Annotated in this window: 48 protein-coding genes and 1 riboswitch (1 of these 49 only partly in view); of the genes, 19 read left to right on the top strand and 29 right to left on the bottom strand. The window is 74.3% G+C overall.

What is annotated here, in order from left to right; all coding sequences use genetic code 11:
• Both AB0O91_RS34815 and AB0O91_RS34810 read right to left on the bottom strand, forming a co-directional pair.
• Positions 1 to 1,335 carry the 5' portion of a glycerol-3-phosphate dehydrogenase/oxidase gene (locus AB0O91_RS34815; RefSeq protein WP_363441830.1) on the bottom strand. Its footprint begins 222 nt before the window's first position, so 1,335 of the gene's 1,557 nt are visible here — the first part of the coding sequence; it begins with the start codon at positions 1,333 to 1,335; its stop codon lies off the left edge, out of view.
• Complete coding sequence (locus AB0O91_RS34810; RefSeq protein ID WP_363441828.1) at positions 1,332 to 1,952, bottom strand: TetR/AcrR family transcriptional regulator; 621 nt, start codon at positions 1,950 to 1,952, stop codon at positions 1,332 to 1,334. The genes AB0O91_RS34815 and AB0O91_RS34810 overlap by 4 nt, the downstream gene beginning before the upstream one ends.
• 20 nt (positions 1,953 to 1,972) lie before the next feature.
• Here AB0O91_RS34810 and AB0O91_RS34805 point away from each other — a divergent pair, with 20 nt between their 5' ends.
• Both AB0O91_RS34805 and AB0O91_RS34800 read left to right on the top strand, forming a co-directional pair.
• Positions 1,973 to 3,595 (top strand): FAD-binding oxidoreductase, encoded by a 1,623-nt coding sequence (locus tag AB0O91_RS34805; protein WP_363441826.1) that lies wholly within the window; start codon positions 1,973 to 1,975, stop codon positions 3,593 to 3,595.
• A gap of 46 nt (positions 3,596 to 3,641) precedes the next feature.
• Positions 3,642 to 4,550: a diacylglycerol kinase gene (locus tag AB0O91_RS34800; RefSeq protein ID WP_363441824.1), complete on the top strand. Its 909-nt coding sequence runs from the start codon at positions 3,642 to 3,644 to the stop codon at positions 4,548 to 4,550.
• A gap of 61 nt (positions 4,551 to 4,611) precedes the next feature.
• Here the strand turns inward: AB0O91_RS34800 and AB0O91_RS34795 are convergent, their stop codons facing one another.
• The 9 genes from AB0O91_RS34795 to AB0O91_RS34755 form a co-directional block, all read right to left on the bottom strand.
• Positions 4,612 to 5,070 (bottom strand): hypothetical protein, encoded by a 459-nt coding sequence (locus AB0O91_RS34795; protein WP_363441822.1) that lies wholly within the window; start codon positions 5,068 to 5,070, stop codon positions 4,612 to 4,614.
• A gap of 23 nt (positions 5,071 to 5,093) precedes the next feature.
• Positions 5,094 to 6,011 (bottom strand): hypothetical protein, encoded by a 918-nt coding sequence (locus AB0O91_RS34790; RefSeq protein WP_363441820.1) that lies wholly within the window; start codon positions 6,009 to 6,011, stop codon positions 5,094 to 5,096.
• Positions 6,012 to 6,062: 51 nt separating this feature from the next.
• Positions 6,063 to 6,605 (bottom strand): GNAT family N-acetyltransferase, encoded by a 543-nt coding sequence (locus AB0O91_RS34785; RefSeq protein ID WP_363441818.1) that lies wholly within the window; start codon positions 6,603 to 6,605, stop codon positions 6,063 to 6,065.
• Between the two features lie 67 nt (positions 6,606 to 6,672).
• On the bottom strand, positions 6,673 to 8,031 hold the full coding sequence (locus AB0O91_RS34780; protein WP_363441816.1) for a DUF2252 domain-containing protein: 1,359 nt from the start codon (positions 8,029 to 8,031) through the stop codon (positions 6,673 to 6,675).
• 143 nt (positions 8,032 to 8,174) lie between these two features.
• On the bottom strand, positions 8,175 to 9,743 hold the full coding sequence (locus AB0O91_RS34775; protein ID WP_363441814.1) for a multicopper oxidase domain-containing protein: 1,569 nt from the start codon (positions 9,741 to 9,743) through the stop codon (positions 8,175 to 8,177).
• A complete protein-coding gene (locus tag AB0O91_RS34770; RefSeq protein ID WP_363441812.1) occupies positions 9,740 to 10,213 on the bottom strand; it encodes a hypothetical protein in 474 nt (157 codons plus the stop codon). The genes AB0O91_RS34775 and AB0O91_RS34770 overlap by 4 nt, the downstream gene beginning before the upstream one ends.
• Before the next feature lie 218 nt (positions 10,214 to 10,431).
• Positions 10,432 to 11,220 carry an aminotransferase class IV gene (locus AB0O91_RS34765; RefSeq protein WP_363441810.1) on the bottom strand — a complete coding sequence of 263 codons (789 nt, stop codon included), beginning with the start codon at positions 11,218 to 11,220 and terminating at the stop codon, positions 10,432 to 10,434.
• A complete protein-coding gene (locus tag AB0O91_RS34760) occupies positions 11,213 to 12,241 on the bottom strand; it encodes a GNAT family N-acetyltransferase (RefSeq protein WP_363441808.1) in 1,029 nt (342 codons plus the stop codon). The genes AB0O91_RS34765 and AB0O91_RS34760 overlap by 8 nt, the downstream gene beginning before the upstream one ends.
• A 159-nt stretch (positions 12,242 to 12,400) precedes the next feature.
• A complete protein-coding gene (locus AB0O91_RS34755; RefSeq protein ID WP_363441806.1) occupies positions 12,401 to 13,345 on the bottom strand; it encodes a DMT family transporter in 945 nt (314 codons plus the stop codon).
• Between the two features lie 93 nt (positions 13,346 to 13,438).
• Between AB0O91_RS34755 and AB0O91_RS34750 the strand changes: the two genes are divergently transcribed.
• On the top strand, positions 13,439 to 14,344 hold the full coding sequence (locus AB0O91_RS34750; RefSeq protein WP_363441804.1) for a LysR substrate-binding domain-containing protein: 906 nt from the start codon (positions 13,439 to 13,441) through the stop codon (positions 14,342 to 14,344).
• On the opposite strand, the gene AB0O91_RS34745 is transcribed toward AB0O91_RS34750, so the two are convergent.
• The 5 genes from AB0O91_RS34745 to AB0O91_RS34725 form a co-directional block, all read right to left on the bottom strand.
• On the bottom strand, positions 14,313 to 14,912 hold the full coding sequence (locus tag AB0O91_RS34745; protein WP_363441802.1) for a S26 family signal peptidase: 600 nt from the start codon (positions 14,910 to 14,912) through the stop codon (positions 14,313 to 14,315). The two genes, AB0O91_RS34750 and AB0O91_RS34745, sit on opposite strands and share 32 nt — an antisense overlap.
• A gap of 22 nt (positions 14,913 to 14,934) precedes the next feature.
• A complete protein-coding gene (locus AB0O91_RS34740) occupies positions 14,935 to 16,878 on the bottom strand; it encodes an ABC transporter ATP-binding protein (RefSeq protein WP_363441800.1) in 1,944 nt (647 codons plus the stop codon).
• Entirely contained in the window at positions 16,875 to 17,300 is a 426-nt protein-coding gene (locus AB0O91_RS34735; protein ID WP_363441798.1) for a TlpA disulfide reductase family protein, read from the bottom strand. Before AB0O91_RS34735 ends, AB0O91_RS34740 begins: the two co-directional genes overlap by 4 nt.
• A 275-nt stretch (positions 17,301 to 17,575) precedes the next feature.
• On the bottom strand, positions 17,576 to 18,100 hold the full coding sequence (locus AB0O91_RS34730) for a MauE/DoxX family redox-associated membrane protein (RefSeq protein ID WP_363441796.1): 525 nt from the start codon (positions 18,098 to 18,100) through the stop codon (positions 17,576 to 17,578).
• Between the two features lie 174 nt (positions 18,101 to 18,274).
• Positions 18,275 to 18,475, bottom strand: coding sequence for a hypothetical protein (locus AB0O91_RS34725; protein WP_363441794.1), 201 nt, complete (start codon positions 18,473 to 18,475; stop codon positions 18,275 to 18,277).
• 329 nt (positions 18,476 to 18,804) lie between these two features.
• On the opposite strand from AB0O91_RS34725, the gene AB0O91_RS34720 reads away from it, so the two are divergent.
• Positions 18,805 to 20,142 carry a carbohydrate-binding protein gene (locus AB0O91_RS34720; RefSeq protein ID WP_363441792.1) on the top strand — a complete coding sequence of 446 codons (1,338 nt, stop codon included), beginning with the start codon at positions 18,805 to 18,807 and terminating at the stop codon, positions 20,140 to 20,142.
• Between the two features lie 52 nt (positions 20,143 to 20,194).
• On the opposite strand, the gene AB0O91_RS34715 is transcribed toward AB0O91_RS34720, so the two are convergent.
• The 3 genes from AB0O91_RS34715 to AB0O91_RS34705 all read right to left on the bottom strand — a co-directional run bounded on the left by AB0O91_RS34715 (position 20,195) and on the right by AB0O91_RS34705 (position 26,329).
• Entirely contained in the window at positions 20,195 to 23,236 is a 3,042-nt protein-coding gene (locus AB0O91_RS34715) for a hypothetical protein (protein WP_363441791.1), read from the bottom strand.
• Entirely contained in the window at positions 23,236 to 25,107 is a 1,872-nt protein-coding gene (locus tag AB0O91_RS34710; RefSeq protein WP_363441789.1) for an HSP90 family protein, read from the bottom strand. Before AB0O91_RS34710 ends, AB0O91_RS34715 begins: the two co-directional genes overlap by 1 nt.
• 64 nt (positions 25,108 to 25,171) lie before the next feature.
• On the bottom strand, positions 25,172 to 26,329 hold the full coding sequence (locus AB0O91_RS34705) for a hypothetical protein (RefSeq protein WP_363441787.1): 1,158 nt from the start codon (positions 26,327 to 26,329) through the stop codon (positions 25,172 to 25,174).
• A gap of 221 nt (positions 26,330 to 26,550) precedes the next feature.
• Here AB0O91_RS34705 and AB0O91_RS34700 point away from each other — a divergent pair, with 221 nt between their 5' ends.
• A complete protein-coding gene (locus AB0O91_RS34700; RefSeq protein ID WP_363441785.1) occupies positions 26,551 to 26,925 on the top strand; it encodes a hypothetical protein in 375 nt (124 codons plus the stop codon).
• A gap of 63 nt (positions 26,926 to 26,988) precedes the next feature.
• On the opposite strand, the gene AB0O91_RS34695 is transcribed toward AB0O91_RS34700, so the two are convergent.
• Positions 26,989 to 27,486 (bottom strand): hypothetical protein, encoded by a 498-nt coding sequence (locus tag AB0O91_RS34695; protein ID WP_363441783.1) that lies wholly within the window; start codon positions 27,484 to 27,486, stop codon positions 26,989 to 26,991.
• Between the two features lie 467 nt (positions 27,487 to 27,953).
• The gene (locus tag AB0O91_RS34690; RefSeq protein ID WP_363441781.1) at positions 27,954 to 29,396 is read right to left on the bottom strand and encodes a glyceraldehyde-3-phosphate dehydrogenase; all 1,443 of its coding nucleotides are present in this window, start codon (positions 29,394 to 29,396) and stop codon (positions 27,954 to 27,956) included.
• Positions 29,397 to 29,689: 293 nt separating this feature from the next.
• On the opposite strand from AB0O91_RS34690, the gene AB0O91_RS34685 reads away from it, so the two are divergent.
• The 5 genes from AB0O91_RS34685 to AB0O91_RS34665 all read left to right on the top strand — a co-directional run bounded on the left by AB0O91_RS34685 (position 29,690) and on the right by AB0O91_RS34665 (position 36,103).
• Entirely contained in the window at positions 29,690 to 30,157 is a 468-nt protein-coding gene (locus AB0O91_RS34685; protein WP_363441779.1) for a GreA/GreB family elongation factor, read from the top strand.
• A gap of 150 nt (positions 30,158 to 30,307) precedes the next feature.
• Positions 30,308 to 31,714, top strand: coding sequence for an MFS transporter (locus AB0O91_RS34680; protein WP_363441777.1), 1,407 nt, complete (start codon positions 30,308 to 30,310; stop codon positions 31,712 to 31,714).
• Positions 31,702 to 32,646, top strand: coding sequence for a formate dehydrogenase accessory sulfurtransferase FdhD (fdhD, locus tag AB0O91_RS34675; protein WP_363441775.1), 945 nt, complete (start codon positions 31,702 to 31,704; stop codon positions 32,644 to 32,646). The genes AB0O91_RS34680 and fdhD overlap by 13 nt, the downstream gene beginning before the upstream one ends.
• On the top strand, positions 32,647 to 33,564 hold the full coding sequence (locus AB0O91_RS34670; RefSeq protein ID WP_363441773.1) for a LysR family transcriptional regulator: 918 nt from the start codon (positions 32,647 to 32,649) through the stop codon (positions 33,562 to 33,564). It begins immediately after the preceding gene.
• 85 nt (positions 33,565 to 33,649) lie between these two features.
• Positions 33,650 to 36,103 (top strand): FdhF/YdeP family oxidoreductase, encoded by a 2,454-nt coding sequence (locus tag AB0O91_RS34665; RefSeq protein WP_363441771.1) that lies wholly within the window; start codon positions 33,650 to 33,652, stop codon positions 36,101 to 36,103.
• On the opposite strand, the gene AB0O91_RS34660 is transcribed toward AB0O91_RS34665, so the two are convergent.
• Positions 36,100 to 37,461: a DUF3533 domain-containing protein gene (locus tag AB0O91_RS34660; protein WP_363441769.1), complete on the bottom strand. Its 1,362-nt coding sequence runs from the start codon at positions 37,459 to 37,461 to the stop codon at positions 36,100 to 36,102. The two genes, AB0O91_RS34665 and AB0O91_RS34660, sit on opposite strands and share 4 nt — an antisense overlap.
• Before the next feature lie 187 nt (positions 37,462 to 37,648).
• Positions 37,649 to 37,826, top strand: a riboswitch (M-box (ykoK) riboswitch).
• A 346-nt stretch (positions 37,827 to 38,172) separates the two neighbouring features.
• On the opposite strand from AB0O91_RS34660, the gene AB0O91_RS34655 reads away from it, so the two are divergent.
• From AB0O91_RS34655 to AB0O91_RS34615, 9 genes are all read left to right on the top strand, one after another.
• A complete protein-coding gene (locus AB0O91_RS34655; RefSeq protein WP_363441767.1) occupies positions 38,173 to 39,822 on the top strand; it encodes an NRAMP family divalent metal transporter in 1,650 nt (549 codons plus the stop codon).
• A 97-nt stretch (positions 39,823 to 39,919) separates the two neighbouring features.
• Positions 39,920 to 40,255, top strand: a complete 336-nt coding sequence (locus AB0O91_RS34650) for a hypothetical protein (protein ID WP_363441765.1) — start codon at positions 39,920 to 39,922, stop codon at positions 40,253 to 40,255.
• Positions 40,256 to 40,329: 74 nt separating this feature from the next.
• A complete protein-coding gene (locus AB0O91_RS34645; protein WP_363441763.1) occupies positions 40,330 to 40,578 on the top strand; it encodes a hypothetical protein in 249 nt (82 codons plus the stop codon).
• A 73-nt stretch (positions 40,579 to 40,651) separates the two neighbouring features.
• Positions 40,652 to 41,083: a winged helix-turn-helix domain-containing protein gene (locus tag AB0O91_RS34640; RefSeq protein WP_363441761.1), complete on the top strand. Its 432-nt coding sequence runs from the start codon at positions 40,652 to 40,654 to the stop codon at positions 41,081 to 41,083.
• A gap of 112 nt (positions 41,084 to 41,195) precedes the next feature.
• Positions 41,196 to 41,711 carry a hypothetical protein gene (locus AB0O91_RS34635; RefSeq protein ID WP_363441759.1) on the top strand — a complete coding sequence of 172 codons (516 nt, stop codon included), beginning with the start codon at positions 41,196 to 41,198 and terminating at the stop codon, positions 41,709 to 41,711.
• Positions 41,708 to 42,076, top strand: a complete 369-nt coding sequence (locus tag AB0O91_RS34630; protein WP_363441757.1) for a glyoxalase — start codon at positions 41,708 to 41,710, stop codon at positions 42,074 to 42,076. The genes AB0O91_RS34635 and AB0O91_RS34630 overlap by 4 nt, the downstream gene beginning before the upstream one ends.
• 144 nt (positions 42,077 to 42,220) lie before the next feature.
• A complete protein-coding gene (locus AB0O91_RS34625) occupies positions 42,221 to 43,987 on the top strand; it encodes an ABC transporter permease subunit (RefSeq protein WP_363441755.1) in 1,767 nt (588 codons plus the stop codon).
• A 26-nt stretch (positions 43,988 to 44,013) separates the two neighbouring features.
• The gene (locus tag AB0O91_RS34620; protein WP_363441753.1) at positions 44,014 to 45,411 is read left to right on the top strand and encodes a nitrate/sulfonate/bicarbonate ABC transporter ATP-binding protein; all 1,398 of its coding nucleotides are present in this window, start codon (positions 44,014 to 44,016) and stop codon (positions 45,409 to 45,411) included.
• A gap of 47 nt (positions 45,412 to 45,458) precedes the next feature.
• Positions 45,459 to 46,070, top strand: a complete 612-nt coding sequence (locus AB0O91_RS34615; RefSeq protein WP_363441751.1) for a nucleoside deaminase — start codon at positions 45,459 to 45,461, stop codon at positions 46,068 to 46,070.
• A 21-nt stretch (positions 46,071 to 46,091) separates the two neighbouring features.
• On the opposite strand, the gene AB0O91_RS34610 is transcribed toward AB0O91_RS34615, so the two are convergent.
• The 7 genes from AB0O91_RS34610 to AB0O91_RS34580 all read right to left on the bottom strand — a co-directional run bounded on the left by AB0O91_RS34610 (position 46,092) and on the right by AB0O91_RS34580 (position 56,713).
• Complete coding sequence (locus AB0O91_RS34610; RefSeq protein WP_363441749.1) at positions 46,092 to 46,517, bottom strand: metalloregulator ArsR/SmtB family transcription factor; 426 nt, start codon at positions 46,515 to 46,517, stop codon at positions 46,092 to 46,094.
• Between the two features lie 141 nt (positions 46,518 to 46,658).
• Positions 46,659 to 47,315, bottom strand: a complete 657-nt coding sequence (locus AB0O91_RS34605) for a response regulator transcription factor (RefSeq protein WP_363441747.1) — start codon at positions 47,313 to 47,315, stop codon at positions 46,659 to 46,661.
• The gene (locus tag AB0O91_RS34600; protein ID WP_363441745.1) at positions 47,279 to 48,580 is read right to left on the bottom strand and encodes a sensor histidine kinase; all 1,302 of its coding nucleotides are present in this window, start codon (positions 48,578 to 48,580) and stop codon (positions 47,279 to 47,281) included. The genes AB0O91_RS34605 and AB0O91_RS34600 overlap by 37 nt, the downstream gene beginning before the upstream one ends.
• Before the next feature lie 63 nt (positions 48,581 to 48,643).
• Positions 48,644 to 50,623 (bottom strand): hypothetical protein, encoded by a 1,980-nt coding sequence (locus tag AB0O91_RS34595; RefSeq protein ID WP_363441743.1) that lies wholly within the window; start codon positions 50,621 to 50,623, stop codon positions 48,644 to 48,646.
• Positions 50,608 to 51,375: an ABC transporter ATP-binding protein gene (locus AB0O91_RS34590; RefSeq protein ID WP_363441741.1), complete on the bottom strand. Its 768-nt coding sequence runs from the start codon at positions 51,373 to 51,375 to the stop codon at positions 50,608 to 50,610. Before AB0O91_RS34590 ends, AB0O91_RS34595 begins: the two co-directional genes overlap by 16 nt.
• A 200-nt stretch (positions 51,376 to 51,575) precedes the next feature.
• On the bottom strand, positions 51,576 to 52,193 hold the full coding sequence (locus tag AB0O91_RS34585; RefSeq protein WP_363441739.1) for a hypothetical protein: 618 nt from the start codon (positions 52,191 to 52,193) through the stop codon (positions 51,576 to 51,578).
• A 146-nt stretch (positions 52,194 to 52,339) separates the two neighbouring features.
• Positions 52,340 to 56,713: an RHS repeat-associated core domain-containing protein gene (locus AB0O91_RS34580; RefSeq protein ID WP_363441737.1), complete on the bottom strand. Its 4,374-nt coding sequence runs from the start codon at positions 56,711 to 56,713 to the stop codon at positions 52,340 to 52,342.
• Positions 56,714 to 56,748 lie beyond the last annotated feature (35 nt).

Here is a 56,748-nt window from a genome sequence, read left to right as displayed (position 1 = left end):
GTGCCGGGCGATCAGCGAGGCGGGCACCCCCTGGACGGGCAGCGGACGGCTGTCGCGGTGCCCCGGGGCGCCGACCAGCGGCAGCCGGGCCGTCCAGCAGGTGCGGGCGGGCAGCCCGCGCAGCCGGACGGCGGCGTCCACCGCGTCCTCGGCCATCCGCCGGTAGGTGGTGAGCTTGCCGCCGACCACGGTGACCACCCCGGACGGCGACTCCAGCACCGCGTGCTCGCGCGAGATGTCGGCGGTGCTCCCGCCCCCGGTGTCGATCAGCGGGCGCAGCCCGGCGTAGGCGCCGCGCACGTCCGCCCTGGTCAGCCCGGTGGCGAGGGCCGCGTTGACGGTGTCCAGCAGGAAGCTCAGCTCGGCCTCGGTGGGCTGCGGCCGATCCGGGATCGGGCCCGGGGCGTCCTCGTCGGTGAGCCCGATCGCCACCCGGCCGAGCTGCTGGGGCAGCGCGAAGACGAAGCGGCTGGTGGAGCCGGGCACCGGCACGGTGAGCGCGGCGGCCGGGTGGCCGAGGGTCGCGGCGTCCACCAGCAGGTGGGTGCCACGGCTGGGCCGCAGCCGGATCGAGGTGTCCACCTCGCCGGCCCAGACACCGGTGGCGTTGACCACCGCCCCCGCCGTGACGGTCAGCGTCTGCCCGCTCAGCGCGTCGACCAGCCGAGCGGACGTCCCGGTGACCTCCTCGGCCCGGACCCGGGTCAGCACGCTCGCGCCGTACTGCGCGGCGGTGCGCGCCAGGGCGACCACCAGCCGTGCGTCGTCGATCAGTTGGCCGTCGTGGGCGACCAGCGCGCCGCGCAGTCCGGCGGTCCGGACGGCCGGCACCAGTTGCTTCGTCCGGGCCGCGTCGATCCGGCGGACCCGGGGCAGCAGGCTGCCCGGCGTCCCGGCGCTCAGCCGCAGCGCGTCCCCGGCGTGGAAGCCGGTGCGGATCAGCGCGGCCTGGCCCGGGCCCAGCAACTCGGGGAGCAGCGGCACCAGTTGGGGCAGGGCGCGGACCAGGTGCGGCGCGGTGCGGGTCATCAGCACACCGCGTTCGACGGCGCTCTCCCGGGCCACCCTGACCCGCCCGGAGGCGAGGTAGCGCAGGCCTCCGTGCACCAGCTTGGAGCTCCAGCGGCTGGTGCCGAAGGCGAGGTCGCGGGCCTCGACGAGCACCGTCCGCAGGCCGCGCGCGGCGGCGTCCAGGGCCACCCCGGCCCCGGTGACACCGCCGCCGATCACCAGCAGGTCGATGGACGGGGCGGCGGCGAGCGCGTCCAGCTCCCGGGCCCGGCGGGCGGCGTTGAGCTGGGTGGTTCCCGCGTAGGGGCCGGCCACGGAGGTCATGGGGCGAGGTATCCGTTCAGTGCTCTGGCCAGTTCGCGCCGCCAGGCCGCCTCGGGCAGCAGGGAGGCGACCATGCGGTGCGACTGGACGGTGGACTGGGCGATCAGCAGGACCATGGCGGCCAGCTCGGTCGGCTCGCCGGGGCGGACCGAGCCGTCGGCCTGGCCCCGTTCGATGCCGGTGCGCAGCGCCTCCAGCAGTCCGCGCTGGCTCGCGCCGAGCCGCTCCACCACGTACTGGAGCATCAGGTCGGAGTCGTCGGAGCGCAGCAGCGCGCCGAGCACCGGGTGGTCGCGCAGTTGTACGGCGACCTCGACCACCCGGTCCACGAAGGTCTCCCGGTCGTGCACCTCCAGCGAGGTGCCCTCCAGGGTGGCCAGGATCTCCCGGGTGAGCAGCGCCCCGATCACCGCCTGGACGTCCGGCCAGCGCCGGTAGACGGTCGGGCGGCTGACCCCGGCGCGGCGGGCGATCTCGGCCAGCTGGGTGCGGCGGACGCCGAGGTGCACGACCAGGTCGGCGGCGGCGTCCAGGATCGCGTCATCGGTGCTGCGGGCGGCTCCACTGCGGACGGCTCCGCCGCGGGGCTGCCGGGGTTCGACGTTACTACTTGACATGATGTGTGAAACTGTAACGCATGGCACCTGAGACGCAAGCGGGAACGGCCGACGCCGCGCTGCCGCTCCCCCCGATGAAGTGGAACGCCTGGGGAGACCCGGCCCTCGCCAAGGAGCTGTCGGCCGACGTCAAGGGACTGCTGGCCGCCGCCCTCGGCGTCACCGGCGACGCCACCCCCGGGCCGGACGCCGCCGAGGTCGTGCTGCGCCCCTCCCGGATCACCGCCGAGGACCTCGCCGCCCTGGCCGCCGCCGTCGGTACGGCGCACGTCAGCGCCGCCGACGCCGACCGGCTGCCCCGGGCCGGCGGCAAGTCCACCCCCGACCTGCTGCGCCGACGCGACCGCGAGCCGCAGGACGCGCCGGACGCCGTCGTCGTGCCCGGCGACGAGGCCGAGATCGCCGCCGTCCTCGCCATGTGCGCCGAGCGCCGCATCGCCGTCGTCCCGTTCGGCGGCGGCACCAGCGTGGTCGGCGGACTCGACCCCGAGCGCGGCCCGTTCCCGGCCGTCGTCTCGCTCGACCTGCGCCGGCTCGACCGGCTGCACGCCCTCGACGAGACCTCCGGCGAGGCCGTCCTCGGCGCCGGGCTCACCGGCCCCGCGGCGGAGGCGCTGCTCGCCGACCGCGGCTGGGAACTCGGCCACTACCCGCAGAGCTTCCGCTACGCCACCATCGGCGGCTTCGCCGCCACCCGCTCCTCCGGTCAGGACTCGGCCGGCTACGGGCGCTTCGACGAGATGGTCCGCGGCCTGCGCGTGGTCACCCCGGCCGGGACGCTCGACCTCGGCCGCGGCCCCGCCTCCGCCGCCGGCCCCGACCTGCGCCAGCTCTTCCTCGGCTCCGAGGGCACCCTCGGCGTGATCACCGCCGTCCGCCTGCGCGTCCACCCGCTGCCCGCCGTCAAGGCCCACGAGGCGTGGAGCTTCCCCGACTTCGCCACCGGGACGGCCGCCCTGCGCGCCGTCGAGCAGCAGGGCACCGGGCCCACCGTGATCCGGCTCTCCGACGAGGCCGAGACCATGGTCAACCTCGCGATGACCGAGCAGATCGGCGGCGCCCCCGCGGTCAGCGGCTGCCTGGCCGTCACCGTCTTCGAGGGCACCCCCGAGCAGGTCGCCGCCCGGCACGCCCTCACCCGGGAGGCCCTGCTCGCGGCCGGCGGCACCTCGCTCGGCGAGGCGCCCGCCCGGGCCTGGGAGCACGGCCGGTTCAACGCCCCCTACCTGCGCGACTCCCTGCTGAGCGCGGGCGCGCTGTGCGAAACCCTGGAGACGGCCGCCAGTTGGGAGCAGCTGCCCGGCCTGCGGTTCGCCGTCACCGCCGCCCTCACCACCGCGCTGCCCGGCGCACTCGTGCTGTGCCACATCTCGCACGTCTACCCGACCGGTGCCTCGCTCTACTTCACGGTCGTCGCCGCCCTCGGCGAGGACCCGCTCGCCCGCTGGGGCGCCGCCAAGCGGGCGGCCGGCGACGCCATCCTCGGCGCGGGCGGCACCATCACCCACCACCACGCCGTCGGCACCGACCACCGGCCGTGGATGACCGGGGAGATCGGCGACCTCGGCGTGCGCATCCTGCGCGCCGTCAAGGCCGAGCTCGACCCGGTGGGCATCCTCAACCCGGGCAAGCTGATCCCGTAGCCGGGACCGGCGAGCCGATCCCGTGACCGAGAGGGGAGTTGGGCCCATGACCGGCCCGAGAACCGTCCGCAGGGTCGTCGTCCTCACCAACCCGGCGGCGGGCATCGGCCATGCCGAACCCGCGGCCCGCCGGGCCGTCGCCCGGCTGCGCGGCCTCGGAGTCGAGGTCGAACCGCAGGCCGGGCGCTCCGCCGGGGACGCCGTCCGGCTCGCCCGCGAGGCGGCGGCCGACGGGGCCGACGCGGTGGTCGTGGTCGGCGGCGACGGCATGATCAACCTCGCCCTCCAGGCCCTCGCCGACACCGCCGTGCCGCTCGGCGTCGTACCGGCCGGCACCGGCAACGACCACGCCCGCGCGTACGGCCTGCCGATCGGCGCCCCGGAAGCGGCCGCCGACGTGATCGCCGCCGGACGCACCCGGAGCCTCGACCTCGGCCGGATCACCGGGGCCGACGGGGGCGTCCGCTGGTACGGCTCGGTCCTCGCCGCCGGCTTCGACTCGCTGGTCAGCGACCGGGCCAACCGGCTGCGCTGGCCGCGCGGCCGGATGCGCTACAACCTGGCCATCCTCGCCGAGTTCGCCAACCTGCGCCCGCTGCCGTTCCGGATCACCCTCGCCGACGGCACCGTCATCGAACGCGACCTCACCCTCGCCGCGGTCGGCAACACCCGCAGCTACGGCGGCGGCATGCTGATCTGCCCCGCCGCCCTCCCGGACGACGGCCTGCTCGACCTCACCCTGGTCGACGCCATGCCCCGGCTGCGGATCGCCCGCTTCTTCCCCACCCTCTTCAAGGGCACCCACGTCGACCACCCGGAGGTCACCACCCTGCGCACCGCCTCCCTCCGGATCGAGTCCCCGGGCATCACCGCGTACGCCGACGGCGAGTTCATCACCGCGCTGCCGGTCGAGATAGCGGTGCACCGCGACGCCCTGCGGCTGCTGGTGCCGTGACTCCCTGGGCCCTTCCCGGACGGCGGCTGCCCGGGAGGCCCCCAGGGCTCCCGGGCAGCCCTCACAGGCGCGCGGTGATCTGGCGGACCGGATGGCCGAGCGCGGCGGCCACGGCCGCCAGCTGAGCCCCGGTGAACCGGCGGCACTCCGGGTTCCAGACCTCCAGCTCGAACCGGGCGAAGCCGCACGGCCGGTCGTACGCCAGCGCGTCCAGCGCCGTCGCCACCCCGCAGCAGGGCACCGTCACCGCGAGCGTGGCGAAGCCGTCCTCGGCGTGCTCCTCCAGCAGGTCGCCCCACCAGCCCGGGTCGACCGGGCCGCCGCAGTGCGGGCAGCCGATCCGCTCCAGGTGCTCCCCGCAGTCGACCGCCGCCGTCCGCTCGTGCCAGGTCACCTCCAGTTCGGCGCCGTCGTCCGCTTCGACCAGCCCGGCCAGCACCGCCCGGGCCCGCTCGGCCGCCTCCGCGTCCGGCTGCCAGTGCGGATCGGTCGGGATCACCGACACCACGTCATCGCTCATGTCCGTCGCCCTCCCCGTCGCACTCAGCCGACCAGCCGGCGGCGCCAGAGCAGCGGGCGTATCTCGATCGCGGCCGACGGCTCCCCGCTCCAGCGCGTCGGAAGGCCTACTGCCGTCAGGGCGGCGACCACCTCCCGGCCGACGGCCGCGGTGGTCTCCGGCGAACCGTCGAAACCGCCGTAGAGCAGGGACAGGCCGTGCCCGGCGGCCGCCGACTCGGTGCACTGGGAGTGGAAGTAGACGAAGCCCCGGGCCTCCGGCTCGCCGACCGCGCCGATCTCGGCCTCGCCGCAGGAGCGGCAGCAGGCGAAGTCCTCCCGCGCGGTGACGCCCGCCTCCTCCAGCGCGGCGAAGGCCCGGGCGAGGCGCTCCGGATCCGTCTCGCCGACCCAGCCGCCCTGCACGCCGACCCGCTCCAGCCAGAGCCGGTCGGCGAGTTGCCCCGCCTGCGCCCGGGAGAGCGGGCGGCGCTCGGCCGTCACCAGGTACTCCTCGGCCTGCTCGGCGAGCCCGGCCCGGTCGGTGTAGCCGCAGGCCAGGGTCAGCCGCAGCTGCTCCTCCAACAGCCGCCGCTCCTCGGGCTCCAGCACCGGCTCGGGCACCGGCTCGGCCTCCGCGCCGAAGTCGAGCAGCTCCCAGGCCAGGCCGTCGTCCCAGCCCGGTTCCTGCCGCGCCCAGCCCGTCATCGCCGCCGCGACCGCCGCCGGCCCGGCCACCCGCACCTCGAAGTGCCGGGCGGCGGAGCCGTCGCGGTGTTCGAGCGTGTAGTCGCCGCCGTCCCGGTGCCACACCTGGATGTAGACGTCCGGCAGATCCGGTATCCGCTGCACGACGAGGAAGGAGTCCGCCCCGGCGCCGATGCGCCGGACCAGCCCCGCCAGTTCGTCCGCCGTCACCCTGAGGTGCCGCGCGTCGTTCGACTTCACCGAGATCGCCAACATGCCGTCACTCTGGCACACGCCACTGACAGGCCGACCGGGGGCGTGGCGGGGCTAGGCGAGGTGGTCCGCCCGGCGCAGGCGGAAGACCACGGTGTGCCGCAGCGGGCCCGCCGGGGCGTCCGGGTCGTCGAAGTCCTCGGCCGGGTCGTGGGTCATCCCGAGGCGGCGCATCACGGCCTGGGAGCGCAGGTTGCCCGCGGTGGTGAGGGCGAGGACCTCGGGGAGGGCGAGCGGGCCGAAGGCGTGGCCGAGGACGGCGCGGGCGGCCTCGGTCGCGTAGCCGTGGCCCCAGGCCGGGCGGGCCAGCCGCCAGCCGATCTCGACCCCGGCGACCGGCGCCCCCTCGTCGACGTCGTCCAGGCCCGCGAAGCCGATGAACTCGCCGCTGCCGCGCACCTCGACGGCCAGCCACCCGTAGCCGCGCCGCTCGACCGCCGCCTCGTAGCGCGCCACCGAGGCGTCGCTCTGCGCGCGGGTGAGCGGGGCGCCGAGGTGTTCGCGGACCTGCGGGTCGGCGTTCATCGCGGCCCAGGGCGCGAGGTCGGACTCCCGCCAGCGGCGGATCAGCAGGCGGTCGGTGCGCAGTTCTTCCATGCCCCCACCCAAGGGCACCGCGCCCGCCCGGGGCAAGCGGAGGAACGCCCGGGCCGGGACGCGGCGCTCACACGCCCCGGGTCGCGGTGATCCGCCCGTCGTCGATCGCCTCGACCAGTTGCCGGTGGTCGGCCGCCGACCGGTCCGCGTACTGGAGGGCGAAGTCCCCGACGGCCTCGGCGAAGGTGTCGGCCGCGCCCAGGTAGCCGGTGATGGCGAGGCGGTCCCCGGTGCGGGCGTGGGCGCGGGCGAGGGTGCGCCCGCAGAGTGCGGCGTAGGCGCGCAGGCCGGCCGGGGTCATCGTGCCGACCTCCGCCGAGCCCTTCATGTCGCGCAGCTGACGGCCGTAGAAGTGGCGTCCGTCGGGGCCGGTGGTCCAGCCGAGGAAGATGTCGCTGGCGGCCTGCATCAGGTGCTGCCCGACGACCACCCGGCGCCCGCCCTGGTGGACGGCGACCTCGGTGTCCACCCGGGTGGGCGGCAGGTGGTCCTCCAGCACCGACCGGCCGGCCTCCTTGAGCTGGAGGAACAGCGGGTCGCCGGTGTCCCGGCCCTCCAGCAGCACGATGTAGCAGCGGGTGCCGACGCTGCCGACGCCGACCACCTTCATCGCCGCGTCCACGAAGCGGTAGCGGTCGAGCAGCACCCGGCGGTCCTCGGCGAGGCCGGCCCGGTAGGCGCTGAACACCTTGCCGATGCCGCGCAGTTCGGCCCGCTTCAGCTCCTCGATCAGCGGTGGCGCGCTGACGATCCGGTGCCGCCCGTCCCGCTCCTCGGTGAGCTTGCCGAAGGCCTGGAGGCTGGTGCGGCGCCGGGCGTGCTCGAGGTCGGCGACGACGGCCCGGCGCCGCCGGCCCTTGCGGATCAGCCCGGGCAGGTCGGCGGTGTCGACCCGGCTGTACCAGACGTCGAGTTCGCCGAGCCCGGCCAGCCGGCGCATCCCGGCGGCGTAGCCCAGCACGGCGCCGCGGGCGGCCTGCCGGGCCCGGTCGTCGTCCTGGCCGTCGGCCCGGGCGGCGACCGCGACGCTGGCGGCGAGCCGCTTGACGTCCCACTCGAACGGCCCGGGGTGGGTCTCGTCGAAGTCGTTGACGTCGAAGAGCAGCGCGCGTTCCGGCGAGGCGTACACCCCGAAGTTCAACAGGTGTGCGTCGCCGCAGAGTTGGACGGTCAACCCGGTGTCGGGGACGGCCGCGAGGTCGGCGGCCATCACGGCGGCGGCGCCGCGCAGGTAGCCGAACGGGCTGTCCGCCATCCGCCCGTAGCGGATCGGCAGCAGCCGGGCGATCCGGCCGGCGCCCTGGGCCTCCAGCACGCCCAGCGGGTCGGGCCGGTCGGCGGCCGGGATCCAGCGGCCGTGCTCGGAGCGGGAGATCCGCTCCCGGGCGGCCCGCCCGGCGCGGCGGCGTTCGGCGGGGGTGTTCATGCGGGCGGCTCCGTCCGTCGAGGGTGTCGCGGGTGTGGGCACACCTCCGCACGACGGTAGGACACGAGTGCCGGGGAGCGCACCACCGCGTCCCCCGGCACTCGGCCGACCGGATGACCGGACGGCCTGACGGCCCCGGGGCCTCACCCCACGGTGAAGTCGGCCATCATCGCCATGTCCTCGTGCTCCAGGTTGTGGCAGTGCATCATGAACGTCCCCGCGTAGTCGGTGAAGCGCACCAGCACCTCGACCGCCTCGGCCGGCCGCAGGTCGACGGTGTCCTTCCAGCCCTCATCCCACGGCCCCGGGTCCCCGCCGTTGCGCCCGATCACCTGGAAGTGGTCGAGGTGCAGGTGCACGGGGTGGTGCAGGTCGGTGGAGAACCGCCACAGCTCGACCTTGCCGAGGGCCGGGTCGGCGACGCTGCGCCCGGGCTCGTACGGGTCGCCGTTGATGGTCCAGCCGTCGCCGCGGCTGCGCCGGAAGGTGAAGTCGCGGGTGGCGACGGCCGCCGAGGGGTTCAACTCCTCGACCGTCGACAGCTTGTCGGGCACCGTGGCGCCGTCGCTGACCGCCCGGGAGGAGACGTCGAAGCGCATCACCTCGGCCGTGCGCCCGCTGCCGAAGCGGTTGAGCAGCCGCACCCGGGTGCCGGGCGGGTAGCGGGAGAAGTCGACCACCACGTCGAAGCGTTCGGCGGGCGCGATCTCGATCGCGTCGTGGGTGACCGGGGCGGCGAGCAGGCCGCCGTCGGAGCCGATCTGCACCAGGGCGTCGCCGCCGGAGGGCTGCGGGTCCAGCTCGAGCCGGTAGAGCCGGGCGTTGGAGGCGTTCAGCAGGCGCAGCCGGTAGTGCGCGCGGTCGACGTCCAGCCGCGGCCAGGGCGCGCCGTTGACCAGGATGACGTCGCCGAGGACGCCGTTCATGTAGCCGGAGACGACGCCGGGCACGGCGAGCGAGGCGTCGGCGGCCGGGTACTTGAAGGAGCCGTCGGCGGCGAAGGAGCGGTCGGCGAGCATCAGCGGGAGGTCGCGCTCGCCGCGCGGCAGCGGGAGGGCGCCCTCCTCGTCGTCGTGGACGAGGTGGAACCCGGACAGGCCCCGCCAAACGCCGAGGCCGGTGAAGCCCATCCGGTGGTCGTGGTACCAGAGGGTGGCGGCGCGCTGCTTGCCCGGGTAGGTGTGGGTGCGCTCGCCGACCAGGTCGTGGCCGGCCATGTGCCGCATCCCCGGCATGCCGTCCATCGAGGAGGCGGCGGGGAGGGCGGAGCCGACCGGCAGCAGAAGGTCGATCGGGTAGCCGTCGCTGTCCGCCGGGGTGTGGCCGCCGTGCAGGTGGACCACCGAGGGCACCGGCAGCTGGTTGCGGTGCTTGATCACCGCGGCCCGGCCGGAGCGGGTGACCACGGTCGGGCCGGGGTACGTCCCGCCGTACGTCCAGGCCTCGGTCCGCACGCCGGGCAGGATCTCCAGGGCGGCGGTCTGCTGGGTGATCTCGTAGTAGTCGTTGGTGCCGTCGGTGCGCACCGGCTGGAGCACGGCCGGCACCGGCAGCGGCACCTGGAAGGCCGCGGGCAGGTCGAGGTCGCTGTCGAGCAGCCGCCCGGGGCGGCCCTCGCGGAGCAGGTAGGCCGCCGAGGGGACGGCGACCGAGGCCAGCGCGCCCGCGCCGAGCACGGAGGCGCCGAGGCCGAGGAACCGGCGGCGGTTCACCGGCTCACCTCCACCGGCCCGCCGGGCCGCGGCAGGCGTCCGCTGCCGTCCGCCTCCCCCTCGGGCACGACCTCCCGGGCGGGCAGCGGCAGCCGCCAGGCGCCGACCAGGCCGAACAGGACGCCGCTGACCAGCAGCACGCCGAGGGTCACGTGCACCCCGAGCGCCCGGGCGTAGCCGGCGCCGATCTGGCCGATCACGGCGACGGTGAGCAGGGCGGTGGTCCACAGCGGCCAGAGCGGGCCGCGGCCGGGCCGGCGCACCAGCGCCGCCACCACCAGCTGCGCGACGACCACGGTGGCCAGGGTCATCGCGGTGCCCTCGTGGTCCTTGAGGGAGTCGTAGGTGCCGTTGAGGAAGCTGCCGGCCAGCATGGTCTGGAGCACTGCCAGCAGGGCCAGGGTGGTGGCGGTGACGCGCAGGAGGATCAGCGGCCACCGGGGGGCGGGGGTGACAGGGGGGCTGCTCATGGAGGACTGCTCTCTCCTTCGACGGATCGGGCGGGGCGGGCGCGAGCGTAACTGATCGATCGTCATGATCAGTCGTACGTTCGGGCCTTGAGCCGCTCCGATCTCCCATTGCGCCGCTCACCACGGAGTTTGTCACCCGTCCGGGCGATCCTCTCGAGCGGTCCTCCAGTTCCCGGCCCCACCGCCGCGCGGCTTCGCCCCCGCCCCGGGCGGGTCCGCTACACCGGCTCGGCGGCGATCCCCAGGTAGGCGGCGCGCAGCTCGGCGAGCAGCGGGTGGTCCGGGTCGAAGGCGGTGCCGTCGACGGCGGCGAGCGGTCGCAGGCCGAAGCCCGCGTTCAGCGCGAAGGCCGCGTCGAAGCGCGCCAGCTCGGCGGCCCGGACCGGCTCGCGGGACTGCGGGCCGTCGTACGCGTCGGCGAGCAGCGCCTCGGTGACGCCGGGCAGGCTCGGGCCCTCCGGCCGGACCAGCTTGTCGCCGGCCAGGAAGCCGACGTTCCAGGTCGCCCCCTCGGTCACCAGACCGCCGTCGTCGGTCAGCAACACGTCGTCGTAACCGGCGAGTTGGGCCGCGCGCCGGTGGTGCACCAGGCCGAACAGGCCGACGTGCTTCACCCCGGGCAGCTCGCGCCGGTAGGCCGCCGTGCGCACCCGCAGCGGGGGCAGGGCGGCGGTCGCGGCCGGGCGGGTGGTGACCAGCAGGGCGGGGGCGGCCGGGGCGGCCGGGCGCTCCAGGCCGAGCGCGGGGTCGTAGCCGGTGACCCGGACGGTCACCGGCCCGCCGTCGGCCGGCAGTACGGCGCGGATCCGCTCCCGGACCACCGCCCGGTCCGGTCCGGCGCCGAACAGCGTCCGGCCGTCCCGGACCAGCCGGTCCAGGTGCAGCGTCAGGCCGCGGACCGCGCCCGCCTCGACCCGCAGGGTGGTGAAGTGCCCGTAGTTGAGCAGTCCCAGGGCGGCGAGCCGCGCCGGGTCGGCGGGCACGCCGTCGATCTCGATCTCAGCCATCCCCCGAGTCTGCCAGCCGGCCGGACACCGGCGGGGCCGGTTGCGCCAGCTCCACCGGGCGGCCCGGACCGGCCGCGGCGCTGCCCGCGACGCCATCCACGGCCCGGTCGGGGCCATCGCCCGCGACGCCGTCCGCCGCCCGGTCGAGGACACCGCCCGCGGCCCGGTCGGCCCGCTCGAACTCCTCGATCCGGGCCGCCAGCCCCTCCGGCTCGCCCGCGTCGGCCCAGCGCCAGGCCTCCGCCCACCACTGCGGCCCGCGCACCAGCGGACGGCCCGCCAGCGCCAGGTACAGCGCCAGCGTCGAGCGGGCGTACTCGTGCACCCAGCCGTCGCAGCCGCGGTAGTCCGCCGTCTCGTCCAGCCGCAGCCAGCGGCCCTCCTGGCCGGCGGCCAGTATCGGCACCCAGCCGCGCTGCCGGTCGGCGACCAGCAGGAGCAGCCGCCCGTCCTCCTCCCGCACCCGGTGGAGCGGCAGTTGGGGCATCCGGGCGAAGGACAGCGCGTGCTTCCAGCCCACCACCCACAGGCCGCGGCGCAGGTAGTAGCGGACGGCCGGCCGCCAGCTCCAGTGCGCCTCCAGCCGGAAGCCCGGCAGGCCCTCGGCGGTCGCCGCCGCGTACACCTCGTCGAGCGCGGCGGCGGCCAGCCCGCGGCCGCGCGCCTCGGGCCGTACGTACAGGGAGGACACCGCGAGCTGGCTCGGGCCCTTGGTCCAGTTGTCCACCGCGACCGTCCCGGCGACCTCGCCGCGGTCGTCCCGGATCCAGTAGCGGCGCCGGTAGAGCTCCCCGCCGGGCCACTCCCGGCCGCTCTCCCCCAGCCGCTCCCGCCAGTGCCGCTCGGCCTGCGGCGCCAGCGCGTCCGGGTCCACCCGGACGCCCGGCCCGCCCTCCACCAGGGACGCCAGGTCCCAGCGGGCGAACCGCCGTTCCTCCCCCTCGACGGCGGCCCGCAGGCGCACCCCGGCCGCCAGCCGGTCCTGTGCCCGCTCCACCGCCGCATCCCACGACCTCACCACGGGGGCCACCCTAGCGGCCCTCCGGGCACGACCCGTAATCCACCGGGCACCGAACGTCAGCCCGACCGGCCGGGGCGGCCGGTGGTGCCGTCGCCCGGCCCGGGGGCATCCGGGGCCCGGCCGGGGCGCGCTGGTCCGTGAGTGCGGCACCGGTGATCATCAGGCCGAACGGTAGTGCCGGACGGCGCCGTTGTCCCGGGGTTTCCGGGCAGCCGTGGCGACCGCCCGGCGCGGGCGGGTCAGGGCGACGGCGGCGACCACCAGGACGCCCCCCGCCAGGGCGTTCCAGCCGACCGGCTCGGCGAGCAGCAGGCCGCCCAGCGCGGTGGACCAGAGCGGCATGACGTAGGTGACGGCGGAGGCGACCGCGGTGCCGGCCGCGCGGACCAGACCGAGGTTGAGCAGGTACGCCAGTCCGGTGCCGACCGCGCCGAGCACCAGCAGGGCGGCGGCGGCCCGGCCGCCCGGCCAGTGCGGGGCGCCCGCCGCGAAGGGCGCGACCAGTCCCAACTCGACGGCGGCGCAGCTGATCTGGAGCGCGGAGAGGGAGGTGACCGACTCCGGGCGGCCGGACAGGAAGCGGCGCAGGTAGGCGAAGCCCGCGCCGTAGCAGCAGGCGGCGGCCAGACAGGCGAGGGCACCGGCGGTCGCCCCCGGGCCGAGGCCGCGCCAGACCCCGAGCACGGTGAGCACCCCGACGAAGCCGAGCGCCAGCCCGACGAGCCGGCGGGCGCCCGGGCGGCGCTCCTCGGGGACGGTGAGCACCGCGCAGAGCAGGGTGAACAGCGGGGTGGTCGCGTTCATCACCCCGGCGAGCACCGAGCTGACCCGGGTCTCGCCGAAGGAGAACAGCGTGAACGGCACGGTGTTGAGCAGCACGGCGACCACCGCCGAGTGCCCCCACAGCGCCCGGTCCCGCGGCACCCGCCCGCCGCGCAGCAGCAGGACCGCCCACAGCGTGCCGGCCCCCAGCAGGCAGCGCCACAGCGCCACCCACACCGGCGGCACCCCGGCGTCGACCGCCACCTTGATCAGGGCGAAGCTCGCGCCCCAGATCGCCGACAGTGCCACGAAGCCCGGCCACCAGCGCCGCACCCCGACCACCTCCCTCTCCGTCCCGGCTTGCTGGACAGAGGGTGGCCCGGCGGCCCACCATGAGTCCAACAAGTGGCGGTGCGGGAAGGATGAGGAAGTCTCATGGCTGCGGAGGTCAACCTGGCCCAGCTCAGGGCACTGGTCGCGGTCGCCGACACCGGCGGCTTCGGTGCGGCCGCCGACGAGCTGGGCATCAGCCAGTCCGCCGTCTCGCACGCCGTCGCCGCCCTGGAACGCTCGCTGGGCGCACCGGTGCTGCGCCGCGGCGCCCCGTGCCGGCCCACCCCGCTCGGCGAGCAGGTCCTGCCGCACGCCCGGACCGCCGTCGCCGCCGCGGCCGCCGTCCGGACCGTCGCCGACCGCCACCAGGGCGGCCCGAGCGGCACCGTCCGGCTGGCGGCGCCGACCACCGTCTGCCAGGCCCTGCTGCCCGGCCTGCTGCGGGACTGGGAGGCGGCGTTCCCGCGGGTCACCGTACGGGTCTTCGAGGGCGAGGACGCCGAGTTGCCGGTCTGGCTGGAGGCCGGCACGGTGGACGCCGCGGTGCTGGTCGACGCCGGGCCGCTGCCGCCGGGGGCGGTCGCGCTCGGCGCCGACTCGATGCACGCGCTGCTGCGCCGCGACCACCCGCTCGCCGCCCAGGAGACCGTGCACGTGGGCGACTTGGCCGACGACGACTTCCTGCTCTCCGAGGGCGGCTGCGAGCGCCACATCCGCGAGGCGTACCGCCGGGCCGGCACCCGCTTCACGCCCCGGCACCGGATCCGCGACCTCAACACGCTGATCGGCATGGTGCACGCGGGCGTCGGGGTCTCGGTGATGCCCGCGCTGGCGCTGACCATGCTGCCGCCCGACTGCGTGCTGGTGCCGATCCGGCCCGCCATGCACCGCACGCTGACCCTCACCGGGCCGCTCTCACGGCCGTGGTCCCCGGCCGTCAGCGGGCTGCTCGCCGCCCGCCCGGTCAGCGGTGCGCTCACGGCCGCCGGCGTCGCCGCCCCGGCCTGACCACGGCGCTCGTCCCGGGCTCCCGGGCGGCGGCCCGGCCCCGCAGCCGGACCCCGTCCAGCACCACGCCGACCACGCTGTGCTCCGGCACCGTCCCCCACACCCGGGAGTCCGTGCTGAAGTCCGGGTTGTCGCCGAGCAGGACGACCTGCCCGGCCGGCACCGCTCCGGTCGGCACCGACCCGGACGGCAGCACCGCCCGGAGGGCCGGGGGCAGCGGGTCGCCGGGGAGCGCGGCCAGCCGCTTCACCAGGAGGCGTCCGGGGCGCCGCCGTTCCGCGCCGGGCCTCGGAAGGCCGACGCCGGGCACGGACGCGCCGACCGTCGGAAGGCCGAAGCCGTCCGTCCGCGCGCCGAAGCCCTCCGGGGGTGGGGAGACCACCACGATCCGGCCCGCCCGCAGCCGGGCCAGGCCGCGCCGCAGCACCAGCACCCGCTGCCCGGGCCGCAGCGCCGGGCTCATGCTCGGCCCCGCGACCACGACCACCGACAGCACCGCCCGCAGCAGCCCGAGGGCCGCGGCCGGACCGGCGAGCAGCACGCCGCCGACCACCAGGAGCACCTGCATCGGGCTTCCCTTCCGCCGCGGCTCAGTGCGCGGCCGACGCCGGCCGGCCCGGCACGGCCGGGTCCTGGTAGCCGGAGGCCTGGAGGGTGAACAGTTCGGCGTAGCGGCCGCCGAGGGCCATCAGGGCGTCGTGGCCGCCCTCCTCGACCACCTCTCCGGCCGCGAGGACCACGATCCGGTCGGCCTCCCGGACGGTGCTCAACCGGTGCGAGATGATCAGGCTGGTCGCGCCCCGGCGCAACTCCCGCAGGTTCTCGTGGAGTTGCTGCTCGGCGGCGGCGTCGAGGCCGGCGCTGGGCTCGTCCAGGATCATCAGGTCGGCGTCCCGGCGCATGAACGCCCGGGCCACGGCCAGGCGTTGCCACTCCCCGCCGGACAGCGAGCGGCCCCAGCCCGCCTCCGCCCCCTCGGGCAGGAAGATCCGGCTGAGCAGGGCGCCGTACCCGCCGTCCAGCCGCCGTACCCGCTCGTCGATGCCGGCCGCGCGGGCGGCCGCGGTGATCCGGGGTGCGTCGTCGAGGTGGGCGACCCGGCCGAGGCCGATGTTCTCGGCGGCGGTCAGGTCGTAACGGCAGTAGTCCTGGAAGACCACCCCGATCCGCTGCCGGTACTCCTCCGGCGGGAACGCTCGGATGTCGACGCCGTCCCACAGCACCCGCCCGCGCTCCGGGTCGTAGAGCCGGCAGAGCAGTTTGACGAGGGTGCTCTTGCCCGCTCCGTTGAGGCCGACCAGGGCGGTGACGGCGTCGGCCCGCAGGGTGAGGTCGACGCCGCGCAGGATCCACGGCGCGTCCGGGTGGTAGCGGAACCAGACGTCCTGGAACTCGATGGTGCCGCGGAGCGCGCCGGGCGGGCGGGGGACGGCCGCCGGGGCGAGGTCCGGGGGCGTCCCGCCGAGCGCCCGGTAGTGCTCGAAGGTGAGCACCGCCTGGTACGCGGAGGCGCCGCTGCCGGCCAACTGACCGACACCGCTCTGGATGCCCGCCACCGCGGCCAGGCACATCGACACCTGGCCGACCGAGAGTTCGCCGTGCCGGGCGGCCCGGACGGCCCAGAACAGGCCGAGCGCGTAGACGCCGACGCCGAGCAGCGAGGCGGGCAGCCGCCGGGCGAGGTTCTGCCGGTCGGTCCGCTCCTCGACGGCGCAGACCGCGAGCAACTCGCGCCGGGCCCGCTGCCGCAGGAAGTCCTGGAGGCCGAAGAGCCGGATCTCCTTCACCGCGTCCACGTCCGCGACCAGACTGCCGTAGAAGGCCTGACGGCGGCTGCGGGCCATGGTCTCGCCGAGCGCGGCGGCCCGGCGGCGCCCGGCCGCCAGCTGGGCCCGGACCAGCGGCAGCGTCAGCAGCAGGGTGAGCGCGCCGAGCACCGGGTTGACGACGAAGACGGTGCCGAGGAACCCGGCGACGGTGGCCAGCGCCTGGAGGCTGCCGAAGGCCGAGCCGACCAGGATGTCCGGAACGGTGCCGGCCGCCTGCTGGGCGAGCCGCAGCCGGTCCTGGAACCGGGGGTCCTCGAAGGACCGCAGGCCGGGCAGCCGGTTGACCGTCTCGAACAACTCGTCCTGGGCCCGCAGCCGGATCGCCCGCCCGGCCCGGGCCCGGGTGTACTCGCTGAGCGCGGGCGCGAGCGCCAGTCCGACGCTGGTGGCGACCAGTTGGACGCAGGTCCCGGTCGGCGAACCGGCCACGACGCCGCCCAGGCGGTCGAACAGCCGGCTCACCAGCAGGGCGGCGACGGCGGGCAGCAGCCCCGCGACCAGCCCGCAGAGCAGCGAGAGCAGCAGCGTCGACCGGCCCGCCCGCCAGGCCAGCGCGCCGGCGGCCCCGGCCGACCGCAGCACCCGGCCGGCTCCACCGGCTCCACCGGTCCTGCTGGACGCACCGGCCCCGACGGACGCACCGGCCCGGGCGCCGGTGGTCACGCCGGCGGTCGCGTCGGTGGGCGCGTCGGCGGTCGGGCTCATCGCGCGACGGTCGGGAGGACGATCCGGCCCGGCGCCAGGTGGTTGGTGATCCGGCCGTCCGCGGCGACATCCACGTAGCTGGGCCAGCGCACCACCCCGAAGGCGGCGACCACGGACCCCTCGCCCTCGCCGGTGGGATCCAGCACCACCCGGGCCACCGGCTCCAGCAGGGTGCGCAGTTCGCCGACCACCGGGCCGCTGCCCTTGACCACCGCGAGGACCCGCTCCCGCCCGCCCGGGTAGTCGGTGACCGCCTTGACGAAGTCCGGCGCCTGCTCCAGGCAGGGGCCGCAGGTCCCGGAGAAGAAGCCGACCACCGCGGGGGCCCCCGCCAGGTCCGCCCGGGAGACCTCGCCGTCGGCGACCGAAACCGCCCGGAATTCGGGCATCGGGGTGCCGTCCGGAAGGCGGTTCTCGGGCATCGATCCGCCTATCCGGACATTTCCGTAGGAGGCGTGCGAAGCATGTCCGTTGACTTTCCTGGCGAGCGCCAGGGTCAACAGCAGATTGAACAGCGAAAGGCAGCCGATAAGAACGACGAAAATCATGGTCATAGCGGTTTTGCGCCTCGTTCCGGGTTCAGGGAGGTATTTCCGGTTTCCAGCGGGGCACATCCGACCAGCACGTTCGGCGGCCGCGCCGGGCGGCCGCGCCGGGCCTGCACGCCGGGCGGTCGGGACGGCCCGTCCGACGGGCTTCAGTGCGCCGCCGAGAACAGCTCGACCAGCGTGTCGGTGGCGATGATCAGCGCACTGGCGAAGGCGGCCACCAGCAGCACCGCCACCACCCCGGCCGGACCGAGGCCGCCGGGATCGGGCGCGGCGCCCGCCAGCAGACCGGCCGCGGCGACCGCGAGCAGCACCAGGTTGCGCGCCACGTGCGCCGCACCGACCGGCACACCGGAGGCCCCGAAGCAGGGGCAGGAGACGTCGGCGCCGCGCCGCAGCAACACCACCAGGACGGCGGCGAACACCGCGATCAGGCCACCGGCCGCGGCGAACGCCCAGCTCACGACGGGCCTGGGCATCCAGACCAGCAGGGCGAGGACGGCCTCGGCGATCGGCACCCCGAGCACCGCCGGGCCGGTCAGACGGGGCGACAGAACGGCCATCACGCGCAGCGCCGAGGCGAAGTCGGGGCGGGCGCGGAGCTTGGCGAGGGCGGACTTGGCGAACACCACCGCGATCACGACGCGGCAGCCGAGCAACAGGTATGCGGTCATGACTCCCCCTCCGCCGGTGCCCCCGCCGACGCAGGGCGGGGGCACCGACGGCCGCGTGTCGGTCGGCCGCGCGGGGCGGCCCACCGGATCGGTCAGCGGATCGGTCGACCGTCCGGACCGGTCGACCGGCCGGATCAGTCAGCCGGCCGGATCAGCCGGCCGAGCCGGACGGGTTCAGCAGCCACCGACGATCGCGTAGGTGGTGCAGGACGGCGCGACGGCACAGTTGAAGGAGCAGCACTCCGTCACCCAGAGCGTCTCGTTCACACAGTTGGTGGTGGTGCCGGCCGGGCACTGGCAGTACGCGTCGGCGGCCTGCGCCTTGCGCCCGCCGGAAACCGCCCGGTCGACCAGGTTGAGAATCGCCTGAACCATTTGTTCCTCCGCTCGGGAAGGTGGATTGGAGAGGCTGTGCGTTTTTCACGGGATCTCGCGGGTCGAAAAGCTAACTGACCGTTCGTGAGACTGTCCAGACCCAATTTCGAGCAGCGTCGTCATTCGATCCGGAACAGAAGGGTCCCCTTCCGCGCCCCGCCACGGTCGGCCTCCACCGGGTCTTGACCGATCTCCCGAGAAAGGTCTATACCAGTGGGAGCCCAGGGCAACCACCACGTGCCGCTGGGCAGTTCACCCTGCGCCGCGCCACCCCCACCTCGGCGCGCGCCCGGGTACTCCCCCACTGCTGCTCCCCGGAAGGCTTCCGCATGGAACGCGCTCTTCCCCCGCACTCCACTCCTGCCCCGTCCGCCCGGCCGGCCCCGTCCGCCCCGCACGGACGCCGCCCCCGCCGGGCCGCCCTCGCCGTGGCCGGGGTGCTCGGCCTGGTCGCCGGCGGGGTCGCCGCGCTGGCCGGCACCGGCGCCGCCTCGGCCTCCACCACCGCCGGCGGCACCGGCCTGGGCAGCAACTGGTACGCCTCGGCGCCGTACCTGATGCCCGAGGACAACAGCCCGCCGGACGCCGCCGCCGTGATGGACGCGACCGGGCAGAAGGCCTTCCAACTGGCCTTCATCCTCGCCCAGGGCAACAGTTGCTCGCCCGCCTGGGGCGGCACCTCCTCGATCGACTCCGACACCACCATGCCCGCCGTCATCCAGACCATCCGCGGCAAGGGCGGGGACGTCTCGGTGTCGGTCGGCGGGTACGGCGGCACCAAGCTGGGCCAGGTCTGCGGCACGCCGGAAGCGACCGCCGCGGGCTACCAGCAGGTGATCACCAAGTACAACCTCAAGGCGATCGACTTCGACCTGGAGGAGCCGGAGTACGAGAACACCGCCGCCATCCACAACGAGATCGGCGCGGCCCGCATCCTCCAGCAGAACAACCCCGGCCTGTACATCTCGATCACCACCGCCGGGACCAACGCGGGCACCGGCTGGTTCGGCACCCAGATGCTCAACGAGGCCAAGTCCCAGGGCTTCACGCCGAACAACTACTCGATCATGCCGTTCGACGGCGGCTTCAACGGCGCCGCCGCGCAGACCGACGCGCTGGTGAAGTTCAACCAGATCCTGCAGACCACCTTCGGGTGGAACGAGGCCACCGCGTACGCCCACGAGGGCGTGTCGATGATGAACGGCCGCACCGACGCCGCCGAGTACTTCCGCCAGGCCGACTTCCAGACCGTGCTGGACTTCGCCACCGCGCACGGCCTGGCCCGCTACACCTTCTGGTCGGTGAACCGGGACCGCCAGTGCGCCGGACCCGTCGACCCGGGGCTGTCCGGCTCCTGCTCCAGCGTGGCGCAGAGCGACTGGGACTTCACCAAGTACACCGTGAAGTTCGCCGGGGCGACCCCGCCCACCACGCCGCCGACCACGCCCCCGACCACCCCGCCGACCAGCCCGGGCACGCCGACCGGGAGCCCGACCGGCAACCCGGGCGGGTGCACCGCCCCGGCGTGGAGCGCGAGCACCACGTACACCGCGGGCTCCAAGGTCTCGTACAACGGGCACAACTACCACGCCAAGTGGTGGACGCTGAACGAGGTGCCGAGCGCCAGCGGCCAGTGGGGCGTCTGGGGCGACGACGGCCCGTGCTGACCGACCGGTGAACGGTGAGGGGCGGGCGCGCACAACGCCCGCCCCCCTGCCGTCAGTCGGCCGCCAACCGCTCCCGCAGCTCCGCCAGCACCTCGGCGGCCTCGCCCAGTCCGGCCGCCTCGCAGCGGGCGATCCCGGCGGTCAGCCGGTCCACCGCCGCCCGGCGACGGCCCAGGTCCCCGCCCTCGATCAGCGCGGCCAGCCGGACGGCCTCCGCGCGCAGCGACTCCGCCCGCAGCGCATCGGCCCGCGACGAATCGGCCTGCGACGAATCGGCCCGCGGCGACTCGGCACCCGCAGCGTGCCGCCCGTACTCCGCGATCGCCCGCTCGACCTCGGCCAGCGCCTCCTCGTGCCGGTCGGCGATGGCCAGGCAGCGGGCCCGCTCGTAGTGCGAACCGCCGTTCAGGTACCAGGCGTCGTACTCCTGGCCCGCCCGCTCGGCGGCCTCGCCGACGGCATCCGCCTCGGCCAGCAGGGCGAGCGCCGCATCGAGCCCCTCGGCCCCCTCGGAGCGCATCGTGAGCTGGGCCAACTCCCGCAGGGTGGCCGCCAGCTGGTCGATCTGCGGGGCCCTGCCATGGGCCTCCCGCGCGCGCCCGAGGGCGGCCTCGGCGGCGTCCCGGCGGTCCGCCCGGGCGAGCGCCAGGGTGGCTTCGCAGGCGACCATGGTGTGGGTCTGCTGGTCCTCCCAGTCGGCGACCAGGTCGGCCAGCCGCAGGTACTCCTCGGCCGCGTCCCGGTGCTCGTCCAGCTCGCCCAGCGCCCGGGCGAGGTCCAGCCGGGCCTGGGCGACCATCCGGACGTCCAACCCCTCCTCCGAGGAGCCCGCCCCACCCGTACCGGCCGCCTCACCCCTGCCGCCCGAAGCGCCCGAACCGGCAGGGCCGGCCGAGGCGTCCAGCACCGACTCCAGCACCGCCACCGCGTCGGCCGTCCGGCCCGTACCGCGCAGCACGTCCGCCAGCTGCAACCGCACCTGGGCCGCCTCCTCGACGGCCGCGGCCCCCTGCCGGTCGTAGCGCGCAGCGGCCTCGGACAGCGCCCGGACCGCCCCGCCGTAGTCCTCCACCTGCATGCTCGCGTGGCCGAGCATCATGTACGTCGGCGCGTACGGGTAGGAGTCGTCGCCCCAGCGCACGGCCTCGGCCAGCGCCCGGTGGAACACCTCGGCGGCCTGGGCGGGTTCACCGTGCTGCAACAGCACCTGGCCGAGCAGGCCGAGCACCCGCGGGGCGTGCCAGGGCAGTTCGGCGGCCTCCAACTGCGCCAGCACCGCGCGCAGTTCGGTGACCGCCTCGGCGAGCCGGCCCTCCCGGGCGGCGATGTCAGCGGTGTACTGGCGGGAGGTCGCGGCCCGCCGGGCGGAGCCCAGCTCGACGGCGGTCCGCTGGTAGTCCCCGACGACCTCCTCGAAGCGTCCGACCGTCCCGGCCGGGGCCTCGGGCAGCGCCTCGGCCAGGTCGTGGTGGGCGGCGTAGGCGCGCGACTGGAGGACGATCAGGTAGTCGTCGTCGAGCATCGCGCCGTCGGCGCGCAGCTCCCGGGCCCGCTCCAGCGCGGCGTCCAGCGCCGGCCAGTCGGCCACCGCGCCCTCGACGTCACCGAGTTCGACGATCAGCGTCCGGGTGCGGGCCATCAGCGCCGGGCCGGGCAGCCCGGCCGCCTCGAAGAGCTCGGCGGCGGCCAGCAGGCCCGCGATCCCCTCGGCGTGCTCGTCGCGCTGCAGTGCCTCGTGGGCGCGCTGCTCGGCGATCTCGGCGTTCAGCCGCTCGGGGCCGCCGAGTTCGGCGTCCGCCGGGAACGCGAAGTCCTCGGCACCGACCCGCTCGACGATCCGCCGCCACAGCCGCTCGGCGTCCGGGTGGCCGAGCACTTCCAGCTCGCGGGCCCGCAGCACCAGGGCGGTGAAGTCCTCCGGCTCCGGCTCGACCGCCCGGCGCGGCACCCGGGGCGCGGCCGGGGCCGCCGCGGCGAGTTCCGGCGCGGCGACGGCCCGCACGCCCAGCGCCAGCGGCTCGGCCAGCAGCGGCCCGGCCGCCAGCCGGGCCCGCCGGGCGGCGCTCACCGCGCCGGTACCGTTGCGGGCGTCGAAGCGGGCGGCCAGGGCGTCGGCCTCGCCGCGCAGGTGGGCGAGCAGGGTGTCCACCGTCCAGGTGGTGCCGGCCGGGCCGCTGACCGGGAGTCCGCCGTGGCCGGCCGCGGCCAGGGCGGCGACCAGAACCTCGACGCCGGTCAGGAACTCCAGCCGGGCGGCGGGCTCCCCGGTCACCGCGAACAGGTCCCGGTTCTCGGCCAGCAGCTCCAGGCCGCGCGGCTCGTTGCCGGACAGCGCGCAGAACTCCAGGTGCCGGCCGACCGCGTCCAGCATCGCGGCCTTGCCGCGGGCGTAGCGGTAGCCGGCCAGGTGCGCGGAGCGGGCCTCGTCGAGGCGGCCGCGGCGCAGCAGCGGCAGCAGGGCGGTGGCCTGGCTGAGGTAGGGCTCCTGCTCGCAGCCGCTGCGGCCGTCCAGCACCGGGGCGAGGGTCTCCAGCGCGCGGGCGTCGTCGCCGGCGGCGAGGAAGTGCTCGGCCCGGGTGCGGGTCTCGCAGGCGTGGCAGTCGCTCAGCTCGGTGCGCGGGCGGGCCGTCCACAGCTCGTAGGCGTCCTGGACGTCGACGCCGGTCTGCGCGGCCAGGTGGTAGCGCTGGGCGTAGTACGGCTGGAGGTCGAAGCCGGCCTTGCGGTAGCGGTCGCGCAGTTCGGTGTGCCAGCGCCGGACGGCGGTGAGCGGGACGTCCGGGGTGTCCAGCAGCGCGGTGGCCACCCACTTGAAGCGCCAGAACACCTGGCGCCGGGCCCACTCGCCGAAGCCGTCCGGGTCGCGGTCCCAGAGCTTGAGCACCCGGGCGAAGACCACCGGGCTCTTGCTGCGCTCGCCGTCGTACTCGTAGGCCTCCATGAGTTCGAACAGGGCCATCGAGCGGACCCCGGTGTCGTCGAACTGCTCGGCGGCGTCGACGAGTTCCTCGGCCGTGACGGTGCGGGTGCGGCCGTACGGGCGGGCGTCGTTCTCGCGCAGCGCGGCCATCACCGCGTCGGTGCTGTCCAGCATCACGCCTCCTTCGGGCCGCGGTCGTCCCGGCCGGCCGCCTCGTGGCCGAGCATGGCGTGGTCGAGCAGGCTGATGAACGAACGGTTCAGCAGGGCCGACTCGCTGGCCTTGAGCGGGCGGCGGGTCATCAGCACGGCCTGCCCGTACAGCGCCTCGACGGCGGTGACGGCCAGCTCGCGGTCGACGACGCCGGCGGCGCGGCGCACCAGCGGGTTGAGGTGGTTCAGCACCAGCTGGGCGCGGGGCACCTCGGCGCGCAGCGAGCCCAGGATGTCCGCCCACAACCCGTCGGCCTCGTCGGCGAGTTGGGCGCGGGTGCGCTCGTGCCGGGCCTCCCGGTTGTCGAGCAGCAGGGCGGGCGCGTTGGTCGGGTGGAAGCTGCGCAGGGCGACGTCGCAGTCGAACCGGCCGACCACCTCGCGGGCGATCGCCAGGAACGCCCCGGCGGCCAGCTCGGCGGCCGGGTCGACGGTGTCCAGGTGCGCGGTGACCGTCCCCGGGTCGAGGTCGGCGACCGAGACGCCGGGCCGGATCTCGGGCAGCCGGTGCACCAGGTCGCGGTCGTAGGTGTAGCCGCCGTTGACCACGCCGAGCCCGGCCGCACCCGCGATCGGGGCGACCTGCCGGAACTCCTCGACCGTCCGGGTCACCAGCACCACCGGGTGGCTGCGGGCGAACTCGTCCAGGGTGACATTGCCGTCGGTGGTCTCGAACGGCAGCCAGGGCAGCATCATCCGCAGCAACTCGTCGTCGTAGCGGGCGAGTTCCTTGACGGCCAGGTGGTGCACGGAGAGGAAGCGGTGCAGCAGCGCCGGATCGCTGGCGGACAGGCCGGTGAGCCAGTCGCGGATCCGGGCGCCGAGTGCGTCGCGGACGGCGGCCAGCGTCTCGTCGGCGTACAGGCCCTCGCGCGAGGCGGTGGGGCGCAGCCCGTCGGTGTCCACCACGCAGCGGACGAAGAACGCCCAGTCCGGCAGCAGTTCGGCGGCCTGGTCGGAGAGCAGCATGCCCTTGAGGTGCACCCGGTGGCCGTTGCGGCGTGAGGGCGGGGCGGCGTCCGGCAGCACGTAGGCGACGCCGCGCAGGCCGACCAGCGGCAGGTCCAGCTCGATGGTGTCGAGCGGGGTGAAGTCGAAGGCGGCGCGGCAGTACTCGGCGAGCGCGTCACGGCGGGCCAGCGGGGAGCCGTGCCGCTCGGCCCACGGCGGGGTGCGGTTGACCCGGTGCTCGGTGCCGTCGGCGTCGACCACGGTGACGTCGTGGCGCAGCAGGCTGCCGAAGTCCCGGGCGAGGGTGAGCACCCGGGCCGGGCGGGTCCACTCCACGGCGTCGGCGCGCGGGGCGAGGGTGACGGTGGTGCCCGGCTCGGGCTTGGCCTCGGCGGGCAGGGTGCGGATGGTGTAGCTGCCGTCGGAGCTGCCGCGCCACTCGATCACCGGGGCGTCCGGGGTGGCGGCGGAGCGGGTGACCACGGTGATCCCGTCGGCGACCACGAAGCAGGCGAGCAGGCCGATGCCGAACTGGCCGATGAAGTCGCCGCGGGCCTGCGCCAGTCCGGCGCCGTCCAGCCGGCCGTCGGCGTCGCGCTTGGAGCTGCGGCCGATGGTGGCGAGGAAGGTGTGGACGTCCTGCTCGGTCAGGCCGATGCCGGTGTCGGTGACGGACAGCTCGTCGTCGACGCGGACGGTGATGGCGGCGGGCGCCGCGGGGTCCAGGGCGCGGCGGGCGGAGATCGCGTCCACCGCGTTCTGCAGCAGCTCGCGCAGGTAGACGCGCGGGCTGGAGTAGAGGTGGTGGGAGAGCAGGTCCACCAGGCCGCGCAGGTCCACCTGGAAGGTGTGCGCACTCGTCGGGTTGTCGGATGGGGACACCGGAGGCTCTTTCGGTCGCGGAAGTGGGTGACGTGCGAAGGGGGGCGGCGGACGCGCCTCGGCGTCAGTACGCGGCGCAGCGGTCGCGGTGGGCGCGGAAGGCCTTGACCGGGTCGCCGGACAGGTACTGCCAGGGGAACTCGGTCACCTGGCCGTCCAGCGCGTCGAACAGCAGCCGCGCGGTCTTCGGCTGGTCGGCCAGCGAGAAGGCCATCGCGAAGGTGTTGAAGCTGCCCTGCCAGCCGCGGTCCGGCACGAAGGCCGGGTGGAGCACGGAGCGGAACGCCGCCTCCTGCAGCTCGGCGAGCACGGCGGGGCTGGTCAGGTAGGCGCGGTCCTCGCCGTCCGGGAGGTCCAGCCAGTGCTCCAGGTGGGCGAGCGCGACCAGTTCGCCGAGCCGGCTGCCCTCGGGGGCGGCCAGCATCGCGGAGCGGGCGAACCCGTGCATGGCGTCGTGCGAGCCGCCCCACTTGGCGCACAGCTGCTGCAACCGCTGCTGGTGCGAGCCGAGGTGCCCGGGCGATCGGCGCACGGCGGCCTCGAAGCGGCAGGTGGCGATCTCCGGGCCGAGCGAGGCGCCGCGGGCGCTGATCTGGAGGAAGTACCAGGGGGCGAGCCAGCCCGGCTCGCGCTCGGCGACCTCCAGCAGCTGCTCCTCGGCGACGTCCAGGCGCTGGTGGAAGAGCTTCCACTGCTCCTCGGTGACCTTGTTCGCCCGGGCGCCGGTGCGGGCCTCCCAGGCCCAGCTGACGTGCCGGGCGCCGGACACCAGCAGCGGCAGCGGGTCCTCCGGGGCGTCCGCCACCGCGCGGGCCGTCCACTGCTCGACGCCGGGGACGTCGGCGATCGCGCCGACGAGCCAGCTCAGTTCGGCGGCGTCGGGGGCGGTGGCAGTGGAGGTGGAGGTGGCCGGGGTGTCCGTGGCTCCGGTCGCGGCGGCCGCGCCGTCGATCCGGGCGGCCAGCGCCGGGCGCAGCGCAGCCCAGTCCCCGGCGGCGGCCTGCTCCAGCAGCAGCCGGACGGCCGGGTCGCCGAAGGTCGGGTCGAGCCGCGGTGCGGGCGCGGCGTCCCCGGCGGCGCGCCTGCCGAACCCGAGCCCGAGCCCGCGTCCGAGCCCGCGCAGACCGGACCGGCCCCGCGCGGCCTCCGCGCCTCCCGTGCCCTGCCCGCTCCCTCCGCCCTCTCCGCCCTCTCCGCCCGAGCGGCGTCGGAACAGCGGCATGTGTGGCCCCCTCGAACATCATCGGCATCTCTCGCATGGCCGCGCTGCGGCCACCCCAGATGAGTACATATCACGGGCGGCCGACAGCTCTTTCCCCAGCCCAGCACCCGTCCCCGGCCGATGGTGCCGGTGCGCGGGGGCGGGTGACATGTTGCCGCCTGACAGCTTTCTGACAGCACGCGGGTCGCCGACCGAGCCGACGATCCGTCAGGCTGTCTACCGTGCACGCCATTCGCTTCCATCTGCGCGCTCCGGAGCGCCCCGAGGACCACCCGACCGCCCCGCCGTCCCCCTCGCCCCCAACCCCGGCACCGGCTCTGGTCACACCCTCACCTGAGGCCGTCCGGGACGCGCTCGCGCGCGCCCTGCCCGCCCCGGCCCGGCTCGAACACACCCGGATCCTGGTCGGCCCGGGCACGGTGGACGGGGTCGCCTTCCTCCTCGCCGACAACCTGCTCGCCGCCGAGGCCGCCGTCACCGTCGCCTGCACCACCCTGACCGGACCGGCCGGCCCGCTGCCCGGCTGGCAGGTGCCGCACTGCACGCTGGACACCCTGCTGGCACTCGGACTGCACGACCTGCCGACCTACCCGTGACCGCCCCGACCGGCGACGGCCCCGGTCAGGCGTCCCCTCCCAGGCCCCTGCTCAGGCCCCTGCTCAGGCGCCCGGCCCGGCGTCCGGCGTCTTCCCCGCCTGCGCCTGCTCGATCCGGTTGACCAGCATCACCGCGAACCTCCGGGCCGCGGGCAGGTCCACCTGGCCGCCCTCCGTCGTCACGCTCGCCACCACCGTGCCCGAGCGCACCACGACGCTCACCCCGTCGCCCCCGGCCAGCGGCCCCACGAAGGCCTGGCTCTCACTGCCCAGCGCCGGGCTGTCCACCTTCTTGAACGGCCCGACCGGGTACGAGGCGTAGGTCTCCGCCAGCCGGCTCTTCGCGGCGTCCCGGCTCGGCAGCGTCTCCACCAGGAACCGGGTGATCAGGTCACCCGAGGAGAACCGCACCGACCCGCTGAGCGGCTTGCCGGTGCACGGCGCCGACGCCGTACAGGTGACGGCGTGGTCGGCGGTGTCGACCCGGCGCTTCTCCTCGTCCCACCCGGCCATCGCCTTGGCGTCCGGCAGCACCTGCCCGACCACCTTGTCGTCCAGCAACACCGCCTCCAGGTCCGCCCGCGGCACCGGCGCGGCACTGGCCGCGGCCGTCCCCGCGGCCCCCGTCGCGTCGGCCGCCCCACCCGGAGCCGCAGAGGCCGACGCCGCTCCGGTAGCCGCCGCTCCGGTGGCCGACGTCGTTCCGCTTGCCGACGCCGCTCCGCTCACCGCCGAACTCGGCGTCCCGGCAGCCCCCTTGGCGCCCTCCGACCCGCCGGACGAACACCCGGCCAGCACCCCCGCCAACACCCCGACCGCCACCGCGACGGCGACCCGTCGACCACCCATCCCCATGCCCGCCCGCTCCCTCGCGCCCGTCCGTGACCCGTCACCATACCCCGCACACGAAGCACCGTCCCGGGGCCACCGACGGAACGTTCCCGGGACACCCCCTGGACGCCCCCGGAAACGCCGGCGGGGCGGCGACCGAAAGGTCACCGCCCCGCCGGCACCAGCCCGTTGGCGGATCAGACCGCCGGCGCCGGGAAGGTCGGGTACTCGACGCCCGAGATGTACTGCACGACCCGGACGACCTGGCACGAGTAGCCGAACTCGTTGTCGTACCACAGGTACAGGATCGCGTTGTCGCCGTCGACCTTGGTCGCGCCGGCGTCCACGATCGAGGCGTGGCGCGAGCCGATGAAGTCGCTGGAGACCGCGTCCGGGGAGTCGGTGAAGTCGATCTGGCGCTTCAGCGGCGAGGTCAGCGAGATGTTCCGCAGGTAGTCGAGGACCTCCTCGCGGTTGGTCTCGCGCTTCAGCTGCAGGTTGAGGATCGCGATGGAGACGTCCGGCACCGGCACCCGGATAGAGCTGCCGGTGATCTTCGCCTGGAGGTCCGGCAGCGCCTTGGCGACGGCCGAGGCGGCACCGGTCTCGGTGATCACCATGTTCAGCGGCGCCGAACGGCCGCGACGGTCGGCCTTGTGGTAGTTGTCCAGCAGGTTCTGGTCGTTGGTGAACGAGTGGACGGTCTCCACGTGGCCGCGCACCACGCCGTACTCGTCCTCCATCGCCTTCAGCGGCGGGACGATGGCGTTGGTGGTGCAGGAGGCGCAGGAGATGATCTGCTCGTCCGGCTTGATCATGTCGTGGTTGACGCCGTGCACGATGTTGGGCACGTCGCCCTTGCCCGGGGCGGTCAGCACGACCTTGGCGATGCCGGGGCGCAGGTGCTTGGACAGGCCCTCGCGGTCACGCCACTTGCCGGTGTTGTCGATCAGGATCGCGTCCTTGATCCCGTACTCCGTGTAGTCGACCTTGGTCGGGTCGTCGGAGTAGATCACCGCGATCTCGTTGCCGTTGACGACGAGCTTGTTGTTCGCCTCGTCGACGGTGATGGTGCCCTGGAACTGGCCGTGGATCGAGTCCCGGCGCAGCAGCGAGGCGCGCTTGACCAGGTCGTCGTCACCGCCGCCGCGCACCACGATCGCCTTCAGCCGCAGACCGTTGCCGGAGGCCTTCTCGATCAGCAGCCGGGCGACCAGCCGGCCGATCCGGCCGAACCCGTACAGCACGACGTCCTGCGCGGACCGGCGCTCCAGCTTGTTCTCACCGGTGGCACCGGCGACGGCCTGCGCGGTGAACTCCGCCACCGACAGACCCCGGTCGTCCGCCCGGTAGGCCGAGGCGAGCATCGCCAGGTCGATCTGCGAGGGGCCCAGATCCAGGGCGGTCAGCGCCTCCAGGAACGGCATGGTCTCGGTGACCGAGAGCTCCTCGCCGGCTATCTGCCGCGCGAAGCGGTGCGTCTTGAGGATGCTGACCACCGACTTGTTCACCAGGGAACGGCTGTGGAGCAGGACGGTGACGTCCTTCTCCCGGTGCAGCCGCCCGATGATCGGGATCATCGACTCCGCGATCTCCTCGCGGTTCTTCCAGTCCGTGAACACGTCGTCGTTGACAGTCACAAGTCCATCTTTCGAGCTGAGGGTGTTGCCCACATGGTAGCTTCGCCCGCTTCCGGCCCAGCGGCCGGTCCCGCCCCCACCCCCGACCCCCACCCCTCCCACCTGCACTTTCCCCCACCGCCCCACCACCAAAGGTGATCACCGCCACCCCCGGATCGCCTTTCCCGTACGGGAATTGGCCGGAGGCCCCGCTCCCCTGCCGTCGACCCGTGCGGATTTGCCGGGGCAGCGGTGCGGTGGGGTAATGGGATGGCCGGTGCTTGAGGGTGTGGCGAGAGACCCGGGAGCGTGCGATGAGCGGTGGGCCGGAACCGATCAGTGCCGAGGGGCTGCGTGCCGTGCGGGAGGAGTTGGCGCAGCTGCGGGCGGAGCGGGGGGAGGTGGCCGCGACGTTGCGGGGGGAGGATCCGGTGGGGGACCGGGCGGACGCGGCGGACGAGTTGCAGCGGGCGTCGGAGGTGGCCCGGCTGGACCGGCGGATCGCCGAGTTGGAGGGGCGGTTGCGGGAGGCCGAGGTGGCCGGGGCACCGTCGACGGACGTGATCGGGGTGGGGTCGACCGTCACGGTGCGGTTCGGGGACGGCGAGGAGGAGACCGTCGAGATCGCCGAGCTGCCCGAGGAGCGGGAGTTGACCCTGGTGACGTACGACAGTCCGTTGGGGAAGGCGCTGTTGGGCCACCACGCCGGGGAGACGGTGAACTACGAGACGCCGGGCGGCGCGGCGAGCGCGGTCGTGCTGGCGGTCGGGAACGCGGCGTAGCGCAGGGCAGCGGGCGGTCGGGGGCGGTTGATAGGCGGTGCCTTTCGGGTCACCGGAAAGGCCTCTTTGACGTGCTCCGACGACGGCCCACAGACTGGACCGACGGAGTCCGGTTGTGGCCGGGAAGTCGGAAAAGGGGCAGTTCAGGGCATGGGCAGACGGGACGGGACGCCCAGCGGCTGGCTCCCCGCGGCCGCCGCGGTGGCGGTCGCCGCCTGGGGCGCGAACCAGTTCACCGCACTCGCGAGCGTCTACCGGGCGCGCACCGACTGGTCGGCGCTGTCGCTGGCCGCGATGTTCTCGGTCTACCTGGTCGGCCTGGTGCCCGGGCTGCTGCTGGCCGGTCCGGTGGCCGCCCGGTGCGGACGGCGGCGGACGGTGCGGGCCGCGCTCGCGCTGTCGGCGGCCGCCAGTGCGCTGCTGGCCGTACCGGAGGAGTCGACGGTGTTCGCGGCGCGGCTGGCGACCGGGTTCGCCGCCGGGCTGGTGTTCGTGGCCGGGGCGGCCTGGCTGCGTGAGCTGGCCGGCCCGGAGGCTCCCCCGGAGGTGTCGGCGCGCCGGGCGATGTACGCGACCGCGACGGGCTTCGCGGCCGGCGCGCTGGCCTCCGGGGTGGTCGCCGAGTGGCTGCCCGGTCCGACGGTGCTGCCGGCCCTGGCGCACGCGCTGGGCTGCCTGCTGGTGCTGCGGGCCACCCGCCGCCTCCCCGACACCGCGCCGGCCCGTACGGCGCCCGGGCATGGGGTGGCAACCGGACCCGCAGCGGCAAGCGGGCACGGGGCAGCACCCGGGCACGGGGCGGCGGCCGTCCGCCACCCCCGGTTCCGGTACGTCGTGCTGCCCGCGAGCCCCGCGGTGCTGGGCGCCGCCACCGTGGGCTACGCGGTGCTGCCCCCACTGGTCGCCCACCACCTGCCCGGCTACGCCCCGCTGTTCAGCGGGCTGGTGGCCGCGCTGACGCTGGCCACGGGGGCACTCGCCCAGCCCTTCGCCGCCCGGCTGGACGACGCCCGCAGTGCCCGGGCCACCCTCGCCGCGATGGCCACCGTGATCGCCGGGCTGCTGCTCGGCGCCCTGGCCGCCGACCGGGACTCGGTGGGCCTGGTGCTGGCGGCCGCCGTGGTGCTCGGCACCGGGTACGGGCTGACCCTCGGCGCCGGACTGCACGAAGTGGAACGGCTCGCCAGGCGGCACGAGGCGGAACAGCAGGGCGAACCGCAGGGGGAACAGCAGGGGGAAGAGCTTGCGGAACGGCGGACGGAGCAGCAGGCGGCCCGGCCCGCCGCCGTGCGCAGGCCGGGCCCCGGCCCGGCCCCGCTCTACCAGAGCACCACCTCCAGCGGCTTCCTCACCCCGCTGCTGCTCGCCGGCACCGCCGGACGCGCCTCGTACCCGGCGCTGCTGGTCGGCATGGCCGGGGTCGGGGTGCTCGGCCTGGCGGTCACCGCCGCCCACAGCCGTCGCCACCTGCCCGAGCCCCCCGCCCCCGGGAAGGGGGAAGATTCATCCGTACCGACCGGACCGACCCCGAGGAGCCGACCGCCATGGGCCGAGTGACCGTGAGCCGCCGGGTGCTGCGGCTGCGCCAGGGCGTGCCCGCGTACCGCGCCGACACCCTGGCCGCCGAGGAGCCGATGGAGATCCGGGTCGGCGGCCGCCCGCTGACGGTGACCATGCGCACCCCCGGCAGCGACTTCGACCTCGCGGCGGGCTTCCTGGTCGGCGAGGGAGTGCTGCACGCCGCCGACCACCTGGCCGGGATCCGCTACTGCGCCGGGGCCACCGCCGACGGCGGCAACACGTACAACGTGGTGGACGTGGTGCTCGCCCCCGGGGTGCCCGCGCCGGACCCCTCGCTGGAGCGCAACTTCTACACCACCTCCTCCTGCGGCCTGTGCGGCAAGGCCAGTCTGGAGGCGGTGCGCGCCACCGCACCGTGGAGCGTCGCGGAGGACGGCCTGCGGGTCACCCCGGAGCTGCTGTCCGCGCTGCCGGACCGGCTGCGCGCCGCCCAGAAGGTGTTCGACAGCACCGGCGGGCTGCACGCGGCCGGACTGTTCGACGCCACCGGGCGGCTGCTCTGCCTGCGCGAGGACGTGGGCCGGCACAACGCGGTGGACAAGGTCGTCGGCCACGCGCTGCGCGAGGGCCTGCTGCCGGCCCGCGGCACGGTGCTGATGGTCAGCGGCCGGGCCTCCTTCGAGCTGGTCCAGAAGGCCGTGCTGGCGGGCATCCCGCTGCTGGCCGCCGTCTCCGCGCCGTCCTCGCTGGCGGCCGACCTGGCCGAGGAGAGCGGGCTGACCCTGGTCGGCTTCCTGCGCGGCGACTCGATGAACGTGTACACCCGCCCGGACCGCGTCGACACCAGCCGACCCGACCCCGTCGACACCGACCGGCCCGACCCCGTCGACACCGGCCGTCCCGACCCCGCCGAGACCGACCGGCCCGACCGGCCCGACCGCGTCGACGCCACCCGGAGCGACGACTAGATGCTCTTCCGCCAGCTGGAATACCTGGTCGCCCTCGCCCGGGAGCGCCACTTCGCCCGCGCCGCCGAGGCCTGCCACGTCTCCCAGCCCGCCCTGTCCGAGGCCGTGCGCAAGCTGGAGGACGAGCTGAAGGTGCTGCTGGTGCGGCGCGGCCGCACGTACGAGGGCCTCACCCCCGAGGGCGAGCGGATCGTGCGGTGGGCGCAGCGCATCCTGGCCGACCGGGACGCGCTGCGGGACGAGGTGGCCGCGCTGCGCACCGGGCTGAGCGGGCGGCTGCGGATCGGCTCGGTGCCGACCGCCGCGGGCGCCGTCCCGCTGCTCACCGGGCCGTTCTGCACCGCCCACCCGCTGGCCGCCGTGGAGCTCTCCACCGATCTGCGCTCGGACGAACTCCTGCGCCGGGTGCGGAACTTCGAGATCGACGCGGGCATCACCTACCTGCCGGACCCGGCCGCCGACGACCTGCGCGCCGTCCCGCTGTACCGGGAGCGGTACGTCCTGCTGACCGGCCCGGCCGAGGAGCCGGCCCGGCACCCGCGGGCGACCTGGACGGAGGCCTCCCGGCTCCCGCTGTGCCTGTTGCACCCGGGGATGCAGGGCCGACGGGTGCTGGACGAGGTGTTCGCGGGCCTCGGGGTGGCGCCGGCGCCCCGGGTCGAGACGGATTCGGTGGCCTCGCTCTTCGCCCACGTGCGCACCGGTCAGTGGGCCAGCGTGGTGCCGTACGCCTGGCTGCACGTGTTCGGGGTGCCGCCCGGGATGCGGGCCGTGCCGCTGGTGGAGCCGGCGCACAGCGCGCCGGTCGGGCTGGTGATCGCGGCCCGGGAGCCGGGGTCGGTGATGGCCCGGGCGCTGCTGGAGGTGGCCCGCCGTACCGACCTCGCCGGGGTGCTGGGCGCCCTGCCGGAGGCGTGAGGTTCGACGCGCGGACGCCGATCGCCCGGCGTAGCGTCGGTCCGGACCCACCGGTCCCCCAGCCGTCCGACCGAAGGCGACGACCGTGAGCACCTCCGACGACGACAACAGCCGGACCGACGCCCCACGGCCACAGCCACAGCCACGGCCCGCGACGCGGCCGCAGGCCCGGCCGGAGAAGCGCCCGAAGCCGGGCCCGGAGAAGGTCGGCCCCTCCCCCGACGGCGCCCCGCACTTCGCGCCGTACACCCACCCGGCCGCGGGCTGGGGCGCCGCGAAGAGCGTCACCCGCTTCCTGCTGCGCGAGGGCGCCTACGTCGACGGTCCGCGGGCGGTCATGCGGATGAACCACGAGAACGGCGGCTTCGACTGCCCCGGGTGCGCCTGGCCGGACGACACCAAGGGCCTGCACCTGGACATCTGCGAGAACGGCATCAAGCACGTCACCTGGGAGATGACCCGCAAGCGGGTCGGGCGGGAGTTCTTCGCCGCGCACTCGGTGACCGAGCTGTCCGGGTGGAGCGACTTCGCCCTGGAGGACCAGGGCCGGCTCACCGAGCCGATGACGTACGACCCGGCGACCGACCACTACGTGCCGATCAGCTGGAAGGACGCCTTCGCGCTGGTCGGCCGCACGCTGCGCGGCCTGGACGACCCGAACCGGGCCGCCTTCTACACCTCCGGCCGGCTCGGCAACGAGGCGACCTTCCTCTACCAGCTGCTGGCCCGCGAGCTGGGCACCAACAACCTGCCGGACTGCTCCAACATGTGCCACGAGGCCAGCGGGCGGGCCCTGCAGGCCGCGCTCGGCACCGGGAAGGGGACGGTCGACCTCAAGGACTGGGAGGTCACCGACGCACTGTTCATCCTGGGCGTCAACGCGGCCTCCAACGCGCCCCGGATGCTCACCGCGCTCGCCGAGGCGTACACCCGGGGCGCGCAGATCGTGCACGTCAACCCGCTGATCGAGGCGGCGTCCCGGCGGACGATCATCCCGCACGACTTCACCGACATGGCGCTGAACAAGTCCACCCGGACCGGCACGCTGAACCTCCAGGTGCGGATCGGCGGCGACATGGCGCTGCTGCGCGGGATGGCCAAGGCCGTCCTGGAGCAGTCGGCGACCGACGACAAGGCCCTCGACCAGCTGTTCATCGACCGCCACACCTCGGGCTTCGCCGCCTACCGCGACCTCTGCGCGGCCACGCCCTGGGCGGAGATCGAGCGGCAGAGCGGGCTGGGCCGCGCCGAGATCCTCCGGGCGGCGCGGGTGTACCGCGAGGCGGACCGCTCGATCTTCAGCTGGTGCCTGGGCGTCACCCAGCACGAGCACGGCGTGGACACCGTGCGGGAGATCGTCAACCTCCTGCTGCTGCGCGGCAATCTGGGCCGCGAGGGCGCCGGGCCGTCACCGGTGCGCGGGCACAGCAACGTCCAGGGCAACCGCACCTGCGGGATCGACCACCGGCCCGCCGACGCCTTCCTGGACCGGCTCGCCGAGGTCTGCCGGATCGACCCGCCGCGCGCCCACGGCCTGGACACCGTCGGCGCGATCGAGGCGATGCGGCGCGGCGAGGTGACGGTCTTCGTCGGCATGGGCGGCAACTTCGCGCTGGCCGCGCCGGACACCCCGTACACCTACGAGGCGCTGCGCACCTGCGAGTTGACCGTGCAGGTGAGCACCAAGCTGAACCGCAGCCACCTGGTGCACGGCCGCCGGGCGCTGATCCTGCCCTGCCTGGGCCGGACCGAGAAGGACCACCAGCGCGCCGGGGTGCAGTCGACCTCCGTCGAGGACTCGATGAGCATGGTGCACCTGTCGGTGGGCATGAAGCGCCCGGCCTCGCCGCACCTGCTCTCCGAGCCCGCGATCGTCGCCGGGATGGCCCGGGCGGCACTGCCGGACAGCGCCACCCCGTGGGAGTGGTACGTCGAGGACTACGACCGGATCCGCGACACCATGGCCGAAGTGCTGGACGGCTTCGAGGACTTCAACCGCCGGGTGCGGCTGCCGCTGGGCTTCCGGATCAAGCAGCCGGCCCGCGAACTGGTCTTCCTCACCCGCACCGGCAAGGCCGAGTTCTCCGCCGCCCCGCTGCCCGACGTCGTCCCCGCACCGGGCACCCTGGCGCTGGGCACGATGCGCTCGCACGACCAGTGGAACACCACCATCTACTCGGACGACGACCGCTACCGGGGCGTGAAGAACCTGCGCACCCTGGTCTTCCTGAACCGGGACGACATGCGCGAGCGCGGCATCGCCGAGTTCGACCCGGTGGACGTCACCAGCACCGCCCGGGACGGCTCCACCCGCTCGGTGCACGGCTACCTGGCGGTCCCGTACGACATCCCGCGCGGCTGCGCGGCCGGGTACATGCCGGAGCTGAACGTGCTGTGCGCGATCGGGGACTTCAGCACCCAGAGCGACCAGCCGATCATGAAGCACCTGAAGGTGACCGTCGCCAGGAGCAGCGTCACCGGGGGCACCGCCACCGGAGGTACCAACACCGGGAGCAGCGCCGCCGGGAGCCAGGCCTAGTCGGACGGCTGCGGCGTCCAGCGGTGCAGGCCCTTGCGGTCGTAGTAGCGGGTCATCCCGAAGCCGAAGGCCAGGGCCAGCACCACCCCGACCGCGATCATGATCCAGCCGCGGGCCAGTCCGGCGTCCGCGCGGGCGTCGAAGAAGAGGATCGCCCGGATGCCGTCGCTCAGCTGGCGCATCGGCTCGAAGACGCCGAGGAAGCGGTAGAAGCCGGGCACCGCCTGGAGCGGGACGGTCGCCCCGGAGGAGGGCAGGGCCAGCGCGATGAAGACGAACATGGACACCAACTGCCCGATCCCGCCGAACGCGGCGTTGATCGCCTGCACCCCGAGGCCGACGGCGAGGCTGGCGCAGTAGGCGAACAGCCAGAGCAGCGCCTGGTGCGGGGCGTCCATGCCGAGGATGCCGGCCGTGCAGAGCAGCACCAGCGAGGTGGTGAGCAGCATGATCCCGGCGGTCATCACCATCTTGAGCAGCAGGGTCTGGGTGCGGCTGATCGGGACGGTCGGCCGGCGGGTGTGCCAGGGGCCGATCTCGCTGTCGCTGTAGCCGAGGGCGCCGTCGACGCCGTTGTGGATGATGTTGCCGCCGATGAAGCCGGTCAGGACGGCGAGCAGGGTGTAGTAGAAGGCGCTGAGACCGAGGCCGCTGTGGGTGCCGATCGGGTGGCCGACCCGGGTGGTGACGGCGAACGGGTCGGCGAGCAGCAGCCGGGCGGTGGCACCGGTGTCCGGCCCCCGTGCCCCCGCCCCCGCACCCGAACCCGCGCTCCCACCCGCGGCCGCACCCGAGCCCGTGCTCCCACCCGCGGCCGGTACGGCGGCGAGCAGTTCCTTCCCGGCGGCGACGGAGGCCTGGTGGGCCGCGTTCTGGGCGATCTGCGCGGCGAGCGAGGAGCCCAGGCTGCCCAGGCCGGGGTTGGTGAGCACGGTGAGGGTGGGCCGCTCGGTGGCGCCGCCGGCGGTGAGCCGGCCGACGGTGGCCGTGAAGTCGGCCGGGACGAGCAGCGCGCCGTAGACCTTGCCGGACGCGAGGAGGTCGCGGGCGCCGGCCTCGTCGGTCCGCCGCCAGTCGACCGTGTCACCGGGGGTACCGGCGAGCACCGCCCTGGTCAGCTCGGTGCCGAGGTCGACGGACCGGCCGGGCGGCGGCGGGCCCTGGTCCGCGTTGACCAGGGCGATCGGCAGCCGGTGCAGGTGTCCGGTCGGGTTGACGATGCCGCCGAGGTAGAGCAGCGAGAGCAGGACGGCCACCAGCGCGGACAGGATGCTCGGGAAGAGCCAGAGCTTGGGGTTCCGGGCGAGTGCCAGGGCCCTGGCCTGCCGGGGAGCCCCCTGGGAGCCTGCGGTCGCCATGCCACCCCTCGGGTTCGGGCACGGGCGGATGCCGTGCCGCTGCCGGTACGGCGGGAAGTCGTTCCGTGGTCACGAACCGGTCAAACCCGCGTCACCCGGACGGGTGCCGGCCGCCGAGAAAGGTAAAGGTTCTACCAAGTACGCAAGTAGTGCTCTTCGCCGGGGCTATGCTTCTGGAGGTTTGAAGAAGGCACCTCGTTCGGTGAGGCTTCTTCACGGACACAGGCCACTGATCCGACGACGTCGAGAGACGCCCAGGGTTAGGACAGATCTTCCCGACCTAAGGGTTGATCCGAAGTGGCTTCCGACCTCGAGGGGTTGGACACGCCGTGGAGTGCCAAAGCTCTGACGAGTTGGGGTGAACCGGTGGCCGTTTTCCGCGCGCCGGTGAACTCCTTGCCGCGTCGATGACACGCACCACGGGGTGCGTCGACCGGGAGGAGGCGAGAGACATGGATTGCAGTAGTCCGGGCCACAGTTGCCCCTACCCCCGCCTGTCCTCGTACACCTCCGGCACGCGGTAACAACCTCCCCTGCGCGTTGATCTGACGGCGCGTCACCACACAGCACCCGCACGCGGCTTCGCCATGCCCGCGCCCGTCCGCACGGGCCGGCAGCGCCGCGCGCCGATGCGCCGTGCCTGCACGCAGGGGGAATTGCTGCCGCGCGTCCCCAACCGCCCCGCCTGTCAGGGGTACCGGGAGGAACGCCATGACCACCAACTCCACTCTCGACTCGAAGATCCCCGCTCCGCGCTCGGCCGTGCTGGACGACGCCCACGTGGGCGACATCAAGGGTGCGCTCGGCACCATCAAGCTCGATGACGACGCACCACGCCAGGGGTTGAGCGCGAGACTCAAGACCCTGCTGGCGATCGTCGGCCCCGGCCTGATCGTGATGGTCGGCGACAACGACGCGGGCGCCTTCTCCACCTACGGCCAGGCCGGCCAGAACTACGGCACCCAGCTGCTCTGGACGCTGGCCCTGCTGATCCCGGTGCTGTACGTCAACCAGGAGATGGTGCTGCGCCTGGGCGCCGTCACCGGCGTCGGCCACGCCCGGCTGATCCTGGAGCGCTTCGGCAAGTTCTGGGGCGCCTTCAGCGTCATCGACCTGTTCCTGCTGAACGCCCTGACTCTGGTCACCGAGTTCATCGGCGTGACACTCGCGGCCGGGTACCTGGGCCTGCCCAAGGTCGCCTCGGTGATCCTGGCGGCGGCGGTCATCATCGCCTCGGCCTTCACCGGCTCCTTCCGGCGCTTCGAACGGGTCGCCGTCACGCTCTGCGTCGGCTCGCTGCTGCTGGTGCCGATCTACTTCATGGTCCACCCGAAGACCTCGCAGATGGCCCACGACTTCGTGGTCCCGCAGATGCCGGGCGCCTCGGGCGAACTCGCCACCGTGATGCTGCTGATCGTCTCCATCGTCGGTACCACCGTCGCCCCGTGGCAGCTGTTCTTCCAGCAGTCGTACGTCATCGACAAGCGCATCACCCCGCGCTTCATGAAGTACGAGAAGGCCGACCTGTGGATCGGCATCGCCATCGTGATCATCGGCGCCGCCGCCATGATGGGCTTCTGCGCCGCCGCGTTCGCGGGCACCGACGGCTTCGGCCAGTTCAGCGACGCGGGCGCCATCGCCAAGGGCCTGGAGGACAAGGCCGGCCACGTGGTCGGCGTGCTGTTCGCGATCGCCCTGCTGGACGCCTCGATCATCGGCGCCTTCGCGGTCTCGCTCTCCACCGCGTACGCGATCGGCGACGTCTTCGGCATCAAGCACTCGCTGCACCGCGGGGTCAAGGGCGCCAAGGGCTTCTACGGCATCTACGCCGGTGTGGTCGTGGTGGCCGCCGCCATCACCCTGCTGTCCACCGACTACGCCCAGGGCCTGATGACCCAGTTCGTCCAGGTACTGGCCGGGGTGCTGCTGCCCTCCGCGACCGTCTTCCTGCTGCTGCTCTGCAACGACAAGGCCGTGCTCGGCCCGTGGCGCAACGGTCCCAAGACCAACGCCTTCACCTCCGCCGTGGTCGGCGTCCTGGTGATGCTGTCGCTGATCCTGACCGCGGCCGTGGTCTGGCCGGACATCAGCTCGGACGCGCTGCTCTGGATCATGGCCGGCTGCGGCGTGGCGGGGGTCCTGGTCGCCGGGTACTTCTTCACCTTCGGCCGCAAGGGCACCAAGGAGGACCCGATCGACCGCACCGGCCGGGAGAACTGGCGGATGCCCCCGCTGGAGACCCTGGAGAAGCCGGTGATGTCCACCGCCCGCAAGATCGGCATGGGCGCCCTGCGCTCCTACCTGCTGATCGCGATGATCATGGTCATCATCAAGGTCGTCCAGACCGCCCTGAACCACTGACCCGGACGCCGGGGGCGGCGACCACCACGCCGCCGCCCCCGGCCCCGCCCCGGACCCCTCGACCGCCCCGACCCCGGGGAAGGAAGGCAGTACGGCCATGCGCACCACCCGGATCCACGAAGTCCCGCTCCCCCGGCCCGCGTTCCACCGCTGCCCGAGCGTCCGCCTCACCCTGCACGACGGCGTCGAGCGCGCCTACCGCCTCGACGACCCCGGCACCTGCCCCTACTCGGGCACCGCCAACAGCCCGGCCTCCGCGTACGAGCCCCGCGTCCACCTGGCGTACCTGCTCGCCCGCCAGGGCCACCGCCCGGCCTGGCTCGCCCGGTTCGCGGACCTCCCGCCGGCCGCCGCGCACCGCCTCGCGCTCGCCGCCGCCCGGCACCGGGCCGCCGCCGCGAGCGCCACCGCGCCCGCCGCGCCCGCCGCCTGACCGTTCGTCAGTCCCCGCGCACACCAGCGCACTCGCCCACCGGTTTTCCGGCCCCGTCACGGAGGTGACCTGCCATGTCCATCGTTGCCGCTTTCCAGCCCACCCTCCCGTCCACCGATCGCGGCCGACTGCGCGCCGCCCTCGCCGCGGTGGGCCGACGCCTGGCGGCCAGCCCCCTGGACAGCCCCGTGCTGCGGGCCGCCACCGGGTCGGCCGCGACCGTGCCGGGCGGCCACCCGCTGCCGATGCGCGCCAGCTGGCGGACCGTCACCGCCGCCGACGGGACCACCCGGCTGGAAGCCTCCTGGCACCCCGGGCTCTGACCCGGCCGCCGCTCCGCTCCCCGCCCCATCCACCGTTCCGACACCGTTCCGACCCGACGAAGGAGCATCCGCCATGGCCGTGCGCTACCCCAGGCTCGACGCCATCTTCTCGGACCACGCCACCGCCGGCCCGGCCCGGCGCTCCGTGCCCGCCACCCAGTCGCAGACCCCGTCGCAGGGACCGTCGCGGCCCGCCACCGCCCCGGACCCCGGTCTGGTGGTCGACTCCGAGCAGCGCACCGTCACCGTCGACGGCCAGCCGCTCAGCCTGCCGTTCCTGGAGTTCGAGCTGCTCGCCCACCTGGTCGGCAACCCGCTGCGGGTGCACTCCCGGCGCCAGCTCATGGAGAACGTCTGGGGCCGGCCGGACACCGGTGACACCCGCACCATCGCCACCCACATCGCCCGGATCCGCCGCAAGCTCGGCCCCGGCCACCGGGAGGCGATCGCCACCGTCCGGCAGATCGGCTACAAGTACGACCCCCGGCTGGTCCGCGCCGCCTGAACCACCGGACCACCCGCACCACCGCACCGCCGCGGACGACCGCACCGCCGCACCACCGCACCACCGCACCGCAGCGGACGACCGCACGGCACCGCAGAAGGAGGAAACCCCCGTGATCAGAACCGCCCTGCCCCGCACCTGGTCCTTCCCCTGGACCGGCAGAACGACGGCGCTGAGCGGCATCCTCCTGCTGCTCGCCTGCGAGGGCCTCGCCGTCGGCGTCGCCCCCGCCCCGCTGCGGCTGTTCCTCTCCGGCGTGCTCATCGGCGGCTCGGTGGTCGGCCTGCTGCTCGCCCTGCTGCTGGCGCACAGCCGGCAGCGGGTGGCCCGGCCGCTCGCCGAGCGGGTCGCCGCCGGCGAGGACGACGCCCAGTGGTTCAGCGCCCGCTCGCTGGAGGGCTTCCCGATGGAGCAGGTCCGCCCGCTGCTGCTCTCCCCCGACGCCCCCGGACTGAACCGGCTCTACACCGCCTGGGTGTTCGCCACCCACGGGCACGACCCGCAGTGGATCGCCCACCACCTCGACCTCTCCACCCCGACCGCCCGCCTGCTGGTCGCCGCGGCCCGGCAGCACGCCGGGTCCGTCCCGTCCGCCCCGTCCACACCGTCCCGGAGGAGGCCGCAATGATCACGGCCCTCGACCACGTCCAGCTCTCCGCCCCACCCGGCAGCGAGGCCCTGCTGCGCGCCTTCTACGGCGACGTCCTGCAGATGGCCGAGATCCCCAAGCCCCAGCCGCTCAGCGGACGCGGCGGCTGCTGGTTCGCTGCCGACGGCGGCCGGGTGCGGCTCTACCTCGGCATCGAGGAGCGCTTCCGTCCCAACACCAAGGCCCATCCGGGCATGGCCGTCTGCGAGATCGAGGACTTCGCCCTGCGGCTCGCCGAACTCGGCGCCCAGGTGGTCTGGGACGACACCCTGCCGCCCCGCCGGCGCTTCTACACCACCGACCCGGTCGGCAACCTGCTGGAGTTCGTCGAGGCCGCCGGATAGCGCCCGCCGGACAGCCGCCACCGGACGGCGGCCCCCGGGTAGCGGCCGCCGGACAGCCGTCCCGACCGCCCGGGCCACGGTCCATTTGCGTACGGACGTCAGAAGGGAGCAGACTGCCCGGGTTTGCGCGCCGGAGGTCCCGCCATGTCCTTCCCGTCCTTCCCGAAGTCCGCCCCGGGCCCGTCCCGGGGCTCACTGCCGTCCCGGACCGCACGCCGCCCGGCCCGGACGACCTGGGTGGACGTGGTCGTGGCGGCCGCCGTCCTGGTGCTGCTCTACCTCGCCCTGCGGGCCGGCCAGGGCACGACCGTGCGGTTCTCCACCGCCCGCGACGCCACCGTGGACACCGACCCGGCCCGGCTGCCCTACGACGCCGCCCGCTCGCTGCTGCGGATGTTCGCCGCGCTCGTCGTGTCGGTCCTGTTCACCTTCGGCTACGCCTACGCCGCCGCCCGCAGCCGTCGGCTGGAACGGGTGCTGATCCCCGCGCTGGACATCCTCCAGTCGGTGCCGGTGCTCGCCTTCCTGACCGTCGCGGTGACGGGCTTCCTGGCCCTGTTCCCCGGCTCGATGCTCGGCCTGGAGTGCGCCGCCGTCTTCGCGATCTTCACGTCCCAGGCGTGGAACATGACCTTCGGCTTCTACCACTCGCTGGTCTCGCTGCCGCGCGAACTGGACGAGCTGTCCCGCTCCTTCCGGTTCAGCCGGTGGACCCGGTTCTGGAAGGTCGAACTGCCCTCCGGGATGATCGGCCTGGTCTGGAACGGCATGCTCAGCTTCGGCGGCGGCTGGTTCTTCCTGGTCGCCTCCGAGGCGATCAGTGTCGACAACCAGCGGTACGCGCTGCCCGGGGTCGGCTCCTACGCGGGCGCCGCGATCGCCGCCGGGGACCTCGGCCGGGTCGGCTGGGCGATCGCCGCCATGACCGTCATGGTCGTCGGGGTGAACTTCCTGTTCTGGCGGCCGCTCACGGCCTGGGCCGAGCGCTTCAAGAACGAGCAGTCCGAGGCCACCGAGGTGCAGCGCTCCGTCGTCCTCGACCTGCTGCGCCGCTCCCGGCTGCCCGGCCTGCTGGCCCGGGCGCTGCGGCCGCTCGGCCGGGCGCTGAACCGCGCCGGGGGCCTGTTCGGCACCGACGACCGGCCGCTCACCGTCTCCCCCGCGCGCCGGCGGGCGGGGGACGCCGCGTTCGCGCTCGTCGCCGGCGGCATCGTGCTCTGGGGCCTGGTCGACCTCGGCCGCTACCTCGCCGACGCCACCGGCCTCGGCGTCTTCGGCGAACCGCTGCTGCTCGGCCTCGCCACCCTGGCCCGGGTCGTCGTCCTGGTCGCCGTGGCCACCGTGGTCTGGGTGCCGATCGGCGTGCGGATCGGCTTCTCCCCCCGGCTGACCCGCACCGCCCAGCCGCTGGTCCAGATCCTCGCCAGCTTCCCGGCCAACTTCCTCTTCCCGCTGGTGGTCTGGCTGCTGCTGCGGACCGGCCTGTCGATCGACGTCGGCGGCATCCTGCTGATGGCCCTCGGCGCCCAGTGGTACATCCTGTTCAACGCCATCGCGGGCGCCATGGCCATCCCCAGCGACCTGCGCGAGGCCATGGACAACCTCGGCGTGCGCGGCCGGCAGCGCTGGCGCCGGCTGATCATCCCCGGCATCTTCCCCGCCTACGTCACCGGCGGCATCACCGCCTCCGGCGGCGCCTGGAACGCCTCCATCGTCTCCGAGGTGGTCACCTTCGGCGGCACCACCCTCACCGCCACCGGCCTCGGCGCGTACATCGCCGGGGCCACCGAACGCGGCGACTACCCGCACCTGCTCGCCGGGGTCGCGGTGATGAGCCTGTACGTCGTCGCCCTCAACCGCCTGCTCTGGCGCCGCCTGTACCGGCTGGCCGAGCGCCGCTACTCGCTCTGACCCGCTCCCGTGTGAGGTTCCCCCCGATGCGCTTCCCGTTCTTCTCCCGCCCCGCCCCCGCCGCCGTCCAGCCCCCGGTGGCGGACGGTGGGACGCTGCTGGAGACCACCGGCCTCACCAAGTCCTACGCCGGGGCCGACGGCGAGCTGCCGGTGCTCTCCGGGATCGACCTCACCGTCCGGGCCGGCGAGATCGTCGCCCTGCTCGGCCGCTCCGGCTCCGGCAAGTCCACCCTGCTGCGCTGCCTGGCCGGGCTGCTGCCGCCCAGCTCCGGCACCGTCCGCTACCGCGGCACCCCGCTCACCGGCGCCAACCCCGGCACCGCGCTGGTCTTCCAGACCTTCGCCCTGCTGCCCTGGCTGACCGTCCGGCAGAACGTCGAACTCGGCCTGGAGGCCCGCGGGGTGCCCCCGCGCGAGCGCGCCCGCGCCGCCGACCAGGCGATCGACCTGATCGGCCTGGCCGGCTTCGAGAACGCCTACCCCAAGGAGCTCTCCGGCGGGATGCGCCAACGCGTCGGCTTCGCCCGGGCGTTGGTGGTCGAACCGGACGTGCTGATGATGGACGAGCCGTTCTCCGCGCTCGACGTGCTCACCGCCGAGAACCTGCGCGGCGAGCTCATGGAGCTGTGGGACTCCGGGCAGTTCCCCACCCGCGCCGTCGTCCTGGTCACCCACAACATCGAGGAGGCGGTGCTGATGGCCGACCGGATCGTCGTCCTCGGCTCCCGCCCGTACGGCACCATCCGGGAGACCGTCGAGGTCGACCTGGAACGCCCGCGCGACCGCGACTCCGCCGACTTCGACGAACTGGTCGACCGGGTCTACCGGATCATGACCGGCCGGCCCAAGGACGGCCGCCCCGCCGCCCGCCCGGACGCCGAGCGCACCGACCCGGACCGGCCCGACCAGGACCGCACCGAGCGCCGCACCCTCGCCACCACCCCGCTGCCCTCCGCCAGCGTCGACGGCCTCTCCGGCCTCGCCGAGATGATCGCCCACCGCGACGGCCGCTGCGACCTCGCCGACCTCGCCGACGAACTCGGCCTCGACATCGACGACATGCTCCCCCAGGTCGACGCCCTCGACCTGCTCGGCTTCGCCGAGATCCACGGCGACGACCTGCTGCTCACCGGGGACGGCACCGCCTTCGCCCACGCCGACGTCCAGGACTCCCGCGCCCTGTTCGCCGGCGCCGCCCTCGACGTCCCGCTGGTCAGGCTGATCGCCAACAGCCTGAGCGGCGCACCCGGCGCCGCCGTCCGCGCCGGCTTCTTCCGCGACCTACTGGCCCACCACTACACCAGCGAGCAGATCGACCGGCAGCTGGAGACCGCCACCGACTGGGGCCGCTACGCGGGCCTGTTCGGCTACGACGCCGGACGGCGCGAATACCGGCTGGAAGAGCCCGAAACGGGGCGCTGATCGCGCACAATGCTGCGGTACCCGTACACCCATGGACGGAGGGCACCGTGAGTCTGGGCAGGCGCGACTTCCTCGGATCCGTCGGCGCGGCCGGGCTGGCGCCCTTCGCCGCACCGGGAGCGGCACCGGGAGCAGCACCAGGCACGGCACCGGAAGCGGCACCGGGCCGCGAGCGGCGGGACACGGCCGCGGCGCCGCCCGGCCACGAGCACTTCATGGCCGCGGCGATCGAGGAGGGCCGCCGGAACGAGCGCTACCCCTTCGGGGCGGTGCTGGTGCGCGCCGGGCAGGTGGTGGGCCGGGGCGTCAACGCGGCGCAGGACGGCCCGACCTACCACGGCGAGATGGTCGCCATCGACGACTACGGGCAGCCCTACGGCAGCCCCGAGTGGGCCGGCACGGCCCTGTACACCACCGCCGAGCCCTGCCCGATGTGCATGAGCGCCTGCGCCTGGGCCGGGATCGACCAGGTGCTGTGGGGGACGTCGATCGAGGGGCTGCGCCGCACCGGGCTGGTCCAGATCGACCTGTCCGCCACCGACGTCGCCCGGGCCGCCGGGTCCTTCTACCGCCCGGGCCTGCTGCTGGGCGGGGTGCTCGCCGACCGGACGGACGAGCTGTTCCGGCACGCCCAGGCCGTCCGGGAGGGGCGCGAGTAGCGGTCCCGGACGGCGGCGCGGTCAGCCGGTCACCGGACGGCGGCGCACGCCCCGGACGGCGCGGGCGGCCCCGGCGAAGGGCTCCTCCGCCGTCACCGCGGCCGCGGCCGCGCCGCCGTCACCACCGCCGTCACCGCCGCGGCCCGGCAGCTCGTTGGCGATCACGGCGGCCTCGGTGAGCAGGCCGCGCACCTCGGTGGCGCGGTAGAAGATCCGGGTGCCCTCCCGACGGGCCACCACCAGCCCGGCCGCCCGCAGCTTCGCCAGGTGCTGCGAGGTGGCCGCCACGTGGGCGCCCAGCAGCTCGGCCAGCTCGCTCACCGGCAGCTCCCGCCGGCTCAGCGCCCACAGCAGCCGGTACCGCGACGGGTCGGCCACCGCCTTCAGCACGGCCACGGCCCGCTCCGCCGCGTCGGTGTCCCAGGCCTCTTGATTCGCACCACCCATACAGGGATCGTACCGACGCGCACCGCGGGCCCCCGCGCCGGGAAGCCCCGGCCGGGGCGGGCGGACGGCGGCCGCGCCGACCCCGCAGGTCCGGGCCCGCACCGGTCCGGGCCCGCACCGGACGGCGGCCCCGGCGACGTCCTACCCCGCGCGCGTCCCGTCCAGGTAGGCCAGCACCGCCAGCACCCGGCGGTTGTCGTCGTCCGAGGCGCCCAGGCCGAGCTTGGCGAAGATGCTGGAGGTGTGCTTGCTGACCGCCCCCTCGCTGAAGTGCAGCCGCTGGGCGATCGCGGCGTTGGAGCGGCCCTCGGCCATCATCGCCAGCACGTCCCGCTCCCGCGGGGTCAGCAGGGCGAGCGGCTCGTCGTCGGCGTTGCGGGCCAGCAGGCGGGTGATCACCTGGGGGTCCATGACCGTGCCGCCGGCCGCCACGGTGCGGACCGCGTCCACGAACTGGTCGGCCTTGGAGACCCGGTCCTTGAGCAGGTAGCCGACCCCGCCCGCGCCGTCCGCGATCAACTCCCGGGCGTACAGCTGCTCCACGTGCTGGGAGAGCACCAGGACGGGCAGGCCGGGCTGCTCCCGGCGGGCCGCCAGTGCGGCCTGGAGGCCCTCGTCCGAGTAGGTCGGGGGCAGCCGGACGTCGACCACGGCGATGTCCGGCCGGTGCTCGGCCAGGGCGGCGGCCAGTTCGGGCCCGCTCTCCACCGCGGCGACGATGTCGTGGCCGTGGGCGCTCAGCAGCAGTTCCAGTCCGTCCCTCAGCAGGACGAGGTCCTCGGCGAGGACAACACGCACGGCAGCTCCATGATCAGCCTGGTCGGGCCCCCCGGGGGGCTGGTCAGCGCGAGCGTACCGTCGAACACCGCCAGCCTGCGCCGGATGCCCCGCAGACCGCTGCCCCCGGCCGGGTCCGCACCGCCCCGCCCGTCGTCGGCCACCTCGGCGCGCAGCAGCCCGGCGGTGTGGCTGAGCTCCACCGTGGCGTGCCGGGCCCCGCTGTGCTTCACCGCGTTGGTGAGCGCCTCGCTGACCGCGAAGTACACGGCCGACTCCACCGGCGCCTCGGCCCGGCCCGGCAGTTCGGCCCGGACCTCCACCTTGAGCGGCACGTCCAGCGCGAGCGCCCGGATCCCCTCGGCCAGGCCGCGCTCGGCGAGCACCGGCGGGTGGATACCGCGCACCAGGTCGCGCAGTTCCTGCAGCGCCTGGGTGACGTTCTCCTGGGCGTCCGTCACCACCTGCTTCGCCTTCGCCGGGTCGCGGTCGATCAGCGGCACCACCGCGCCGAGCTTCAGGCTGACCGCGACCAGCCGGGCCTGGGCGCCGTCGTGCAGGTCCCGCTCGATCCGGCGCAGCTCGGCGGCCTGGGCCTCGGTGGCGTCCAATCGGATCTCGGTCAGCTGCTCGACCCGCCGGGCCAGCCGGGACCGCTCGGTGGGGCCCAGCAGGGTGCGGGTCCACCGGCCGTGCAGGCGCAGCGCGGGCCCGGCCAGGGCCGGCCCGGCGGGCACCAGGAGGAGGCCGAGCAGCGGGCCGAGCGGCCCCGGCAGCGGCAGCACCGGGTCGGCCAGGGCGGGCTCGGCCAGCCCGTACAGTCCGGCGGCCGAGAGCAGGACGGGCCCGGCCGCGATCCCGCCGCCGACCAGCGGGTCGACCAGCACCCAGGCGGCGTCCCGCCAGGTCGCCGGGTCGTTCCAGAGCCAGCGCAGCTTCAGCGCGAAGCCCGCGAACCAGCGGCTCTTGTGGTAGTCGTGGCCGGTCCAGAACCAGCCGTGCAGGGTGCGCTCCAGGGCCGGCCGGGGCACGTACGGCACCGGTACGGGCACCTGCGACCAGTGGCCGGCGGCCCACCGGGCGGCCCCGGCGGTGGCGCGGACCACCCGGGTGGCCAACGGGAACAGCGGGACCATCCCGAGACAGCCCCAGAGCAGGAACGAGAGCAGGTAGAGCACCGCCAGCAGCGCCCCGGCCGGGATCAGCAGGGTCAGGACGGCGAGCCGCCCGAACGCCCGCAGGGCGGTGCGCAGCGCTTCGGCGGCTCGGGACTGCGGGGTGCTCACGGGGGCCTCCGATCGGGGACGGGCAACGGACGATCATGATGGCAGCCGGGCAACGGGCCGTGGTCAGCCGGTGGTTGCCCGCTCGGCGGCCCGCTCGGCGGCAGAGTCGGCGGCCTGCTCCGCGGCATGCGTGGCGGCCCGCTCGGCGGCGTGCTTGGCGCGGATCAGCCGGTACACCACGGCGAAGCACCCGCTGCCCAGCAGGACGAAGCCCGCCGCGACCGGCACCTGCCAGTCCGGCGGCAGGTACAGCGCCAGGAACCAGCTCCGGTTCGCCGGTGCGAGCAGCGACATCCCCAGCGCCACCCCGCCCTGCGGCGCGACGCTCAGCACCCCGACGGTGACCAGCAGCCCGGCGAGCGCCGTGCGGCGCCGGGCCAGGGCGTCCACCGCGTCCTGCCCGGCCGGCTTCCCCACCGGCCGCCGCACGCCCTTGCGCAGCACGTCCAGCAGCTCCGGCCCCCGGGCCGCCAGCCGGCGCCGGGCCGCCCGGCCCAGCCACCACGCGTACAGCAGCCCGGTGCCCAGGCCGACCGCCGCCCCCGCCCAGCGCAGCGGTGCGCTGTCCAGCAGCGTCCCGGCCAGCACCACCCCGGTGGCCGGCAGCGCGGCGCACAGTTGGAGCAGCAGCACCGCCAGGCCCAGCATCCGGGCCTGGTCGCCGCTCTCGTCGCTGAAGCCGTCCAGCGGCCCGCCACCCGGCCGGTCCGGGAACGGGGCCGGGCCGAGCAGGGACATCAGCGGCACCAGGCCCGCCCCCGCCCCCAGCACGGCGGGCAGCCCCGCGAGCAGCCAGGGCCAGGCCCAGCCGTTCGGGACGGCGAGGGTCCCCAGCACGGTGAGCAGCACGGCGGCCGGGCCGACCACCAGCAGCCAGGCCAACTGCCGGGCCCGGACGTCGATCCGCTCGGCGCCGGGGGTGACCAGGGTCAGCCAGAGCGCGCCCGCGTCCAGGCCGTACAGGCTGCAGCCGAGCACGCCGGCGTACAGCGCGACGACCGTCCCGGTCCACGGCAGCACGGTGGCGAAGCCGCCGAGCAGCGGGAGCAGACCGGTGAACAGGCCGGTCCACAGGGCGATCCGCAGGAAGCGGGCCCGGCGCGGGTCGCGCGCCCACAGCCGCAGCTCCTTGCCGACCACGGCACCGCCGGGGGTGTCCGGGAGGGCCCGCAGCCGGCCGTTCCGGCGGGCGGTGGCCCGGCCGACGGCCGCGGTGCCGTGCGGTCCGCCGCCTGCCGTGCCGCGCACCAACTGCCGAGTCAACAGAGCCGTCCAGAGCGCGAACAGGAGGGCGGTGAGGGCCAGCAGCCCGCCCAGGCAGGCCCCGGCCAGGGCCCAGTCCGAGCGCCGGGCGGCGTCCACCGCGACCACCGCCCAGCCCGAGGGCAGCGCGCGCACGACCGTCCCGACGGTGGGCGCCCAGTGCCCGCCCAGCAGCCGGAAGAAGAAGGCGACCCCGAACCAGCCGGTGTTCAGGAACCCGCAGACCAGGCCGACCAGCAGCGCGGACAGCTCCCAGCCCAGCCGCGACCGGACCGCGCTGCCCAGGCCCTGCACGGCCACCTTGCCCAGCACCACCACGAACAGCAGCTGCACCAGCACCGCGGGCACGGCCACCAGCCCGGGCAGCAGCCCGAACCCGGCGCCGAGGACCACCAGCACCGTGAACGCCACCAGGCTGACCAGCGGGGTCACCCCGACGAAGGAGGCGGCCAGCAGCCCGAGGGCAAGCCGGACCGGGCGCTGCGGCACCAGGGTGAAGTAGGACAGCCGCAGGGTCGGGTCCCCGCCGGTGAGGGTCGGGCCGACCGCCCAGCCGACCGTCCAGACCAGCAGCACCAGGGCGACCGTGCCGACCCCCGCCTCGGGGGCGGGGAAGTCCACCAGACCCAGCAGCGCCGTGCCCACCGCCGCCAGGGCACCGCACACTCCCCCGGCGATCAGACTCGCCGCCCGGGGGCCGGACATCGACCGCCGCAGGACGGCCAGCTTCATCCCGGTCAGCACGGCGGCCGGGCTCGTACCGCTCAGGACGCCAGCCACGACAGCCCCTCCTCGCCGCCCGTACGGGCCCCGACCAGCTCCACGAAGACGTCCTCCAGACCGCGCCCGGCCCGCACCGCCTCCACCGTCCCGGCCGCCAGCACCCGGCCCCCGGCGATCACCCCGACGTGGTCGCAGAGCTGCTCGACCAGGGCCATCACATGGCTGGAGAACACCACCGACCCGCCGGAGGCGACGAAGCGCCGCAGGATGGTGCGGATGGTCGCCGCCGACACCGGATCGACGGCCTCGAAGGGCTCATCCAGCACCAGCAGTCGCGGCGCGTGCAGCAGCGCGGTGGCCAGCCCGATCTTCTTGCGCATCCCGGTGGAGTAGTCGATCACCGGCGTCTCCCCGACCCCGTCCAGCTCCAGGACCCCCAACAGCTCCCCGGCCCGCTCGTCCACCGTCGCGCCCGGCAGACCGCGCAACCGGCCCAGGTAGTGCAGCAGTTCGGGCCCGGTCAGCCGCTCCGGGAGCATCATCCCGTCCGGCAGCACCCCCACCAGCGCCTTGGCCCGCACCGGATCGCGCCACACGTCGACCCCGAACACCGCCGCGCTCCCGGCGTCCGGCCGCAGCAGGCCCACCGCCATCGACAGCGCGGTGGTCTTCCCGGCACCGTTCGGCCCGACCAGCCCGTAGAACGACCCACTGGGCACCACCAACTCCAGCCCGTCCACCGCGACTTGCCGCCCGAACCGCTTCCGCAGCCCGGCCAACCGCAGCGCCGGCGCCCCCTCTTCCCGCATGTCCCGCTCCCCGCTCCCGTTCCTCCCGGCCCCCCGCTCCGGGCGGCCCGTGATCGAATCTAGGGACGGCGGGGCGGCGGCAGAATCCAGCTGCACCCCGGGCCGGGGGTGGGGCTGGACCCACCCCGGCCGGGGGACGACACGGCGGTGCCCCGCCTCCCTGGGGGAGGCGGGGCACCGTTCGGTTCAAGGTCGGCCGGTCAGCACTGCACCGGCGAGCCGACCTTGTCCATGTTGAGCTCGAGACGCTCCTCGGCCGACTGACCGTCCCGCTGGACGGACACCCGGTACTCGCCTTGGAGCTCCTGCGGGATGACGACGGTGTAGATGATCCGGGAGATACCGTCGATACGGGTCGAGTAGGCCGCACGGGCCGGGAAGTCCCTTCCCCGACAGGCCAGATGGTCGATCGACTCGCCGTTCGCGATGAGTGTCACCGCCCAGAACGTCTGACCGTGGTCGTAGAACCGCCCGCCTCCCATGAAGACGTCGGCCCCGGGAACGCGCTTCGCCGGTATCGACGTGAGCGCCACGCACGTGGTGCTCGGACCGACGACGTCTGCGGTGCAGATCTCGCCGGTCTTCTCGGTCTGCCAGATCAACTCCGGCCCGTGGCCGCGGTCGTACTCGGCCAGCGAGAACTCGCCGCGCACCGGCATCCTTCCGGCGTCCTCCGCCATCCGGACGATCTGGCGCTTGACGTCCTCCGGAAAGACCGGCCGCGCATCGGCCCCTGGCGCGTCCTTCGCGCTAGGAGCCGAATCGGCCGGCGGGGCAGAGGAGGGTGCGGCGGCAGAAGAGCCGACTCTCGCGACCACAGACGCCCCCTCTCCCTCGGAAGCCCCACTGCACGCGCAGGCGCCGATCACCAAGCCCAAGAGTACGGCACCGAGCCGCACCGCAGATCCCCTCATGTGGCTAATCATCCTCTCCTCGACGAAACGGTCGACGCCGTGCGACGCGCCTACCTGTCGACGGCCTCAGCCGGCGCGTGGTCATACACGACCCGGTTCCAGCTGAGGAACTGGTAGGTTCCCCACTCCTGCGTGGTCACCGTGCCGTCCTCGTGGTAGTAGGTGGTCACGTAGTTCGTCCGACGTCCCAGCGGCGAGAACCCGTATTCCTTGTCGGCCGGGATCTGGGCCGTGACGTTGGTGCTTTCCTGGCTGGAAGTGCCCCCGCCATCGGTCCTCGTTTTGGTCTCTTCCGATCCCCACTCGTAGTTGTACTCGACGCTCCCCTCCGCGGTCGCCTTGCTGAAACCGAGCAGGCTGCCTTCCACGGAGACCTTCGCTCCCGTCTTGACGTTTTTGTTGTTGCTCTTCTTCTTCGCGAACTGCTCGGACCACTGCGTCGACTGGGCTGTGGTCGCGCCGACCGACACCGACAGCGGAAGGTTGCTCCTGCGGAGATCGGCGCCGATCTCGTAGTTGAGCTGGTCGTCCGGCCGACCCTTCTGTTCCGTCGAGTGGCCGACGACGCCGGGCCCGTTCTTGGGGACCTGGCTCTCGATGTAGGCATCGGGATGAGGCTTCGACAGGCTCTTCTTCACGAACTCGATGTAGCCCTGCCTGCGGATCGGCTCAGCCCTCTTGATCTCCTCGACGATCTTCTGGTAGTTCGGTCCGTCCTGGGTGGTGTCGACCTTGGTGCCCATGTTGGAGCACTTGGCGAAGCCGCTCGCGCACTCCTCCAGCGCCATGCCGGTGGGGTCCGTCTTGTTCACCGGGTCGTTGTTGCTGTACGCGTACGCGTTCCACTGCTGCGGGTCGTCCGCCAGCAGCAGTGGATCGGGGCTGAGGAAGCGGCCGGTGGCGGGCTGGTACTGGCGGGCGCCCAGGTTGGTGAAGCCGGTGGCGTCGTCCTTCAGGCCGCCGACGTACCCCTTGTCCCCGGACCAGGAGTTGGCCGAACCGTAGCCGCGCAGGACGCCGAACGGGTCGGTCCAGCGGCGGTTCACGTTCGTCGTCGCGGAGTCGATGGACAGGCTGTTGGTGCCGTGGTGGTCGGCGAACTGGTAGGTCAGCGCGTTCGCGCCCTGGCGGACCAGGGTGACGCCACCGGGCAGGGCGTAGTAGCGGGTGCCGCTGCTGGTCTTGGAACCGGTGTCGTAGCTGAGTTCGTCGCCGCCGCCGAGGTTGACGGTGACCTTGCCGGGGTTGCGGCGGATCAGCTGGTTGCCGTCCGCGTCATAGACGTAGGAGGTGGTCGCGCTGCCCTGCTTCATCGTGGCGAGCTTGCCCTCGACGTCCCAGGTCAGGTCCGCGCCGTTGGCCGCGTCCACCGTCGTCCAGGTCTTGGAGTCCCACTTCGGGCTCCAGCCCGGCCCGTAGACCATGAACTTGCCGTCGTCCTGGACCACCGCGAAGAACTTGCTGTTCGGGCCGGTCCACGACTGGGAGGACCACAGCGGCACCCGCTGCGGGTCGTAGACGACGAAGTTGCCGTCGTCCTGCATCGTCGCCCACGCACCCGGGTGGTTGGCGGTGTCGGTCGACCAGGTGACCAGCCCGGTCCGCAGCGAGGTCAGCACCAGGTTGCCGTCCGGCTGCATCGTCAGCTGCACGCTGCTGGACCGCACGCTCTCACCGGGGCTGAGCACGAACCCGGCACCCATGGTCTTGTTCGCACCGGGGTTGGCGATCTTCGTGGTATTCCCCGCCGCGTCGTACTGGTAACTGCCCGGCACGCTCCCGTTGTTCGGGAACGTCGAGGTGATCGCCGTCGGCGCGTGCGCACCGCCCGTACCACCGCCCGTACCCGCCGCCGTGGTCGGCGTGTTGCGGGCGCCGGCGGCCGGGAAGGTCTGGCCGATGGCCAGGTCCTTCGACTGGTCGCCGGTCGGGTTGTGCATGACCAGCTTGGTGCGGTTGCCGACCGCGTCGTAGGTGTAGTCCTGCCAGTACGGCGCGCTGCCGCCGACCGTGGTCGTCCCGGGCGTCGAAGCCCCGCTGGTGGGCGTCGAGTTGGCACACGCACCCTGCCCGGCCAGCGACGGGGTCGGCTGGTTCAGCCGCCCGGTGTCCGACCACGCCGTGGTGAGCCGGCCCAGGTAGTCGTAGGAGAAGCACTGCAGGTCCGTCCGGTCCGGACTGTTGTCCGGGATCGTCCGGATCCCGGTGATCCGACCTGCCGGGTTGTACGCGTACGTCGTGTTCTGCACCGTTCCCGTCGTCGAGGTCTGCTTGTCCACGTACTGGGTCAGCAGCCGCCCGGTCGGCTCGTCGTAGGTGTTGGTGGAGACGACCTGGGTGCCCCAAGGGTTCATCGTGTCCCGGATGTTGCGCCCGTACGCGTCCCAGTCCGCCTGCCGCAGATACGTGTACCCCGAGCCGCTGACGTCGTTGAGCTGCCCGTACGCCTCGTAGTTGTAGTTCACCGCCTCCTGGGCAAGGTCACCCGCCGCAGCCCGGGTGTCGGACACGACGGCGCCGGTGATCGGGTTGTAGGCGGCGGCGTAGTCGAAGCTCACCTGCCCGCTCTGGCCGATCTCGGCGCCCGGCAGGGAGATCGAGGTCTTGGTCGCCCGGTACGCCACGTCGTACTCCCCGACCGACTTGGTGTACGCCGAACCACCCGCGCCGCCCACGAACCGGGTCGACGACGTCAACTGGCCCTTCGCCACGGTGTCATAGGCATAGCCGGTCAATTGGTTCGCCGGAGCCACCGACCCGTTGTAGGTGCCGGTCTTGCGCCCCAGCAGATCGTACGTGATCGCGACGCTCTGACCGCGCGCGTCCGTGGTCGAGGCCAGCCGGCCCGCACTGTCGTACGAACGCGTCGACACACCCGCATCCGGGTCGTCGGCCTTCACCTGACGACCGCGCAGGTCGTAGCCGTAGCTCCAGGTGTTCCCGGCAGCGTCCGTACGCGAGGCCGCCTGACCGCCCGGCGTGTAGGCATAGCTCGTGACGTCCGCGTCGGCCTGCTTGCCGGTCGCCGCAGCCGTCCGGTACTGCCACACCTGCGTCTTGCGCCCACGGGCGTCGGTGACCGTGCTGGTCGCGGTGCCACCGGCCGGCGGTGACACGTCGACCCGGTCCGCACCTGGGTACGCGGTGGTCGTCGTGGCCTGCAGCGTGCCCAGCGCCACGAACTGCGTGCTCACTGCCCGCCCCAGACCGTCGAACTGCACGACGCTCTGGTTCGGCACCGAGGCGCTGTCCGGGATCCACCGGGTCGTGTTGGGGGCGTTGGTGTCCTCGTAATAGGTGTTGTTGGTCTGGCCGACCCGGCCCTGCGAGTCGTAGGAGGTGTCCGTGATCAGCCGACCGTGGTAGGCCGCGATCGCCGGATCGCCCTGGGTCTGCACGGTACGGCCGAGGCCGTCGACGATCTGCGTCGACTTCCCGTACGACTTGCCGCCGGGGCGGAGCGAGTTGGTCGTCACCGTGGACGGCGCCGAGCCGCCGTTGACCGCGTAGTCGAAGGTCGCGTTGGCGTTGCCCCCGGTGTCCTGACCCGGGGCCCAGGCGGCCTTCAGCCGCCCCAGGCCATCGTAGGTCTGGGTGGTGGTACGACCGTTGGCGTCCGTCGTGGTGAACGACAGGCCTCGGGCCGGATTGAGCGTCGCGGTCGTCGTGCGGGCGGTGCCCGCGTCCGGTGCGCCGGCCGGGGCCGGGCTGCCGGTGACCACCTTGTTGGGCAGCTCGCCCGGGTTGGCGGAACTGTACGCGGTCGTGGCGACCGCGCCGTTGGGGTTGGCGCCGTCGGTGACCGTCGGGTCCGTCACCGAGGTCGTCCGACCGTAGCCGTCGTAGGTGCTGGTCGCCGCGGTGACGAACTGCGCGACGCCGTTGGCGTCGTAGCTGTCCAGCACCTGGCTGCCCGTGGCCTCGGCCTTCGCTCCGGCGGTGCCGAAGGCCTGGCCGTCGTAGAGCGTGCGCTTGTCGGAGACCGTGTTGGTCGGGTTCGCGTCCGCCGTGCAGGCGTTGGCGCCCGAGATGACGAACTCCTCTGAGACCAGGCCGGTCATCTGCGGGTTGGCGCCAGCGGCGTAGCGGTACCGGGTGCAGACGTCGGGCGTGCCGTCGGCGGTGCTCAACGACGTGGTGACGCGGTTGTTGTTCCCGGCGTCCGTGGTCGCCACCTTCGTGGTGGTACGGGTGCCGGTGGTGGTCGCAGCGGTGGACGCCGTGGTGACCTTGGTCGCGCCGTAGCGGGCGACCAGGTCCGGCAGGCCGGCGCGCTTGTGGGTGGCCCGGTCGGACGGGTTCTCGTAGCTGTTGACGGTGTACGACACCGGCGAGCCCGCGTCAGCGGAGGAGTCGGTGTAGGCGTCCGTCTCCAGGATCTGACCGGACAGCCAGTCGGAGTCGGGCCGGTTTCCGCTCTTCACCCCGGCGACGGAGGCACCCCTGGGCTTGCCGTCGG

Origin of the sequence: Kitasatospora sp. NPDC089797 (genome assembly GCF_040684795.1) — a bacterium.
Taxonomy (GTDB): Bacteria; Actinomycetota; Actinomycetes; order Streptomycetales; family Streptomycetaceae; genus Kitasatospora.
This window is presented reverse-complemented; position numbering and strand designations above follow the sequence as displayed.

Coding starts and splice junctions, on each gene's coding strand:
- AB0O91_RS34790 (WP_363441820.1), bottom strand. CDS start 6,011: ATGTTGGCGATCTCGGTGAAGTCGAACGACGCGCGGCACCTCAGGGTG.
- AB0O91_RS34650 (WP_363441765.1), top strand. CDS start 39,920: ATGCGCACCACCCGGATCCACGAAGTCCCGCTCCCCCGGCCCGCGTTC.
- AB0O91_RS34715 (WP_363441791.1), bottom strand. CDS start 23,236: ATGCTGGACAGCACCGACGCGGTGATGGCCGCGCTGCGCGAGAACGAC.
- AB0O91_RS34610 (WP_363441749.1), bottom strand. CDS start 46,517: ATGGGTGGTGCGAATCAAGAGGCCTGGGACACCGACGCGGCGGAGCGG.
- AB0O91_RS34640 (WP_363441761.1), top strand. CDS start 40,652: ATGGCCGTGCGCTACCCCAGGCTCGACGCCATCTTCTCGGACCACGCC.
- AB0O91_RS34745 (WP_363441802.1), bottom strand. CDS start 14,912: ATGCAGGTGCTCCTGGTGGTCGGCGGCGTGCTGCTCGCCGGTCCGGCC.
- AB0O91_RS34740 (WP_363441800.1), bottom strand. CDS start 16,878: ATGAGCCCGACCGCCGACGCGCCCACCGACGCGACCGCCGGCGTGACC.
- AB0O91_RS34730 (WP_363441796.1), bottom strand. CDS start 18,100: ATGACCGCATACCTGTTGCTCGGCTGCCGCGTCGTGATCGCGGTGGTG.
- AB0O91_RS34765 (WP_363441810.1), bottom strand. CDS start 11,220: ATGGCTGAGATCGAGATCGACGGCGTGCCCGCCGACCCGGCGCGGCTC.
- AB0O91_RS34720 (WP_363441792.1), top strand. CDS start 18,805: ATGGAACGCGCTCTTCCCCCGCACTCCACTCCTGCCCCGTCCGCCCGG.
- AB0O91_RS34590 (WP_363441741.1), bottom strand. CDS start 51,375: ATGCGGGAAGAGGGGGCGCCGGCGCTGCGGTTGGCCGGGCTGCGGAAG.
- AB0O91_RS34625 (WP_363441755.1), top strand. CDS start 42,221: ATGTCCTTCCCGTCCTTCCCGAAGTCCGCCCCGGGCCCGTCCCGGGGC.
- AB0O91_RS34725 (WP_363441794.1), bottom strand. CDS start 18,475: ATGGTTCAGGCGATTCTCAACCTGGTCGACCGGGCGGTTTCCGGCGGG.
- AB0O91_RS34630 (WP_363441757.1), top strand. CDS start 41,708: ATGATCACGGCCCTCGACCACGTCCAGCTCTCCGCCCCACCCGGCAGC.
- AB0O91_RS34780 (WP_363441816.1), bottom strand. CDS start 8,031: ATGAACACCCCCGCCGAACGCCGCCGCGCCGGGCGGGCCGCCCGGGAG.
- AB0O91_RS34785 (WP_363441818.1), bottom strand. CDS start 6,605: ATGGAAGAACTGCGCACCGACCGCCTGCTGATCCGCCGCTGGCGGGAG.
- AB0O91_RS34800 (WP_363441824.1), top strand. CDS start 3,642: ATGACCGGCCCGAGAACCGTCCGCAGGGTCGTCGTCCTCACCAACCCG.
- AB0O91_RS34680 (WP_363441777.1), top strand. CDS start 30,308: ATGGGCAGACGGGACGGGACGCCCAGCGGCTGGCTCCCCGCGGCCGCC.
- AB0O91_RS34660 (WP_363441769.1), bottom strand. CDS start 37,461: ATGGCGACCGCAGGCTCCCAGGGGGCTCCCCGGCAGGCCAGGGCCCTG.
- AB0O91_RS34705 (WP_363441787.1), bottom strand. CDS start 26,329: ATGCCGCTGTTCCGACGCCGCTCGGGCGGAGAGGGCGGAGAGGGCGGA.
- fdhD (WP_363441775.1), top strand. CDS start 31,702: ATGGGCCGAGTGACCGTGAGCCGCCGGGTGCTGCGGCTGCGCCAGGGC.
- AB0O91_RS34795 (WP_363441822.1), bottom strand. CDS start 5,070: ATGAGCGATGACGTGGTGTCGGTGATCCCGACCGATCCGCACTGGCAG.
- AB0O91_RS34810 (WP_363441828.1), bottom strand. CDS start 1,952: ATGTCAAGTAGTAACGTCGAACCCCGGCAGCCCCGCGGCGGAGCCGTC.
- AB0O91_RS34645 (WP_363441763.1), top strand. CDS start 40,330: ATGTCCATCGTTGCCGCTTTCCAGCCCACCCTCCCGTCCACCGATCGC.
- AB0O91_RS34805 (WP_363441826.1), top strand. CDS start 1,973: ATGGCACCTGAGACGCAAGCGGGAACGGCCGACGCCGCGCTGCCGCTC.
- AB0O91_RS34770 (WP_363441812.1), bottom strand. CDS start 10,213: ATGAGCAGCCCCCCTGTCACCCCCGCCCCCCGGTGGCCGCTGATCCTC.
- AB0O91_RS34620 (WP_363441753.1), top strand. CDS start 44,014: ATGCGCTTCCCGTTCTTCTCCCGCCCCGCCCCCGCCGCCGTCCAGCCC.
- AB0O91_RS34685 (WP_363441779.1), top strand. CDS start 29,690: ATGAGCGGTGGGCCGGAACCGATCAGTGCCGAGGGGCTGCGTGCCGTG.
- AB0O91_RS34670 (WP_363441773.1), top strand. CDS start 32,647: ATGCTCTTCCGCCAGCTGGAATACCTGGTCGCCCTCGCCCGGGAGCGC.
- AB0O91_RS34735 (WP_363441798.1), bottom strand. CDS start 17,300: ATGCCCGAGAACCGCCTTCCGGACGGCACCCCGATGCCCGAATTCCGG.
- AB0O91_RS34750 (WP_363441804.1), top strand. CDS start 13,439: ATGGCTGCGGAGGTCAACCTGGCCCAGCTCAGGGCACTGGTCGCGGTC.
- AB0O91_RS34655 (WP_363441767.1), top strand. CDS start 38,173: ATGACCACCAACTCCACTCTCGACTCGAAGATCCCCGCTCCGCGCTCG.